General features: G+C 68.0%; 54 protein-coding genes (1 of these 54 running past the window's edge). 22 read left to right on the top strand and 32 right to left on the bottom strand.

The genetic code is table 11. The annotated features are described in order from the left end of the window. A protein-coding gene (locus AC6CHX_RS07895; RefSeq protein ID WP_498272347.1) for a hypothetical protein crosses the window boundary here: on the top strand, positions 1–305 show its end. The gene continues 400 nt to the left of window position 1, outside the view; 305 of the gene's 705 nt are visible here — the last part of the coding sequence; the start codon falls outside the window, past its left edge; the stop codon is at positions 303–305. A gap of 76 nt (positions 306–381) precedes the next feature. On the opposite strand, the gene AC6CHX_RS07890 is transcribed toward AC6CHX_RS07895, so the two are convergent. From AC6CHX_RS07890 to AC6CHX_RS07865, 6 genes are read right to left on the bottom strand one after another with little or no spacing between them, the layout of a single operon-like run. Then, positions 382–645 (bottom strand): hypothetical protein, encoded by a 264-nt coding sequence (locus AC6CHX_RS07890; protein WP_498272346.1) that lies wholly within the window; start codon positions 643–645, stop codon positions 382–384. 17 nt (positions 646–662) lie between these two features. Then, the gene (locus AC6CHX_RS07885; RefSeq protein ID WP_498272345.1) at positions 663–1,502 is read right to left on the bottom strand and encodes an ABC transporter ATP-binding protein; all 840 of its coding nucleotides are present in this window, start codon (positions 1,500–1,502) and stop codon (positions 663–665) included. Beyond that, entirely contained in the window at positions 1,495–2,316 is an 822-nt protein-coding gene (locus AC6CHX_RS07880; RefSeq protein ID WP_136042508.1) for an ABC transporter ATP-binding protein, read from the bottom strand. The genes AC6CHX_RS07885 and AC6CHX_RS07880 overlap by 8 nt, the downstream gene beginning before the upstream one ends. After that, a complete protein-coding gene (locus AC6CHX_RS07875) occupies positions 2,313–3,224 on the bottom strand; it encodes an ABC transporter permease (RefSeq protein ID WP_136042509.1) in 912 nt (303 codons plus the stop codon). The genes AC6CHX_RS07880 and AC6CHX_RS07875 overlap by 4 nt, the downstream gene beginning before the upstream one ends. Beyond that, positions 3,221–4,282 carry an ABC transporter permease gene (locus tag AC6CHX_RS07870; RefSeq protein WP_498272344.1) on the bottom strand — a complete coding sequence of 354 codons (1,062 nt, stop codon included), beginning with the start codon at positions 4,280–4,282 and terminating at the stop codon, positions 3,221–3,223. Before AC6CHX_RS07870 ends, AC6CHX_RS07875 begins: the two co-directional genes overlap by 4 nt. A gap of 11 nt (positions 4,283–4,293) precedes the next feature. Then, on the bottom strand, positions 4,294–5,880 hold the full coding sequence (locus AC6CHX_RS07865; protein ID WP_498272343.1) for an ABC transporter substrate-binding protein: 1,587 nt from the start codon (positions 5,878–5,880) through the stop codon (positions 4,294–4,296). A 150-nt stretch (positions 5,881–6,030) separates the two neighbouring features. Here AC6CHX_RS07865 and AC6CHX_RS07860 point away from each other — a divergent pair, with 150 nt between their 5' ends. Beyond that, positions 6,031–6,618 carry an Lrp/AsnC family transcriptional regulator gene (locus tag AC6CHX_RS07860; RefSeq protein WP_498272342.1) on the top strand — a complete coding sequence of 196 codons (588 nt, stop codon included), beginning with the start codon at positions 6,031–6,033 and terminating at the stop codon, positions 6,616–6,618. A 127-nt stretch (positions 6,619–6,745) separates the two neighbouring features. Here the strand turns inward: AC6CHX_RS07860 and AC6CHX_RS07855 are convergent, their stop codons facing one another. Beyond that, positions 6,746–7,105 (bottom strand): avidin-fold protein, encoded by a 360-nt coding sequence (locus AC6CHX_RS07855; RefSeq protein ID WP_498272341.1) that lies wholly within the window; start codon positions 7,103–7,105, stop codon positions 6,746–6,748. A 136-nt stretch (positions 7,106–7,241) separates the two neighbouring features. On the opposite strand from AC6CHX_RS07855, the gene AC6CHX_RS07850 reads away from it, so the two are divergent. Further along, positions 7,242–9,593 (top strand): arylsulfatase, encoded by a 2,352-nt coding sequence (locus AC6CHX_RS07850; RefSeq protein WP_498272340.1) that lies wholly within the window; start codon positions 7,242–7,244, stop codon positions 9,591–9,593. Here AC6CHX_RS07850 and AC6CHX_RS07845 read toward each other — a convergent pair. After that, a complete protein-coding gene (locus tag AC6CHX_RS07845; protein ID WP_498272339.1) occupies positions 9,583–10,182 on the bottom strand; it encodes a GNAT family N-acetyltransferase in 600 nt (199 codons plus the stop codon). The genes AC6CHX_RS07850 and AC6CHX_RS07845 overlap by 11 nt on opposite strands. Before the next feature lie 70 nt (positions 10,183–10,252). Between AC6CHX_RS07845 and AC6CHX_RS07840 the strand changes: the two genes are divergently transcribed. After that, positions 10,253–11,212 carry a hypothetical protein gene (locus AC6CHX_RS07840; RefSeq protein WP_498272338.1) on the top strand — a complete coding sequence of 320 codons (960 nt, stop codon included), beginning with the start codon at positions 10,253–10,255 and terminating at the stop codon, positions 11,210–11,212. Next, positions 11,209–12,312 (top strand): hypothetical protein, encoded by a 1,104-nt coding sequence (locus tag AC6CHX_RS07835; protein ID WP_498272337.1) that lies wholly within the window; start codon positions 11,209–11,211, stop codon positions 12,310–12,312. Before AC6CHX_RS07840 ends, AC6CHX_RS07835 begins: the two co-directional genes overlap by 4 nt. 238 nt (positions 12,313–12,550) lie before the next feature. Here the strand turns inward: AC6CHX_RS07835 and AC6CHX_RS07830 are convergent, their stop codons facing one another. Next, a complete protein-coding gene (locus AC6CHX_RS07830) occupies positions 12,551–13,864 on the bottom strand; it encodes a glycosyltransferase (protein WP_498272336.1) in 1,314 nt (437 codons plus the stop codon). Between the two features lie 64 nt (positions 13,865–13,928). Between AC6CHX_RS07830 and AC6CHX_RS07825 the strand changes: the two genes are divergently transcribed. Beyond that, the gene (locus AC6CHX_RS07825; RefSeq protein ID WP_498272335.1) at positions 13,929–14,570 is read left to right on the top strand and encodes a TetR/AcrR family transcriptional regulator; all 642 of its coding nucleotides are present in this window, start codon (positions 13,929–13,931) and stop codon (positions 14,568–14,570) included. Between the two features lie 58 nt (positions 14,571–14,628). Here the strand turns inward: AC6CHX_RS07825 and AC6CHX_RS07820 are convergent, their stop codons facing one another. The 4 genes from AC6CHX_RS07820 to AC6CHX_RS07805 form a co-directional block, all read right to left on the bottom strand. Next, positions 14,629–14,961 carry a hypothetical protein gene (locus tag AC6CHX_RS07820; protein WP_498272334.1) on the bottom strand — a complete coding sequence of 111 codons (333 nt, stop codon included), beginning with the start codon at positions 14,959–14,961 and terminating at the stop codon, positions 14,629–14,631. An 87-nt stretch (positions 14,962–15,048) separates the two neighbouring features. Continuing rightward, positions 15,049–15,552: a GNAT family N-acetyltransferase gene (locus tag AC6CHX_RS07815; RefSeq protein ID WP_498272333.1), complete on the bottom strand. Its 504-nt coding sequence runs from the start codon at positions 15,550–15,552 to the stop codon at positions 15,049–15,051. Next, a complete protein-coding gene (locus AC6CHX_RS07810) occupies positions 15,545–15,829 on the bottom strand; it encodes a type II toxin-antitoxin system TacA family antitoxin (protein WP_498272332.1) in 285 nt (94 codons plus the stop codon). The genes AC6CHX_RS07815 and AC6CHX_RS07810 overlap by 8 nt, the downstream gene beginning before the upstream one ends. A 134-nt stretch (positions 15,830–15,963) precedes the next feature. Continuing rightward, positions 15,964–16,155: a hypothetical protein gene (locus AC6CHX_RS07805; protein ID WP_498272331.1), complete on the bottom strand. Its 192-nt coding sequence runs from the start codon at positions 16,153–16,155 to the stop codon at positions 15,964–15,966. 254 nt (positions 16,156–16,409) lie between these two features. Between AC6CHX_RS07805 and AC6CHX_RS07800 the strand changes: the two genes are divergently transcribed. From AC6CHX_RS07800 to AC6CHX_RS07770, 7 genes are all read left to right on the top strand, one after another. Further along, positions 16,410–17,105, top strand: coding sequence for a DUF1684 domain-containing protein (locus AC6CHX_RS07800; protein ID WP_498272330.1), 696 nt, complete (start codon positions 16,410–16,412; stop codon positions 17,103–17,105). Positions 17,106–17,132: 27 nt separating this feature from the next. After that, the gene (locus tag AC6CHX_RS07795; RefSeq protein WP_498272329.1) at positions 17,133–18,626 is read left to right on the top strand and encodes an ABC transporter substrate-binding protein; all 1,494 of its coding nucleotides are present in this window, start codon (positions 17,133–17,135) and stop codon (positions 18,624–18,626) included. A gap of 52 nt (positions 18,627–18,678) precedes the next feature. Then, positions 18,679–19,641 (top strand): ABC transporter permease, encoded by a 963-nt coding sequence (locus AC6CHX_RS07790; RefSeq protein ID WP_498272328.1) that lies wholly within the window; start codon positions 18,679–18,681, stop codon positions 19,639–19,641. Continuing rightward, positions 19,638–20,498, top strand: a complete 861-nt coding sequence (locus AC6CHX_RS07785; RefSeq protein WP_498272327.1) for an ABC transporter permease — start codon at positions 19,638–19,640, stop codon at positions 20,496–20,498. Before AC6CHX_RS07790 ends, AC6CHX_RS07785 begins: the two co-directional genes overlap by 4 nt. Beyond that, positions 20,495–21,292, top strand: coding sequence for an ATP-binding cassette domain-containing protein (locus AC6CHX_RS07780; RefSeq protein ID WP_498272326.1), 798 nt, complete (start codon positions 20,495–20,497; stop codon positions 21,290–21,292). Before AC6CHX_RS07785 ends, AC6CHX_RS07780 begins: the two co-directional genes overlap by 4 nt. Beyond that, positions 21,289–22,044, top strand: a complete 756-nt coding sequence (locus AC6CHX_RS07775) for an ABC transporter ATP-binding protein (RefSeq protein ID WP_498272325.1) — start codon at positions 21,289–21,291, stop codon at positions 22,042–22,044. Before AC6CHX_RS07780 ends, AC6CHX_RS07775 begins: the two co-directional genes overlap by 4 nt. Positions 22,045–22,182: 138 nt before the next feature. Further along, positions 22,183–22,896, top strand: coding sequence for a DUF3800 domain-containing protein (locus AC6CHX_RS07770; protein ID WP_498272324.1), 714 nt, complete (start codon positions 22,183–22,185; stop codon positions 22,894–22,896). 135 nt (positions 22,897–23,031) lie between these two features. Here AC6CHX_RS07770 and AC6CHX_RS07765 read toward each other — a convergent pair whose 3' ends face one another. The 5 genes from AC6CHX_RS07765 to AC6CHX_RS07745 form a co-directional block, all read right to left on the bottom strand. Then, on the bottom strand, positions 23,032–23,433 hold the full coding sequence (locus AC6CHX_RS07765) for a DUF779 domain-containing protein (protein ID WP_498272323.1): 402 nt from the start codon (positions 23,431–23,433) through the stop codon (positions 23,032–23,034). A gap of 65 nt (positions 23,434–23,498) precedes the next feature. Next, complete coding sequence (gene exaC / locus AC6CHX_RS07760) at positions 23,499–25,049, bottom strand: acetaldehyde dehydrogenase ExaC (protein WP_498272322.1); 1,551 nt, start codon at positions 25,047–25,049, stop codon at positions 23,499–23,501. A gap of 101 nt (positions 25,050–25,150) precedes the next feature. After that, positions 25,151–26,266 carry an epoxide hydrolase family protein gene (locus AC6CHX_RS07755; protein ID WP_498272321.1) on the bottom strand — a complete coding sequence of 372 codons (1,116 nt, stop codon included), beginning with the start codon at positions 26,264–26,266 and terminating at the stop codon, positions 25,151–25,153. 55 nt (positions 26,267–26,321) lie between these two features. After that, entirely contained in the window at positions 26,322–27,653 is a 1,332-nt protein-coding gene (locus AC6CHX_RS07750) for a GAF domain-containing protein (protein WP_498272320.1), read from the bottom strand. Positions 27,654–27,728: 75 nt separating this feature from the next. Then, entirely contained in the window at positions 27,729–28,295 is a 567-nt protein-coding gene (locus AC6CHX_RS07745) for a TetR/AcrR family transcriptional regulator (protein ID WP_136042531.1), read from the bottom strand. Between the two features lie 69 nt (positions 28,296–28,364). Here AC6CHX_RS07745 and AC6CHX_RS07740 point away from each other — a divergent pair, with 69 nt between their 5' ends. From AC6CHX_RS07740 to AC6CHX_RS07730, 3 genes are read left to right on the top strand one after another with little or no spacing between them, the layout of a single operon-like run. Continuing rightward, a complete protein-coding gene (locus AC6CHX_RS07740) occupies positions 28,365–28,934 on the top strand; it encodes a dihydrofolate reductase family protein (RefSeq protein WP_498272319.1) in 570 nt (189 codons plus the stop codon). A gap of 45 nt (positions 28,935–28,979) precedes the next feature. After that, positions 28,980–29,327, top strand: coding sequence for a FitA-like ribbon-helix-helix domain-containing protein (locus AC6CHX_RS07735; protein WP_498272318.1), 348 nt, complete (start codon positions 28,980–28,982; stop codon positions 29,325–29,327). Continuing rightward, entirely contained in the window at positions 29,314–29,706 is a 393-nt protein-coding gene (locus AC6CHX_RS07730) for a PIN domain-containing protein (RefSeq protein WP_498272317.1), read from the top strand. Before AC6CHX_RS07735 ends, AC6CHX_RS07730 begins: the two co-directional genes overlap by 14 nt. Positions 29,707–29,710: 4 nt before the next feature. On the opposite strand, the gene AC6CHX_RS07725 is transcribed toward AC6CHX_RS07730, so the two are convergent. Continuing rightward, entirely contained in the window at positions 29,711–31,138 is a 1,428-nt protein-coding gene (locus AC6CHX_RS07725; protein WP_498272316.1) for a CCA tRNA nucleotidyltransferase, read from the bottom strand. Between the two features lie 274 nt (positions 31,139–31,412). Between AC6CHX_RS07725 and AC6CHX_RS07720 the strand changes: the two genes are divergently transcribed. Together AC6CHX_RS07720 and AC6CHX_RS07715 are read left to right on the top strand one after the other, a co-directional pair. Beyond that, positions 31,413–33,965, top strand: coding sequence for a purple acid phosphatase family protein (locus tag AC6CHX_RS07720; RefSeq protein WP_498272315.1), 2,553 nt, complete (start codon positions 31,413–31,415; stop codon positions 33,963–33,965). A gap of 250 nt (positions 33,966–34,215) precedes the next feature. Further along, on the top strand, positions 34,216–35,979 hold the full coding sequence (locus tag AC6CHX_RS07715) for an alkaline phosphatase family protein (protein ID WP_498272314.1): 1,764 nt from the start codon (positions 34,216–34,218) through the stop codon (positions 35,977–35,979). Between the two features lie 100 nt (positions 35,980–36,079). Here the strand turns inward: AC6CHX_RS07715 and AC6CHX_RS07710 are convergent, their stop codons facing one another. The 3 genes from AC6CHX_RS07710 to AC6CHX_RS07700 form a co-directional block, all read right to left on the bottom strand. Then, complete coding sequence (locus tag AC6CHX_RS07710) at positions 36,080–38,029, bottom strand: MSCRAMM family protein (RefSeq protein ID WP_498272313.1); 1,950 nt, start codon at positions 38,027–38,029, stop codon at positions 36,080–36,082. An 82-nt stretch (positions 38,030–38,111) separates the two neighbouring features. After that, positions 38,112–39,167, bottom strand: a complete 1,056-nt coding sequence (locus AC6CHX_RS07705; RefSeq protein ID WP_498272312.1) for an LLM class flavin-dependent oxidoreductase — start codon at positions 39,165–39,167, stop codon at positions 38,112–38,114. A gap of 28 nt (positions 39,168–39,195) precedes the next feature. Further along, positions 39,196–40,707, bottom strand: coding sequence for a class I SAM-dependent methyltransferase (locus AC6CHX_RS07700; RefSeq protein WP_498272311.1), 1,512 nt, complete (start codon positions 40,705–40,707; stop codon positions 39,196–39,198). A 97-nt stretch (positions 40,708–40,804) separates the two neighbouring features. Here AC6CHX_RS07700 and AC6CHX_RS07695 point away from each other — a divergent pair, with 97 nt between their 5' ends. The 4 genes from AC6CHX_RS07695 to trxA all read left to right on the top strand — a co-directional run bounded on the left by AC6CHX_RS07695 (position 40,805) and on the right by trxA (position 46,102). Next, a complete protein-coding gene (locus AC6CHX_RS07695; protein WP_498272310.1) occupies positions 40,805–42,991 on the top strand; it encodes a DUF6049 family protein in 2,187 nt (728 codons plus the stop codon). Next, positions 42,984–44,618, top strand: coding sequence for a murein biosynthesis integral membrane protein MurJ (murJ, locus tag AC6CHX_RS07690; protein WP_498272309.1), 1,635 nt, complete (start codon positions 42,984–42,986; stop codon positions 44,616–44,618). Before AC6CHX_RS07695 ends, murJ begins: the two co-directional genes overlap by 8 nt. Before the next feature lie 119 nt (positions 44,619–44,737). Then, positions 44,738–45,712 (top strand): thioredoxin-disulfide reductase, encoded by a 975-nt coding sequence (trxB, locus tag AC6CHX_RS07685; RefSeq protein WP_498272308.1) that lies wholly within the window; start codon positions 44,738–44,740, stop codon positions 45,710–45,712. A gap of 66 nt (positions 45,713–45,778) precedes the next feature. After that, positions 45,779–46,102, top strand: a complete 324-nt coding sequence (gene trxA / locus AC6CHX_RS07680) for a thioredoxin (RefSeq protein ID WP_136042550.1) — start codon at positions 45,779–45,781, stop codon at positions 46,100–46,102. A 63-nt stretch (positions 46,103–46,165) separates the two neighbouring features. Here the strand turns inward: trxA and AC6CHX_RS07675 are convergent, their stop codons facing one another. The 10 genes from AC6CHX_RS07675 to rpmH all read right to left on the bottom strand — a co-directional run bounded on the left by AC6CHX_RS07675 (position 46,166) and on the right by rpmH (position 54,921). Further along, on the bottom strand, positions 46,166–46,501 hold the full coding sequence (locus tag AC6CHX_RS07675; RefSeq protein WP_498272307.1) for a tryptophan synthase subunit alpha: 336 nt from the start codon (positions 46,499–46,501) through the stop codon (positions 46,166–46,168). Positions 46,502–46,510: 9 nt separating this feature from the next. Beyond that, positions 46,511–47,959 carry a sugar porter family MFS transporter gene (locus AC6CHX_RS07670; protein ID WP_136042552.1) on the bottom strand — a complete coding sequence of 483 codons (1,449 nt, stop codon included), beginning with the start codon at positions 47,957–47,959 and terminating at the stop codon, positions 46,511–46,513. Between the two features lie 63 nt (positions 47,960–48,022). Beyond that, on the bottom strand, positions 48,023–48,994 hold the full coding sequence (locus tag AC6CHX_RS07665) for a ParB/RepB/Spo0J family partition protein (protein WP_498272306.1): 972 nt from the start codon (positions 48,992–48,994) through the stop codon (positions 48,023–48,025). After that, complete coding sequence (locus AC6CHX_RS07660) at positions 48,994–49,920, bottom strand: ParA family protein (protein WP_498272305.1); 927 nt, start codon at positions 49,918–49,920, stop codon at positions 48,994–48,996. Before AC6CHX_RS07660 ends, AC6CHX_RS07665 begins: the two co-directional genes overlap by 1 nt. Positions 49,921–51,854: 1,934 nt before the next feature. After that, the gene (rsmG, locus tag AC6CHX_RS07655; RefSeq protein WP_498272304.1) at positions 51,855–52,475 is read right to left on the bottom strand and encodes a 16S rRNA (guanine(527)-N(7))-methyltransferase RsmG; all 621 of its coding nucleotides are present in this window, start codon (positions 52,473–52,475) and stop codon (positions 51,855–51,857) included. A gap of 36 nt (positions 52,476–52,511) precedes the next feature. Then, positions 52,512–53,003 carry a Jag family protein gene (locus AC6CHX_RS07650; RefSeq protein ID WP_091028043.1) on the bottom strand — a complete coding sequence of 164 codons (492 nt, stop codon included), beginning with the start codon at positions 53,001–53,003 and terminating at the stop codon, positions 52,512–52,514. After that, positions 53,000–54,070 (bottom strand): membrane protein insertase YidC, encoded by a 1,071-nt coding sequence (gene yidC, locus AC6CHX_RS07645; protein ID WP_498272303.1) that lies wholly within the window; start codon positions 54,068–54,070, stop codon positions 53,000–53,002. The genes AC6CHX_RS07650 and yidC overlap by 4 nt, the downstream gene beginning before the upstream one ends. Before the next feature lie 3 nt (positions 54,071–54,073). Further along, on the bottom strand, positions 54,074–54,424 hold the full coding sequence (gene yidD / locus AC6CHX_RS07640) for a membrane protein insertion efficiency factor YidD (RefSeq protein WP_136042557.1): 351 nt from the start codon (positions 54,422–54,424) through the stop codon (positions 54,074–54,076). Beyond that, entirely contained in the window at positions 54,421–54,777 is a 357-nt protein-coding gene (rnpA, locus tag AC6CHX_RS07635) for a ribonuclease P protein component (protein WP_136042558.1), read from the bottom strand. Before rnpA ends, yidD begins: the two co-directional genes overlap by 4 nt. A gap of 6 nt (positions 54,778–54,783) precedes the next feature. Next, a complete protein-coding gene (gene rpmH / locus AC6CHX_RS07630) occupies positions 54,784–54,921 on the bottom strand; it encodes a 50S ribosomal protein L34 (protein ID WP_013584598.1) in 138 nt (45 codons plus the stop codon). Positions 54,922–55,009 lie beyond the last annotated feature (88 nt).

Here is a 55,009-nt window from a genome sequence, read left to right as displayed (position 1 = left end):
CGGTCATCGCCGCGCTGAGCGCCGCCGCCTCCGACATCTCGTCGCTGGACCCGACGACGGCAGCCGAGGCCATGACCGGCGAATTCACGGTGACCGGTACCGGCGAGCGCCTGGGTGAAGAGGTCTACCTCGTCTCCGGCACGATCGAGCAGCAGGGCACCGCGGTCGACGTCGTCTTCGAGGTCACCGCGGACTACGTCAACCTCGCGATGACCAGCACCGCCTCGGTCGAGGGCCAGTCCGTCGAGATCTCGATGGAGATCACCGAGTGGGACGTGAAGCAGGACATCGTCGCACCGGTCTGATCCAGAGCGGATGCTGCGGGCCGGGGCTGCTGCCTCGGCCCGCAGTGCGTTCGGGGCCGGCGGTCGCGCGCAGCGGCTACCGGGTGACGCCGATCGGGTACGAGTACACGTCGGTCACTTCGACCCGGTGCGACGGGCCATGGTCCAGGAGCCGCTGCAGCACGATCTCGCGCCTGTCGCGCGCCCACTCCGGGACGATCTCGGCCCACCTCGCAGCGTCAGGGAAGTACGTGACGAGAGGCTGCACGCCCCATCCGCCGTCGAACAGCAGACCGCGAGATCCCTCCCAGTAGAAGACCTGCTCCTTCCAGCGGAACTCGATCTCGTACTCCGGCTCCACGGTCGCCCTCCTCCCGCTCAGTACATGACCGGCGGGATCTCGGCCCACACGGTGCGGTCGTCGACCGAGGGCGCGGCGGGGATGCGGCCGGCGCCGTCGGGCTCCGGGATCGCGGCCAGCAGGGCCTGCGTGTACGGATGCTGCGGCGCAGCCCAGAGCTGATCCGTCGGGCCCGACTCGAGCACTCGGCCGCCGAACATCACGAACGTGCGGTCGGCGATGCGGCGGACCACGGCGAGGTCGTGCGAGATGAAGAGCATCCCCGCTCCCGACTCCGCCACCAGGTCGCGCATGAGCCCCGCGACGCTGGTCTGAGTGGACGCGTCGAGTGCCGAGATCGGCTCATCGGCGACGAGGAGCGATGGCCGGGCGGCCAGGGCCCTCGCGATCGCGATGCGCTGCTTCTGCCCACCCGAGAACTGGTGCGGGAAGCGGGTGCTGACCGTCGTCGGCAGCCCCACGCGCTCGAGCCACTCGTCGACGGTCGAGCCCTCGGCGCCGCGCGCACGGGCGGTCGCGATGCCATCGGCGATCTGATCGCCCACCCGGCGGCGGGGGTTCAGGGAGGTCGCCGGATCCTGGAACACCATCTGGATGCCGGTCATCGTGGTGGGCCGACGACGGATGCCGAGCGGTGCCACGGGCTCATCACGGAAGAGCACCGTTCCGCCGGCCGTCTTCTCGATGCCGACGACGGCGCGGGCGAGGCTGGACTTGCCACTGCCCGACTCCCCGACGAGCGCGACCGTCTCACCGGCGGCGACGCTGATGGACACGCCGTTCACGGCGATCACGGGCGGGTTACCGGGGTAGCGCACGACCACGTCCTGCGCGTCGAGGACTCGGACCTCACTCATCTGCGGCCTGCCCTTCCGGTGCCTCATCGATGCGCGAACCCGGCAGGGCCGCGAGCAGCATCCGCGTGTAGTCGTGCTGCGGGTCGAGGAACAGCGTCTCGCGATCGGCGAGCTCGACCACGCGTCCGTCCTTCATGACGGCCACCCGGTCGGCGATCGCGCTCATCACACCCAGGTCGTGCGTGACGAGCAGCACGGCGAGGTTCCGCTCCACCGCGAGGTCGCGCAGCAGTTTCAGGATGCCGGCCTGCACCGTGACGTCGAGGGCCGTGGTCGGCTCATCGGCCAGCAGAACCTCGGGGTCGCACGCGAGGGCGCACGCGATCGCGATGCGCTGCCGCTGCCCACCCGAGAACTGGTGCGGGTAGCGCTTCAGCGCCTCGGCGGGGTTGGGCACCTGCACGGTCTCGAGTAGTTCGATCGCCCGCTCGCGAGCAGCCGCGCCCTTGAGCCCGAGGTGCACGCGCATGTGGTCGGTGAGCTGGCGGCCGACCGGCAGCTGCGGGTGCAGCGACGCCGAGGGATCCTGGAACACCATCGCGATGCGCTTGCCGCGCACCCGGTTGAGGGAGCGGCGCTTCAGGCCGACGAGCTCCTCGCCGCCGAGCAGGATCGATCCGCCGGTCTTCGCCTGGCGGGGCAGCAGTCCCAGCACGGCGAGCGAGGTCAGCGTCTTGCCCGATCCGGATTCGCCGGCGAGGCCGTGGATGCGACCGGCCTCGAGTTCGAGCGAGACGCCCTTCACGAGCGGGCGACCGATGTCGATGGTCAGATCGCGGATGCTGAGCACGGAGGATCCCTGCACGGAGGTCATGCCGCCACCCCCGTCGCCGAGGCCTTGTGTTCCGCGGCCTTCTCGTGCGTGATCTCGGCCGTCGGGTCGAGCACGTCGCGCATCGCGTCGCCGAGGAAGTTGAACGCCAGCACCACGGTCAGGATCGCGAGACCTGGGAAGACCCCGAGCCACCAGGCGTCGAAGTTCTGCATCGCCCCCGAGATCATCGAGCCCCACTCGGCGGTCGGCGGCTGTGCACCGAGACCGAGGAACGACAGGCCGGAGAGCAGCAGGATCGCCGCACCGATGTCGAGCGTCGCGAGCACCAGGACCGGGCCGGCGATGTTCGGGAGGATGTCGACGAACAGCGTGCGCGCCGGCGAATGACCGAGCAGTCGTCCGGCGATCACGTAGTTCTGACCGCGCAGACCCAGCACGATGCTGCGGGTGACGCGCGAGTATTGCGGCCACGACACCACGATCGCCGCGATCACCGCGTTGAACAGCGACGGGCCGAGCGAGGCCGCGACCACCATCGCGAGGATCACGGTCGGGAAGGCCATGAACAAGTCGGTGATGCGCATCAGGGTCTCGTCGACCCAGCCGCCGAAGTACCCGGCGACGGCGCCGATGACCGTGCCGATGATCATGGCGGCGACCACGAGCATGAGCGCGAGCGGGAGGCTCACGGTCGCACCGGTCATCAGGCGGGAGAAGATGTCACGGCCGTTGCCGTCGGTGCCGAGCAGCGTGTCGATGCCCGGCGCCTGCAGGCGGGGCAGCACCTGGGCGTTCGGCGGGTACGGCACCCACCACTGTGCGGTGAAGGCCACGATCACCCAGGCGCCCGCGATGACGGTGCCGATGATGCCGAGCGGGGTGCGCCAGGCGCGGGGCCAGCGGAAGCGGAAGCGGCCGGCCGGCGTGGCTGCGGCGATGCGGCTCATGCGATCCTCACTCTCGGGTCGAGCACGCCGTAGAGGATGTCGACGATGAAGTTGATGAGGAGGTAGATCATGCCGACCACGAGACCGACGCCCATGATGCCGGGCAGGTCGAGGTTGGCGGCGGAGTTGTAGGCGTAGGTTCCGAGCCCTGGCCAGGCGAACACCGACTCGACGAGCACCGTTCCGGAGAGCAGTGCCCCGAAAGCGACGCCCACCACGGTGAGGATCGGCAGCGACGCGCCGCGCAGCACGTAATCGAGGATGACGCGCATCGCGGGCAGGCCCTTGGCGCGGGCGGCCCGCACGTAGTCGCTGCCGAGCACCTCGAGCACGGATGTGCGGATGAACCGCGTCAGCAGGCCGATCGTGACGAGCGAGAGCACCATCACCGGCAGTGCCAGGTGGGCGAGGGCGTCGAAGAAGCCGACCGCGTCGCCATTGAGAAGGTAGTCGACCGTGTAGAGGCCGGTCACGCGCGGCGGCGGGGTGATCGACGGCGAGATGCGACCGGACCCCGGGGCGATGCGAAGCTCCAGGAAGAAGACGTAGAAGCTGACCAGCGCCAGCCAGAAGGTCGGCACGCTGAGGCCGACGAGCGTCACGACGCGGATGACCTGGTCGGTGACGAGTCCGCGGCGGTACGCGGCGAGCGTGCCGAGCACGATGCTGACCGCGAGACTGACGACGATCGCGCCGATGGCGATCTCGATCGTCGCCGGCACGGCGGTGGCGAGGTCGCTGGTGACCGGCTGACCGGTCACCAGCGACGTTCCGAGGTCCCCGCGCAGCAGGTTCCCCATGTAGATGAAGTACTGCACGAACAGTGGCTGGTCGAGACCGTTCGCCTTGATGAACGCCTCCCGCGTCGCCGGGTTCTGCGACGCGCCCTCACCGAGCGCGGCCGAGACCGGGTCTCCCGGCACCAGGTTGGTGAGCGCGAACGTGACGATCGTCACGCCCACCAACAGGAGCAGGGAGGTCCCGGCCCGCCGCAGCAGGTATCCGACGAGAGGCGAACGGCGCCGCTGCGCCTGCCTCTGCACGGCCACTGTCGTCATGGAAGGTCCGTTCAGCCAGCCGGGGTGATCTCGGCGATGTCCATCTCCCAGACGGAGTTGTACACGGCGCCGGTGACGCTGTCCGCGGACGAGATGTTGCGACCGGGGACGATGAGCGGCACGAACGGACCCTGCTCCTGCATCGCCTCGGCGAACTCGGTGAACGCAGCCGTGCGCTGCTCGGGGTCGGTCGCGCTGGCGGCACCCGCCGCGATGCCGGCGATCTCCGGGTTGGCCTCAGCAGCCCAGCCGGCCCGCAGCCCCACCTTCAGTCCGGGCGCGAAGGGGAGGAAGTTCGCCGAGTCGGCGTAGTCCGGACCCCAGAACCACAGGCCGAAGCCCTCGGTGCCGTTGACGTAGGCGTCCAGCTCGGTCGCGAACGGGGCCGGGGCGAGCTCGACCGTGATGCCGGCATCCTCGAGCTGCGCCTGGATGCGCTCGGCGAGAGGCGTGAACTCCACGCCACCGACCGGGTAGTCGTTCGGGAACTGCAGGGTCAGCGTCTGACCGTCGTACCCCGACTCGGCGAGCGCGGCCTTCGCCTTGTCGAGGTCCTGCGTCACGCCCTCCTCGAGTGCGCCCTCGAATCCGGGAGGAATGACACCGGTCGCCTGCACGGATCCGGCACCGGCGAGTTCGAGCAGCGCGTCGTAGTCGAGTGCGTAGCGGATCGCCTCGGAGAGCTTGACGTTCGCCAGCTCACCGGCGACGGCCTCGGACTGGTTCAGCAGCAGGAAGATCGTCTGACCCGACGGGACCGAGTCGACCGTGATGTCGTCGCCGAGACCCGCGACCTGGTCGCCGTTGAGGTCCATCGCGACCATCGAGTCGCCGCCCTTGAGGTTCGCGAGCTGCGTTGCACTCTCCGACACGTTGCGCACGACCACACGGGAGTACGCCGACTCCTCATCGCCGTTGTATTCGTCGTTGCTCGTGAGCACGACCTGCGAGCTGAGGTCGAGGGTGTCGAGCACGAACGGTCCGGAACCGGCGGACTCGCCGTCCAGGAACTTCTGCGCGCTGTCGGTGCCGTCCGTCGCGCCGCCGTTCTCGATGACGACGTCGGAGTTCACGATGCCCAGCGCCGGGTTCGCGAGGATCGCGGGCAGCTGCAGCAGCGGGGTCTCGGAGGTGAACTGGATGGTCTTGTCGTCGACCTCGGTGATGGTGAGCCCGCCGAGGAGGAAGTTCGGCTTGGCATCGGTCATCCCCTGGATGCGCTGCAGCGAGAACACGACGTCCTTCGCCTCGATGGGCGAACCGTCGGAGAAGACGCGGTCGCCCTCGAGCGTGAACGTGAACTCGGTGGCCTCGTCGTTCTGCTCCCACGAGGCGAGGCCGGGAACGGGGGTGGAGACGTCCGAGCCCTCGAAGTCGACGAGGGTCTCGTACAGCGCCTTCGCGATCATGTTGCCGGTCGGGTCGTAGGTGTGACCCGGGTCGGTCGTCTCGATCGAGAACGCGGTGTCGATGACGAGCGAGTCGGAGGCGGAGGAGTCGCCGCCGTTTCCGGCCGAGTTCCCTCCCGAGCATCCGGCGAGCGCGAAGATCGCGACCGCTCCGAGCGCGATGACCGGCGTGATACGGCGTGACGACATGAGGACCTCCAGGGGCGAGGAGTACATTCGGGTGAGTCGCCACCGATGTGGACGACCGGGGATCAGATTCGCATCATATGCGACGATGTGTCCAGCGAGTGTGGGTGGTCTCGACACGCTCTGTCCAGAACGTCGGTCGTGAGGAGCAATATGTCCAGCAAGGATGCGGATCAGTCGAAGCATTCTGGACGAAGTGCCGCCCCATTGGACGAGACGGCATACAGAATCCTCGACGTGCTGCGTGATAACGGTCGCGTCTCGATCGCCGCCCTCGCCGACAAGGTCGGCATCTCCCGCGCGAGCGCGTACACGCGGGTCGAGTCGCTGGTGCACGACGGGATCATCACGGGCTTCAGCGCCCGGGTCGATCAGGCCAAGGCCGGGCTCTCGATCGGCGCGCTCGTGTTCGTCACGGTGATGCCGCAGGCCTGGGCCTCGTTCCGCGAACGCGTGCTCGAGATGCCCGACGTCGAGTGGTGCGCCATCACCACCGGCGAGCACGACGCGATGCTGCTCATCCGCGCGGTCGACGTGAGCGGCGTGCACGAGTTCTCCACCGGCGTGATCGCGCAGCTGCCGGAGGTGCGCACCGTAGTCAGCGTCGTCGTGCTCGACGAGGTCATCCGGCGGCCGTACCTGCTGCCCGCCGATCTGCCCGAGCGCAGCACCGAGATCCCGCTCGGGATGACGCGCTGGACGCCGGCCACCGCTGGCCGGGACGCCCTGCCCCCGCGCTGAGCCCCGCTCCCGCTCCCCGCTCGCTCCCCGCTCAGGGGTCAGCAAACGCCGCCTCCCCACGCCGCGATACGGCGTGTCTTGACCCCTCAGCGCAGTGGACTGACGCTCAGCGCACGGGGTGCAGGGGTCAGGCGGCCGCGATCTCCTCGCACACGCTCAGCTGCGGGAGACCGTGCATCTCGTAGTGCTCGACCAGGCGGATGCCGCCGTCGTCGGTGAGTTCGAGCTCGCTCTCGCCGTCGCCGGTCACGACCGTGCCGTCGGCCTTGAGCACATGCACGAACGACACCCAGATCGAGTCACCGGTGCGGGTGCCGACGAACTTGCCGAAGGTGACCGTGTCGCCCTCGTATCCACCCCAGATCGCGCCGTCGCGCTCGAAGTACTCGAAGATGCTCGGAGATTCGGGGTCGACCGCGGAGGTCGTGGACGACACCATCCGGAATCGGCGGCCGTCGAGGGAGGGGAGGGTTGCTGTCGCAGTCACATCCTCGATTATGCGGGATGCCGTCGGACACCCTCACCCGCCTCGGGTGAACTGGCCGCTGGGCTCCGCCCCGTCGTCCTTAGGCTTTGCAGCAAGAGGCGACGCATGCCCCGTCGCCGAGAGTCGTAGGAGTGTCATGTCCGACGTGCAGCGTTCCAGCCTTCCGATCCCCGACCTCGCCTACACCGGCACGGTCACCTACGACGCGACCGATCCCGACACCGCGTTCCCGCCCATCACACCGGTGCGCCCGCCGGCGGGAGCGCCGAACGTCTTGGTCGTGCTCATCGACGACACCGGTTTCGGGGCATCCAGTCCGTTCGGCGGGCCCGTGCACACGCCGAACTTCGAGCGCGTCGCCGCCGCAGGGCTGAAGTACACCCGCTTCCACACCACGGCGCTATGCTCGCCGACCAGGGCGGCGCTGCTCAGTGGTCGCAACCATCACACCGTCGGGATGGGCGGCATCACCGAGATCGCGACCTCCGCGCCCGGTTACAGCTCGCTGCGACCGAACAGCTGCGCGCCGCTCGCCGAGACCCTCAAGCTCAACGGCTACAACACCTCGCAGTTCGGCAAGTGCCACGAGGTCCCGGTCTGGCAGGCCAGCGCCATCGGCCCGTTCGACGGATGGCCGACGCCCGGCAACGGGTTCGAGTACTTCTACGGCTTCATCGGCGGCGAGACGAACCAGTGGTACCCCGCGATCTACGAGAACACGTCTCCCGTGGAGCCGTGGGGGACGCCGGAGGACGGCTATCACTTCATGGGCGACATGACCGACAAGGCGATCGCGTGGGTGCGTGAGCAGAAGTCGCTCGCTCCCGATGTCCCGTTCTTCACTTACTTCGCTCCCGGGGCCACGCACGCACCGCATCACGTCCCCACCGAATGGGCGGACAAGTACAAAGGGAAGTTCGATCAGGGCTGGGACGAGGTGCGCAAGGAGACCTTCGCCCGCCAGCTCGAACTCGGCGTCATCCCCGCCGATGCCGTGCTCACCGAGCGCAGCCCAGGCATCCCCGCCTGGGACGAGATGAGCGACGTCATCAAGCCCGCCCTCGCCCGGCAGATGGAGGTGTACGCCGGGTTCCTCGCCTATGCCGACCACCACGTCGGCCGCCTGCTCGACGCCTACGAAGAGCTCGGCATCCTCGACGACACCCTCGTCTACGTGATCATCGGCGACAACGGCGCGAGCGCCGAGGGATCGATGCACGGCACCACGAACGAGGGCTTCACGATCAACCACATGAACGAGATCGAGACCGAGCAGTACGTCGCCGACCACATCGGTGACATCGGCACTCCGAGCTCGTACAACCATTACGCGGTCGGCTGGGCGCACGCCATGGACACCCCCTACCAGTGGACCAAGCAGGTCGCCAGCCATTGGGGCGGCACCCGCAACGGCACGATCGTCAGCTGGCCCAACGGCGGCGTCGAGAAGGGCGGCATCCGCAACCAGTTCAGTCACGTGATCGACGTCGCGCCGACCGTGCTCGAGGCTGCGGGGATCCCGGAGCCGACCACCGTCAACGGCGTCACCCAGCGGCCCTACGAGGGGACGCCGATGAACTACACCTTCTCGGATGCCGACGCCGCGGAGCAGCATGAGACGCAGTACTTCGAGATGCTCGGCAACCGCGCGATCTACCACAAGGGGTGGACCGCAGTCGCGAAGCACAAGGATCCCTGGACGGGGTCCTCACACGGTCTCGACGACGACGTGTGGGAGCTCTACAACGTCGACGAGGACTGGACCCAGTCGAACGACCTCGCCGCCGCTGAGCCCGAGCGCCTCGCGCACCTGCAACGCCTCTTCCTCATCCAGGCGGCCCGCTTCAACGTGCTCCCGCTCGACATCCGCTCCGCCGAACGGATGAACCCCGACATCGCCGGTCGCCCGCAGCTCATTACCAGCGATTCGCAAAAGTTCTACCCCGGCATGAAGCGTCTGAGCGAGAACTCGACGATCAACATCAAGAACAAATCGTGGACGGTCACGGCGCAGGTGTCGGTGCCGGATGACGGCGCCGAGGGCGTGCTCATCGCCCAGGGCGGCGCGTACGGCGGCTGGTCGCTCTACACGAAGGCCGGCTCGTTCGTGTTCGCCTACAACCTGCTCGGCATCGACGTGGACATCATCCGTTCCTCCAGCGCGGTTCCGGCCGGGGAGCAAGAGCTCCGCGCGCACTTCGCCTACGACGGCGGCGGGCTCGCAAAGGGCGGCACCGTCACCCTCTACGCCGGAGAGCAGAAGATCGGCGAGGGCCGCGTGAAGAAGACGATCCCGTTCCAGTTCACGTTCGACGAGACTGTCGACGTCGGCTGCGACCTGGCATCGCCGGTCTCACCCGACTACGGCGCGACCGGCAACGGGTTCACGGGCGCCATCGAGTGGGTACGCATCGATCTCGGCGACGACGACCATTCGCACCTGATCGACGACGAGCACAAGCTCGCGGTCGCGATGCTCAAGCAGTGACCCCGCGCCCGCGCCATTCGTCTTCGAGCAGCGCGTAGACCAGCAGAGTCGCCCACTCCCCCTTGAACCACTCGCTCTCGACGAACCGCGCCTCGCGCCGGAAGCCGAGTCGTTCGACGACGCGTGCCGATGCGGTGTTGCGCTCGTCGATCCGCGCGGCGATCCGGTGCAGCCCGAGCCCCTCGAAGCCGAGCGCGAGGAGAGCCTGCACTGCCTCGGTGGCATAGCCGCGCCCGCCGACGCGGGGGTCGAAGATGTAGCCCACCTCGCCCGCACGGTCCTTCTCGCTGCGCCAGAACAGCACGACGTCGCCCACGAGCGTGCCGGTTGCGCGCTCTTCGACGGCGAGACTCACGGCGTCGCCCTCGTTGTCGAAGCGGGTGTTCGACCAGGTCGTGGCGATACGGCGCTCGATGTCCGCCAGCTCCAGGGTGCCGTAGGGCACGTAGCGCACGGAATCCGGGTCGGACTTGTATGCGTGCATCGCGGCGGCGTCGCCGGGAGCGATCGGGCGCAGGATCAGGCGTTCGGTACGGATCGGGTATTCCGGGGCGAAAGCACCCGGGGACGGCTCGGCTGTCGGGGACACGGCTCTCACCCTACGGCCGCGCGACCGGCTCAGTTGGCGACCGCCCCGGTAGCGTGGTCGCATGGAGTGGATGTCTGATCCCTCGGCGGGGGCCTGGGTACGCGAACGACTCGACACGAGCCTCGACACGATGCACTCGGTGGTCCCCCGGGGCTTCCCCGCCTACGTGCGCATCCTGCACCCTGCGATCGTCCGGTCGCTGCCCGACCGCGCGGTGCCGACGTCGGAGGAGTGGGATCGGCTGCCCGAGGCGGAGCAGCGTGCGCTTCTCGGACAGTTCGTCGACGAGCCCGCCACCTGGGCGCAGACGGCCGCCGCCTTCGACACGATCCTGCACCCGCTGGCGCAGTGGCACCGGATCGTGCGGACACCGACCGATGAGGACTGGCGGACGCGGATCGCTCCGGACGGACGGGAATTCTCCGCCCCGCTGGAGGGCGAGCTCGCCCCAGAGCACCTGGCCGCGATCGCGACTCACCTCGTCGCTCACACCCAGACCCCGGATGCCGGCTTCGCCGCGCTCTGGGAGGGCCGCGGCGATCTGTTCGGCTTCTACGGCATCACCCCGTCCGGCGGTTCCCTGACCTTCACGGACGACCCGAACCACCAGGCGATGCTCGATCGCAGCACGCACGATCCGTTCAACAACGTCTTCCGCAAGCCCACCTGGCAGGAGGGCATCCTGTCGCGCGAGATCTCCGAGGGCCCGCGCCTCCGCCTCCCGATGCGCGATCACGTGCTGTTCTCGGCGCCGCCGCGCGCGTTCGCCGACCCGGACTGGGACCGGAAGGTGCCGTGGCGCGACCGCGCCGCCGAGGAGCGCGGGTTCCCGCGGCCGCCCCAGAGCCCGAGCCCCCTGTGGCCGGAGGATCATGCCTGGGTGCTGGTGAGCGAGGTCGACTTCGACTCGACGATCGTGGCCGGCTCCCCCGCGCTGGTCGACGCGATCTGCGCGGACGAGCGGCTCGAGGCCTTCGCGATCCCGGAGGGCGCCGACCTCACATGGGATGCAGACACGGTGAACCGGTGACTTCACCCCAGACGAGGTTCGACGCGCGGCCGCTCATCGATCCGGTCGACGCGGCCGCCGTGCGGGCCTTCGCCGCGGAGCTGCGTTCGCGGCCGTCGTCGCGCATGTCGGCATCCACCGTCATCGGCATCGTCGCCGTCGCGATCGCCGCCGTGGTGTTGATCCCGATCATGGTCACGGTGATCGTGAGCATCGCATCCCTCGGCGGTAGCCCCTCGGCCATGGCGATCCCGCTGGTGCTGATCGTCCTGCTGCTGGCGGCGGTCGGCGTGATGATCTGGATGGGCGTGCGCAACGCGCAGACCACGCGGTATCGGCTGCACCGCTTCGCCCAGGCGAACGGCATGTCGTACGAGCCGAAGGTGGCCGACCCTCCCCTGCCCGGCATGATCTTCAGTCTCGGCCGTTCGCGGCAGTCGACCGATCTGATCCGGGGCACGACGCCGCGCTTCGTGGAGTTCGGCAACTACCAGTACACCGTGCAGTCGGGGAAGAACTCGACCACCTACCGGTGGGGATACGTGGCCGTGAAGCTCGACGTGCCGCTGCCGAACATCGTGCTCGACGCCAAGGGCAACAACGGCTTCGGCTCGAACCTCCCCGCCTCGTTCCACAAGGAGCAGCGGCTGTCGCTCGAGGGCGACTTCGATCAGCACTTCACGCTCTACTGCCCTGCCGGCTACGAACGCGATGCGCTCTACCTGTTCACGCCCGACATCATGGCGCGGTTCATCGACAACGCGGCACAACTCGATGTCGAGATCGTCGACGACTGGCTGTTCCTGTACACGCAGCGCAAGCTCTCGACGCTCGATCCTGCGACCTGGGCGTGGCTGTTCGGCACGGTCGGCGCGCTGCTGACGAAGTTCGATCAGTGGGCGCGGTGGCGCGACGAGCGCCTGCTCGCCGAGAACCCGGAGGCACCGGCATCCGGCGCGGTGACGAGCCACGCGCTGCCGTTCGCTCCGCCGGCGGGCCTGCTCACGCCGCCGCCGGGAGTCGCACCGCAGGGGCGACGACTGAAGCGCGGGGGAACGTGGGTGCCGCTGATCGTCGTGATCGCGTTCGTCGCGTTCTGGTTCCTGAGCCGCATGAACTGAGCCGCAGGAACTGAGGCGGAGTCCGAGTGTGGGGGTGGGTGTCGGCTGGGGACCGAACTCCCACCCCATCCCCCCTCGGGATCGAAAGAAGATCGACTCTCCCTCCGCATGGCGGCTGAGCCGCCCCGCCCGCGTTCAGCTGGGGACTGACACTGCTGGGCGTATAAGGGAATGGTATACCGGATGGGGTTGCAACGCGTTGCATCCATGCATCGGAATGCGCTTTCTGCCGGCGGGGTCAGCCCCGGGATCCCCCGTGCACGCCGGCCCAGCGACCGGTGAGTTCGTCGAGGCATCCGTCCAGCGATCGCCACGCATCGGTGTCGCGCATGGCCGCGCCGATCCGCTCGGCGTTGGCCCGATACGAGGGGTCGGACCGGACGCGGTCCACGGCGCGCGCGACCTGCGCCGGCGTCGCGGTGCTGGTGCGCAGATTCACCCCGGCACCCGACCACCCCACTCGCGCGCAGACCTCGACCTTGTCCTCGGTCTGCCCGGCAACAACGAGCGGGACCCCGTGCGCGAGCGCCTGCTGCACGCCGCCGTAACCGCCGTTCGTGACCAGCACATCGACGAGGGGCAGCAGCCGGTCGTACGGGAGGTACTCGGCGACGCGAACGTTGTCGGGCAGCCTGCCGGCGAGCGCATCGACCGGGCGGCCGCCCGTCGACACCACGACCAGAGCATCGGATGCGGCGAGCGCGGCGACCGTCGGTTGCACGAGCTGACCGAAGTCGGAGTTGGCGATGGTCCCCTGCGTGACGTGCACGATCGGCCGTGAGCCGTCGAGGTCGGACCACCACTCCGGCAGGACGGAGTCGGACGGCGACGGAGGCAGCGGGCCTGCGAAGTGCACGGTGGCGGGAAGGTCGGCGCGCGGATACTCGAACTCGGGCACGGTGAACTGCACGTAGGCGTCGGCGCGGCCGGCCCAGTCGAGCACGAAGCCGCCGAGGTCGCGGCCGACCTCGCGCCGCGCCATCGCGTCGGCCTCTTTCTGCACGCCACCGAATATCGCACGCTCGGCGACCGTGCGCAGGGCGGCGTTGCGCAGTCGACCGAGTGGACCGGGCATCGGGGTGACCCCGAGCCCGAACGGCGCCGTGTCCGCGCTGCGCGCCCCGAGCGGGAAGATGCCGAGCACGACGACGGGCGGCCTCTCGTCTGCGGGCAGCAGCTGCAGGAGCGCGCCACCGACGAAGAGCGGCTCGGTGAGGACGGCGTCCACGGAACGGGCGTCGATCTCGGCCCGGACCGCGGCGAGCTGCGCCGCACCGGGGCGGACGAAGAGGTTGGTCATGTCGAAGCGCAGGGCGGCCGGGCCGGTGAGCCCACGGCGCTCGGGGAAGGCGCCGTCGGCATCGTCGAGGTCGACATCGGCGTCGACGGGCAGCGGGAGGAAACGCGCACCGGCGGCCTGCACGCGTTCGGCATAGCGGCTGCTCGTGAGGAAGCTCACGTCGTGGCCGCGGGAGAGGAGGTGGCGGGCGATCTGCAGCAGCGGCACGACGTGGCCGTGCGCGGGTGTGCAGGTGATGAGGTAACTGGACATGACGGGTTCTTTCCCTAAGATCGAATGTACCGTCGTAGTATTCATCACCCCGTTAGGAAAGTCAATGGTTGAGGCCGCTCCCCGTGCCTATCGATCAGAACTGCGCGCCCGCCAGGCGCAGGAGACCCGCGCACGCATCGTCGCCGCATCCGCACGCCTGTTCGCGACGCAGGGATACCAGGCCACCACGATCGCCGCGATCGGACGCGAGGCGGGAGTGTCCGCCGAGACCGTGAAGACGACGGCCGCGAAGGCGGAGTTACTCATCGCCGCGTTCGAGGTCACGTTCTCGGGCTCGGAGGGCGCGGACTCGCTCACTGACACCGAGGTCGCCGCAGGACTCCTCGAACTGCCCGACGAGGTCTTCCTCGACGGGGTGCTGACCCAGATCACCACCGCGAACGCGCGAGGTCACGGGCTGTGGACGGTGCTGCTGGGCGCCGCGCTGTCCGACCCCGTCGTCGACGCCGCCCTGCACCGCATTCTCGAGCGTCGCGGCGCCGACTACCGCGCGCTCGTCTCGGAACTGCGGCGGCGCGGCATCGCCGCCCCCGGCATCGACGAGGCGACGACAGCCGACGCCCTGTCGTTCCTGCTCTCGCCCGAGAGCTACCAGCAGCTCGTCGCGCAATCCGGGTGGACGGCCGACCGTTACGCCGCGTGGCTGCGCGCGGCGGTCGATGCCGAGATCACGGCGGCAGGCTGAGAGCCGACGACGAGAGGAGCCCGACCACCCGGGACGCCTGCCCTCGCTGCCTCTCGCCCTACAACTGGCCCAATGCGGCGCTCAGCGCGATGTTGGCGACGACGAACGCGATCAGCGTGAGGGCGACGCCACTCGTCGGGATGATCCAGGACCTTCGGATTCGAGACCTGAAGTAACCGTAGGAGCCTGCGGCGACGATGAAGAGCGAGAGATCCGTCCACCAGAACGCGTGAGTGGACGAGCCTATTGCGGGATAGTCGCAGCGAGCCGTGCACCCAGCGATCTCGAGAATCCTCATGAAGATGAACAGCGCAGCCACCACCGACACGAAGACGTGGATCCACATGACGTGGTCGCCCGGCAGGCTCCGGTTGCGGCGCTGGTCGTCCATTTCTCTCCTCACGGTTCGTGTCAGAGTACGAGACTCCCGTTCGCGTAAGCATCCGAGTGCGTCACTCCGGGGGACTCGACAGCCCCGTCACAGCGCGAGGGTCGCGCGGGCGTCGTTCACCAGGAGGAAGAGGGTGCGACGCGCATCAGGGAAGGTCGTGAAGCCGAACCGCTCGTAGAACGGGACGATCTCGTCGTTGATCGCGTGCACGAGGATCGCGCGCACGCCGATGGCGTCTGCGGCTTCGAGCGCCCGCATCGTCGCGTGCTGCAGAAGCGAGAATCCCAAGCCGCGACCCGAGTACTCCCGGTCCACGGCCAAGCGGCCGAGCAGCACGACGGGAACAGACCCGGGCATGCCGACCGCCAGTGGTGGCGGCCCATCGCCGCGATCGATGGCACTGGAGGCCAGGCAGTAATACCCTGCGACTCTCCCCTCCCGCGTGACCGAGACCATGGTGCGCGAGGCACCGTTCTTCTCATTCGAGCGGGCCCGACCTCGCAGCCAGATGTCGAGACTCTCCTCACCGCAACGGAAGTCGGACAGCTTGTCGCCGGCCGCAAGGGGCCGCGGCGTCAGGAACTCAGTCAACGAAGACGGATTCGCGTCTCAGCAGCTCCCGCAGGCCCTCGACAGTGCGGGGTGGACGGTCCATGACCTCGATGAAGGCGTCGAACCGCACGGCATCGACGAGCAATCGGCGTTCACGCTCGATGACCTCCTGCGCCCGCTCCACGAGGACTGACGACGAGAAGTCGGTCACGGTGCGGCCTTCGATCGCAGCTGCCTGCTCGATCGCCTCCTTCTGATCCGCCGTGACTCGGAACTCCAGACGGGCGCTCTTCAGCGGAGAAGTCGAGGTGCTCATGTGATCGAGTGTACGGCAGATCGCCGTACATCGCTTTCCCCTGTGCGACTGAGCGGCGGCGCTCGTTACCCCGAGTGACGAGACCGGCCCAGAGCGCGTCACGCCTGCGCTACCGCGCGACGTCGGCGAAGCATCTACATCGACATGAGAACGACAAGTCCCAAAACCAGTACGACGCCATCGATGAACAAGAAGATCCGCCACCCCTCATCGACTGCGGTAGCGGCTGCACCAAACGCCATGCACGCGGCGAGGAAAACGAAGATCCAGCCGGCCAACGCACGACCAAGCGACTGCGCGCGAACGCGCTTACGTTCTGCTGTCACGGCTTCACTCCTCTCCATCGTCAGCATGTGAAGTACCCATCAGACATTCCGGATATGCATGGTGCTCTTCCGTTGCCCAGCAGACTCCAGGACACAGAGTCACGAGCTATAACGCTACGTGATAATCCGACCGCAATGACGAACCGTGGCTGCGCGCGGCGGTGGATGCCGAGATCACGACGGCAGGCTGACCGCGTTACCTCGAGTGACGCACCCGGCCCCGCCGCGTTCTCCATGCAGGAGAATCGAAAGTGATGTCTGAACGCGAAGAGCACACCCAGTGGCAGGCCGAGCGCCGCGCCTCCGTCACGTCTGCCACCGGCAACCTCGCCCTGGTCGAGACGCGCTGGACCGGCGATGCCCCCGACCTGGATGCCGCGCAGCGCGCCGCCTCCCCCACCGAGACCGTGACGCCGATCCAGCGCACGGACATCGAGACCGGCCAGGCGGAGCACGGCCTGCGGGTCTGGGATGCCGATGCCCCCGCCATCCGTGCCTTCGATCGCATCGACACGTACGAGTACGACCCGGTGTGGGTGCTCGAGGGCCACTTCACCCCCGTGTCCGGTGAGCGCCGGGTCTCGTTCGAGCACATCCGCGACAACGGCGGCACCCGCGACCTCGTCGTTCCCGGCGACATCCGCCTCGAGCTCGACGGCCGCGAGTACGACCTCGCCGCGTTCGACGACGGCGGCACGCTGCTGCTCGTCTTCGGCGACGAGACGAACGGCTCGGAGAGCTACGGGTCCGGTCGCTTCCTGTTCGTCCAGCTGCGCGACGACGAGGGCTCCGTCACCCTCGACTTCAACCGCGCGTTCGTGCCGCCCTGCGGATTCAGCGCCCAGTACAACTGCCCGCTGCCGCCGGCATCCAACCGCTTCCCCCTGCCTATCCGAGCAGGCGAGAAGAACGTCGTCTTCCGCGACGGCTTCGACATCTACGCGGCCTGAGCCGCGCACTCTCACCCTGGAGTACCCATGAGAAGAACTCGCATCCTCGGCGCGCTCGGCGCCGTCGCCACGCTCGCCCTCGTGGCCGGCTGCGCGTCGGGCACGACCGACGACGCCCCGAGCGAAGACGCCACCATCTTCATCGGTTCGCTGTACGAGCCCACCAACCTGAGCAACACCCAGGGCGGCGGCCAGGGCGTGACCGAAGCCCTCACCGGCAACGTCTACGAGGGCCTGTACCGGCTCACGGATGACGGCGAGGTCGAGCCCCTCCTCGCCGAAGACGCCGAGGTGTCCGACGACGGCCTGACCTACACGATCACGCTGCGCGACGACGTGACCTTCCACTCGGGCGACCCGCTCACCTCCGCCGACGTGAAGTCGAGCGTCGAGGCCGTCACCGCCGAGGACTCGGTCTCGGCGCGCAAGTCGAGCTTCGGAGTGATCTCCGACATCGCCACGCCGGACGACACCACGGTCGTGTTCACGCTGTCGCAGCGCTCGATCTCGTTCCTCTACAACCTCAGCTACGTGTGGATCGTGAACGACGAGGCCGGCGACATCACCAGCGCCGAAGACGGCACCGGCCCGTACACGCTCGACGAGTGGAAGAAGGGCTCGACCCTCACCCTCGAGCGCTGGGACGACTACTGGGGCGAGCCCGCCCAGAACGGCGAGGTCGTCTACACGTACTTCACCGACGCGACGGCGGAGAACAACGCCCTCCTCACGGGTGAGATCGACGTGATCACGAGCGTGCAGAGCCCTGACTCCCTCTCGCAGTTCGACTCCGACGACTACGTCGTGAGCGAGGGCACCTCGACCACGAAGGAGCTGCTCGCGTTCAACGACCGCGTCGCCCCCTTCGACGACGCGCTCGTGCGCAAGGCGATCTACTCGGCGATCGACACCCAGAAGCTCCTCGAGTCCATCTGGGGCGATTACGGCACGCTGATCGGCTCGATGGTGCCTCCGACCGACCCCTGGTACGAGGACCTCACGAAGGTGAACCCGTACGACGTCGAGCTGTCGAAGGACCTGCTCGCGCAGGCCGGCTACGCCGACGGATTCACGTTCACGCTCGACACCCCGAGCTACGACCCGCACCCCGCCGTCGCGGAGTTCCTGCAGTCGCAGCTCGCCGAGGTCGGCATCACGGTCGAGATCAACACGATCAGCGCCGACGAGTGGTACACGAAGGTCTTCAAGGAGCAGGACTTCGAGGCCACCCTCCAGGAGCACGTGAACGACCGTGACGTGGTCTGGTACGGCAACCCCGACTTCTACTGGGGCTACTCCGACGCCGACGTGCAGAAGTGGGTCGCCGACGCCGAACAGGCCACCACGACCGACGAGCAGACGGCCCTGCTGAAGCAGGTCAACGAGAAGATCGCCGAGGACGCGGCGAGCGTATGGTTGTACCTCTACCCGCAGATCGTGGTCGCCTCGAGTGACCTCAGCGGATACCCGGTCAACGGCCTGAACTCCCAGTTCTTCGCCTACGACATCGTCAAGTCCTGACGCGCGAGGGGGATGCCGCGCGTCGGCATCCCCCTCGTCATCCTGAACAGTCATGCTCGCTTACCTGATCCGCCGTCTCGCCTTCCTCGTGGTGTCGCTCGTCGTCGCGATGATCGCGATCTTCGTGCTGCTGCGGCTGCTGCCCGGCGACCCGGCGAACGCCCTGCTCTCGGTGAATGCGACCCCCGAGCAGATCGCCGCCGCCCGCGCGCAGGTCGGCTCCGACCAGCCGCTGCTGCAGCAGTTCACGACCTGGGCGGGGCAGCTGCTCCGCTTCCACCTCGGCGAGTCGTTCCTGAGCTCACGCCCGGTCGGACCCGACATCGTCGACCGCCTCGCCGTGACGCTTCCGCTCACGCTCATCGCGTTCACGATCGCCCTCCTGGTCTCCCTCGTGATCGGCATCACCGCCGCCGTGAAGTCCGACCGCTGGTACGGCATCGCCCTCTCCGGCTTCGCGCAGCTCGGCGTCGCCGTCCCGGTGTTCTGGGTCGGCGTCGTGCTCGTCTGGGTGTTCGCGCTCGGGCTCGGCGCACTGCCCTCCGGGGGCTTCCCCCGTGACGACTGGGAGGACCCCGCCGACGCGCTGCGATCACTCGCCCTGCCGATCACCACGATCGTGATCGTCATGAGCGCCTCCCTCAGCCGCTACGTGCGCTCCGCCACGCTCGACGTGCTCGGCAGCGACTATCTGCGCACCGCTCGCGCCGGAGGCTCCGGCATGGGTGAGGCGCTGCTGCGTCATGGTGTGCGCAACGGCGCGGTGCCGGTCGTCGCGGTCCTCGGCATCGAGTTGTCGACGACCCTGCTCGGCGCGGTCGTCGTCGAGAGCGTGTTCACGCTCCCCGGTCTCGGCAGCCTGCTGCTGTCGGCGATCGAGCAGCACGACTTCCAGGTCATCCAGGGCGTTCTCGTCGTCAGCACCCTCTTCGTGCTGCTCGTCGGATTCGCCGCCGACATCGTGCAGCGACTGATCGATCCGCGCCTGCGCACGAGCGTCTCGGGGAACCGATGAGCCGCGTCGCTGAACAGCTGATCACCGGATCCGTGCCCGCGCGGAGGCGCCCGAAGGCGACGCTGCTCATCGGGATCGTGCTCACCGGCGTCATCGTGCTGATCGCCCTGGTCTCCCTGTTCTGGCTCCCGTATCCGCTCGCCGACACGAGCGGCAGCCGCCTGGAGGGCCCGAGCGCGCTGCACCTGCTCGGCACCGATCGACTCGGCCGCGACCTGCTCTCGCAGCTGATGTGGGGCGCGCGGATCGCTCTCATCGTCGGAAGCTGCTCAGTCGCGATCGCCGCCGTCCTCGGCACGATCGTCGGTCTCCTCGCCGCGTTCGCCCGGCCGTGGGTCGACGACACGCTCTCAGCCGGACTCGACGTCGTGATCGCGTTCCCGGTGCTGTTGCTCGCGATGCTGGTCGTCGCGGTCCAGGGGGCCTCGCTGTGGTCGGCGGTGCTCGCGATCGGGCTGGCGATGTCGGCGGTGGTCGCGCGGCTCACCCGCATCCTCGCGCGTCGCGTGCTGCAGGAGCAGTTCGTCACGGCCGCCCGCACCAGCGGCACCGGCGTGCTCGGCATCGTGTTCCAGCATGTGCTGCCGAACATCGCGCCGACGCTCGCCGTGAGCCTCGCGCTGCAGTTCGGCGCTGCCGTGCTCGCCGAGGCGAGCCTCTCGTACCTGGGCCTCGGCGCACCGCCGCCCAACGCGTCGTGGGGACGGATGCTGCAGGAGGCGCAGGGCACCGTGCTCACGGCTCCCGTCGGCGCGATCGCACCCGGTGTCGCGATCATCGCGCTCGTGCTCGGCGTGAACTTCCTCGCCGACGGTCTGCGCGACCTCGCCGACCCGACCCGCAGGAGGAGCCGATGAGTCTTCTCGATGTCGCCGGCCTCACGGTGCGCTCGGCCTCCGGTGTGCTCGTGCGAGACGTGTCGTTCTCGCTCGCGCCCGGCGAGCGCCTGGGGCTGATCGGCGAGTCCGGCTCCGGCAAGTCGCTCACCTCGCTCGCGGTCACCGGGCTGCTGCCGGACGCCCTCGTCGCGTCGGGCTCGGTGCTGCTCAGCGGGCATCAGGTCGTCGGCGCTCGGGATGCCGACCTTCGGCCGTTGCGCGGACCCGTCGCGCAGAGCGTGTTCCAGGAGCCGCTGACCGCGCTCGACCCGCTGATGCGGGTGGGCCGGCAGGTCGCCGCGCCGCTGCGCCGGCATCGCGGCCTGCGGGGTGCCGAACTGCGCGCGGCTGTCGCGGCGGCGCTCGAGGAGGTCGCCCTCACCGATCCCCGCATCGCCCGCGCCTACCCGCACGAGCTGTCGGGTGGTCAGCGTCAGCGGGTGGCGATCGCGATCGCCCTCGCCGCCGAACCGCAGCTGCTCATCGCCGACGAGCCGACGACGGCGCTCGACGTGACGGTGCAGGACGGTGTGCTCGCGCTGCTGGAGCGACTGATCGCCGAACGGGGCATGGCGCTGCTGTTCATCAGCCACGACCTGGCCGTGGTCTCGCGCATGGTCGATCGCATCGTGGTGCTGCGCGACGGAGGTGTCGTCGAGACAGGGCCGGTGGCGCAGGTGCTGAGGGAGCCGGCCGAGCCGTACACACGGATGCTGGTCGACAGCGCCCGCGCTCTCGATGCCTACCTCGACGCCGGGGAGGGCACGCGATGACGATCCTCGAGCTGCGGGGCGCCGGCTTCGCCTACGGCTCTCACCGGGTGCTGGACGACGTGTCGCTGAGCCTCTCCGACGGCGACTCGCTCGGCCTCGTGGGCGAGTCGGGTGCGGGCAAGTCGACGATCCTGCGGCTGATGCTCGGGCTCGCCGCACCGCGTGATGGCCAGGTGCTGTTCGACGGCGCGCCCCTGTCGCTGCGCGACCGCGCCCAGATGCGGCGGTTCCGCGCGAGCGTGCAGCCGGTCTTCCAGGATCCGTATTCGTCGCTCGACCCCCGGCAGCGCATCGACCGGATCATCGGCGAGCCGCTCCGCTCGCTGGGACTGGCATCCGGTGCCGACGCCCAGCGCCGCATCGCGGAAGCCCTCGATTCGGTCGGCCTCCCCGCCGACACCGCGCGCCGGTACCCGCATGAGTTCTCCGGCGGACAGCGTCAGCGCATCGCGATCGCGCGGGCCGTGGTGTCGCGCCCCCGAGTGCTCCTGGCCGATGAGCCGGTCAGCGCTCTCGATGTCACGACCCGGGTGCAGGTGCTCGAGCTGCTCGACCGACTGCGCCGCGAGAACGGTCTGTCGCTCGTGATGGTGTCGCACGACCTGACCGCGATCGCCGCAGCATGCGACCGCACGGTCGTGCTGCAGGACGGCCGCGTCGTCGAGCAGGGCGCGACGACGGATGTGCTCCACGACCCCCAGGACTCTTACACCCGGGCGCTGGTCGACGCGGTTCCACGACTGCCGCGCTGATCGTCCCCCGGCTCAGACGAAGGCAGGGTGGAGCCGCGGGTCCGCGGCTACCTGCATCAGGAATCGTATTCCGATGTTTCGTCCACTGCCTCTCGCTCGACGATTCATCGCCGGGCGTGCCGGGAATACGGTGTCGGAGTGGCCGGGCCGATCTCTCACATGTTCTACGCAGACGACTCCGGAAACCTCGAGGAGGGATGGATCGTCTACGGCTGGATCGAGCTCGCGGTCGCGGACTGGGATGCGGTGCTCACTCACTGGCTCACGTTTCGGAAGCGACTTGTCGCAGACTACGGAATTCCGACCGCACAGGAATTGCACATGACTGCGCTCGTCAACGGACGCGGCCACGTCTCGACGGCGCCGCCCTCTCGTTTCGTCAGGGGAGGGGAAACTCTCTGGAAGCCTCTCGGACGCGAAGTGGCGGTGCGCTGTCTCGAAGCAGTACGGGAGTGCCCGCACATCGAGATCGGAGTGTGCTTCAGAAAGTCCTCTCTCCGGAACAAGCAGATCAACCGCGACCGTGAAGCGGTCTACTCGTCGCTCGTCGCTCTCTGGGATTCCCAACTACACAGGTCCCGCGAATACGGGATAGTCGGAATGGATGGGGATGGCTCCGATCCCATCTACTACAGCGCGCACCGGGCGCTGAGCCTTTCCACACGTCGGATCATCGAGGATCCGATGTTCCACAGCTCGCGGCGATCTCAATGGACTCAGATCGCGGACATCGTGGCCTGGTCGGGATTCACCCATCTGAACCCTCATGCGGGCAACGAGTTTGCGTGGACCTGGTACGACCACTACCTCAGGGACTTGAATCCGCTCGGGGATCCGATCGAACTGGCCTGACAAGCAGCAAGACCCGCTTATCCACGAGAGTGGGGCGGGCCTGCATCTACATTCTACGCAGCCTGAGCGTCGCTCGTCGGCTCAGCCAGCTTGCATTCCGGAACACGTGGCCTCAAGCTTCAGGCCATACGTCGCTCAGCTCTCCGAGGACGCCAACCCGAAGTACGCCAGCTCCGCATCGTTCAGCATCCGGGAGCGGATCAGGAACCGCATCCCGGTCGGTCCCTCGACCGAGAAGCCGGCGCCCCGCCCCGGCACCACGTCGATCGTGAGGTGCGTGTACTTCCAGTACTCGAACTGCGACTCGGACATGTAGACCTCGACGGGTGTTTCCAGCCCGACGTCGAGTCGCCCGAGCAGCACGTCGCCCGGACCGGTGAGGTACATGCCGACCGGGAAGCACATGGGTGCGGACCCGTCGCAGCATCCACCCGACTGGTGGAACATGAGCGGACCGTGCTGCACGGTGAGATCACGGACGAGGGATGCCGCGGCATCCGTCACGTCGACGCGCTGGTAGGTGCCGATGCTGACCATGATCCCGACCTTTCGTGCGGATGATCCGGGCGGACGCCGTGGCGCCCGCCCGGAGAGGCCCGAGCTCAGAAGAAGCCCATCGGGCCTTCGGCGTACGAGACGAGGAGGTTCTTCGTCTGCTGGTAGTGGTCGAGCATCATCTTGTGGTTCTCGCGGCCCACGCCCGACTGCTTGTACCCTCCGAACGCGGCGTGTGCCGGGTACTGGTGGTACGTGTTCGTCCAGACGCGTCCGGCCTCGATCGCCCGTCCTGCACGGTAGGCGGTGTCGCCGCTGCGGCTCCAGACTCCGGCCCCGAGCCCGTAGAGGGTGTCGTTGGCGATGGAGATCGCATCGTCGAAGCCGTCGAACGAGGTGACCGACAGCACGGGCCCGAAGATCTCCTCCTGGAAGATGCGCATGTCGTTCGTGCCCTCGAACACGGTCGGGGTGACGTAGAAACCTTCGCTGAGGTCGCCGCCGAGGTCCACGCGCTCACCGCCGGTCAACAGCCGCGCCCCGCCCTGCTTGCCGATGTCGATGTAGCTGAGGATCTTCTCCAGCTGATCGTTCGAGGCCTGCGCCCCGATCATGGTCGCCGGGTCGAGCGGGTTGCCCTGAACGACCTTGCCGACCCGCTCCAGCCCGTCGGCGAGGAAGCCGTCGTAGATCGACCGCTGGATCAGTGCGCGCGACGGGCAGGTGCAGACCTCGCCCTGGTTCAGCGCGAACATCGTGAAGCCCTCGAGCGCCTTGTCGTAGAACGGGTCGCTCGTCGAGCGCGCGACGTCTTCGAAGAACACGTTCGGGCTCTTGCCTCCGAGCTCGAGAGTCACGGGGATGAGGTTCTGCGAGGCGTACTGCATGATGAGCCGCCCGGTCGTGGTCTCTCCCGTGAAGGCGACCTTGCGGATGCGCTTGTGCTGCGCGAGCGGAGCGCCCGCCTCGATGCCGAACCCGTTGACGATGTTCACGACACCGGCGGGCAGCAGGTCGCCGATGATGTCGAACAGGAAGAGGAGTGATGCCGGGGTCTGCTCGGCCGGCTTGATCACCACGCAGTTGCCCGCGGCGAGCGCCGGCGCCAGCTTCCACACCGCCATCAGGATCGGGAAGTTCCACGGGATGATCTGTCCGACCACGCCGAGCGGTTCGTGGAAGTGGTACGCGACGGTGTTCTCATCCAGCTGGCTGATGCCGCCCTCCTGCGCGCGGAGCACCCCGGCGAAGTAGCGGAAGTGGTCGACGGCGAGCGGGATGTCGGCGGCGAGCGTCTCGCGCACGGGCTTGCCGTTCTCCCAGGTCTCGGCGACCGCGATCTCCTCGAGGTGCTGCTCGATGCGGTCGGCGATGCGGTTGAGGATCACCGATCGCTCCGCCGGGCTGGTCTTGCCCCAGCTCGCAAAGGCTTTCCAGGCGACGTCGACCGCGCGGTCGATGTCTTCCGCGGTGCCACGGCCGACCTCGGTGAAGGGTTTGCCGTTCACCGGGCTGACGTTCTCGAAGTACTGGCCCTTGACGGGCGCGACGAACTCGCCGCCGATGTAGTGGCCGTACTGCGGGCGGTAGTTCGCGACGGCGCCCGGCTGACCGGGAGCGGCGTAGGCGAGGGACACGTCTTCTTCGACGATGCTCATGGGGGTCTCCTTCGACGGAGCCGCGCTTCGGTTCGCGGCTGTGCTCCGAAGGTAGGTCGTGCGAGGTTGCACCCGGATGCGCAACGTTGCAATATATTGCGTCACTCACGGAGGGCGGCGGCGAAGGCCCGAAAGCGCTCGGCCATGGGCTCCGGTGCTTCTGCCACGGTGAAGTGCCCGCCGTGATCGAGCCGCTCGAAGACGCGCAGGTCCCTGTAGAAGCTCCGGGCGAGCGGCTCGGGGTAGTCGTGCTCGTGACGCTGCACGTACACGGCGGCAGGAACGTCGACCGGCGGGATCGCATCCGGGGTGTCGGCCCCCTCGTAGTAGGGGCGGAAAGAGGTCGCGATGCTCTGCGTGACCCAGTAGATCATCGCCTCGGTGAGGATGCGATCGCGCGAGATGACCGCCTCGACGGATGCAGGATCGTCGCTCGGGGTGTCCGACCACTCGGCCAGCTTCTCGGCGATCCAGGCGAGGAGCCCGGCCGGAGAGTCGTTGAGAGCGGTGGCGAGCGTGTCGGGGCGTGCCCACTGCACATGCCCGTACGATCCGTTCGGGCCGTGTTCGGCCTCGAGCCGCGCGAAGAACGCCCGGACCTCCGGGTCATCCGACGCCTCCCGCTCGGCGGGCGTGCCGAAGTGGGCGTGCGTCGCGACGATACCGGCGACGTGTCCCGGATACGCGCCGGCGATGAGGTCGCTGACGTTGGCCGTGACGTCTTCGCCGTAGGTGATGTAGCCCTCGTAGCCGAGCACATCGGTCATGAGCCGATGCATGGTCTCGGCGATCCGCCGCTCGCTCATCGGTCCGTCGGCGTACGGCTCGGAGAAGGCGAATCCCGGCAGACTCGCCACGACGACGTCGAAGTCGGGCAGCATCGTCGTGATGTCCAGCTGCAGCGCGAACGTGTGCGGCCAGCCGTGCATGATCAGCAGCACCGGCGCATCGGCGCGCTCCGATCTCACGTGAGCGAAATGGATGTCGGTGCCGTCGATGTCGACCAGGAACTGCGGGAACCCGGCCAGCCACTCCTCGCGTGCTCTCCAGTCCCAGTCGGCCCAGGTCTCGACCAGCTCGCGCAGCCACCGGGCGTTCATCCCCGATGGCATCCGCCTCGGAGAGTCCTCGAGGATCCTGGTCTTTCGGAGTCGCGCTCGCAAGTCGTCGAGCACTTCGTCGGGGACATGGAGTCGGAACGGCCGGATCTCGGACATGCGAGCACGGTACTCCTCGCCACCGACACGAGTGGCTTCCGTCCGAGGCGAGCGCTCAGTCGGCGGCGAGGCGCTCGATGCGGGCGACCACTCCCGCGCGCTTCGGCGATCGCGCCGGGAGCATCTCCAGGGCGAGGCGCAGAGCTTCGGCGTCAGCCTGGCCCTCGGGGATCTCCGCGTAGGAGAGCAGCACGTCGAGGCTGGCCTCGGACAGCATCGCCTCGTGCAGCGCCGCCCGCACCGATTCGCGGAAGTCCTCGACTCCGGGCGACGTCGACTCGGGCAGCACCGGTCCCCGATAGGCGGTGAGCGCCACACGGTGAGCTCCGCGGTCGAGCAGGGAGAGCACATCGTGCGCATCCGTGTCGAGCGCGACGGGCAGTCGATACGGGCGCGACTCCGGCACCAGGTCCGGGGCCGTGCGCTCGAGCACCTTGCGCAGACGCACCATCTCCGGCCGCAGCGTATCGGGTGAGACGGAGGGGCCGTAGACGAGCTCGGACAGCCGCTCTGCGGAGAGGCCCTGACGATGCACGGCGAGCATCAGCAGAATGGCGGCGTGCCTCGCACTGAGCTCGATCACCGATTCGCCGTGCTCCGACTCCGTCTCCAGCCGAGCACGGTCGCGGCCGAGCACATGCAGCGTCGCGCGAGCGGTCACCGGCGTGCGCGGCTTCGAGGTCGTGGGCTTGCTCCGGGGCGCCTCGCCCCGTTCCCGTAGGCGCGCCACCATCAGCTCCGACTCCACGGCACGGGCGGTCGCGTCGACCAGCAGCCGAGCCTGCGGCGAGACGACATCCGAACCGCCGGTGATGTCGATCACCCCCAGCACGCGCTTCGTCTCCGGGTCGCGCACCGGCGCGGCCGTGCATGACCACGGATGCACGAGCCTGTTGTAATGCTCGGCGCCGCGGATCTGCACCGACTGTCCGAGTTCGAGAGCGGTTCCCGGTGCACTCGTGCCGACGGCATCCTCCGACCAGTTCGCTCCGGCGACGAAACCCATGTCGTCGGTGAGCGTGCGGAGTCGATGATCGCCCTCGATCCAGAGCAGACGCCCGGCCTGGTCCCCCACCGCGATGATCACCCCCGTGTCCTCCGTGTCGCCGGGCAGCAGCAGTGCACGGATCATGTCCATGGCCGACGCGAGCGGGTGGGCGAGGCGGTACTCGTCGAGCTCGTCGCTGACCAGTTCGAGCGGAGGAGGCGCCTCGGGCCCGACCCTGCGCCGCCACGACCGCTCCCACGACTCGCGGACCAGGGGCCGCACCTCCTGCAGACGCCGGTCGTCGAGGTTGCCGGCGAGGAGCTCCTCATGCGCACGCTCGATGAGCAGTCGCGATGTCGCCGGAAGCGACTCGCCGGGTACCTGCCACGGCGCAGACACAGCGGTCTCCGATCGTCGAGAGCATGCGTTGCCTCAGTGTACGAGCCGCGCGTGCCCGAGGGAACACCTGCCCCGTCAGCGGATGAGCCCGGCGACGAGGTCGTCGATCACCTCGTCGGTGGAGGTGTCCGGATCGATCGGCGTGGTGAGCCGGTCGAGCAGCAAGCCATCAATGGCGTAGTGGAACAGGGCGATCTCGCGGCGTCCGCCGGGGAGGCCGGCCGCGGTGTTGAAGGCGACGTCGCCGTCGAAGCCGGCCCGTTGCCAGGCGCCGAGGACCGCGGCGACCTCGGGCCGCCGCCCTCCTTCGAGTCGCAGTTCGAACAGGGCCAGCGTCACGTCCCGGTCCTCGGTCAGCCTCCGCACGATGTCGCGGATGTAGTCGGCGAACAGAGCAGGGCCGGGCGTGGCCGTCGCACGCCGCTCCATATCGTCGGGGGTGGGTGCGAGGCGCTCCCCGATCCGCTCGACGAGGCCCTCGATCAGCGCATCCCGACTGCGGAAGTAATTCGAGGTCGTGCCCGTCGGAACCTGCGCGGCGATATCGACCGCGCGGTGGGTGAGCCCCCGGGAACCCTCTCGCGCGAGGACCGTGAGCCCGGCGTCCGCGATCGTCCTCCGGCGTGAATCGTTCTTGACCATGAGAAGAGACTAGCGCAATCACTACACCTGTTGTACTGTAACTGCTACATCTGTAGTTATTGGAGAATCATGCGAGAACTCGTGTATTACGCCGCCGTCACCCTCGACGGCTACATCGCCGGCCCGAACGGCGAGTTCGACGCCTTCCTCATCGAGGGCGACCACATGGACGGCATCAATCGCCGCTTCGCCGACACACTCCCCACCGTCGCGGCCGAAGCGCTCGGCATCCCCCAGAAGCGCGACGTGTTCGACACGGTGCTGATGGGCTGGAACACCTACCAGGTGGGCGGGCTGCCCAGCCCGTACTCGCACCTGCGCCAGATCGTGTTCAGTCGCACGAAGACCGCCGAGGCCGAGAACCTCGAGGTCACCCCAGAGAACCCGGTCGACGTCGTGCGCCGACTGAAGCAGGAGGACGGCGCCGACATCTGGCTCTGCGGAGGCGGGGCTCTCGCCGCATCGCTCGCCGACGAGATCGATCGGCTCGTGCTGAAGCGTCAGCCCCTGCTGTTCGGATCGGGAATCCCGCTGTTCGGTGACCGCCAGTACCGTCCCGAACGCTTCGACCCGGTCGAGACCATCGCGTACGAAAGCGGGGTCGTGTTCACCGAATTGGAGCGTCGACACGAGGGGTGACGCAACGCGGGACGAGTGCTAGCATTGTGCTGTCAGGAGGCAGACATGGCAACCGTGACCATCCGCAATCTCAGCGATGACGTCGTCGTCGCGCTCAAGGAACGCGCCCGGCGAAACTCCCGCTCGATGGAGGCCGAGGTGCGCGATGTGCTGACCCGGTTGGCGAAGGGCGACGCGAGCGGGCTCGAGGCGCAACTCGAGCAGCGGGGGCCGCGTCCACGGCGGTGGTCCGTTCCGTCGAGCGAGATCATGGCATGGATCGACGCGAATCCCTCGACTCCGGAACAGGACAAGATGCGGGAGGAATGGGCGGCGGAACTCGAGGCCGATCGGAAGAACCCGCTGTTCGACGAGTCCATCCGTGACCCGTGGGAGAACCGTGATTCTTCTTGACACGAATGTGCTCATCCGCATCCGGTACGTACGCCTTCCGGCGGACGAAGTCGCCTTGAGCGCGCTCTCTTTCGCAGAACTTCGATTCGGTATCGAGCGTGCGACCGAACCCGACGTCCGCCGCGAGCGCCAGATGGACCTCGCTCGGGTCACGACCATGTTCCACAGCGACTGGCTGCCCTTCGACACCGCCGCCGCCGATTCGTATGCCAGACTCGCGGCGAACGTAGCCACAAGACGTCCCGCCCACGCCCGAAGCACGGACATCATGCTGGCCGGTCACGCCTACGCGCTCGGCGCGGCATTCCTCACTTTCAACCCGAAGGATTTCGAGCTCGTGTCCGACGAAGTCGAGATCATCGTCCCCGAACTGCGTTGAGGCGTCAGCCGCGCGCGGTCCACCACTCCCGAAGCCGCTGCTCGGCGACGTCGGGGCCGACAACACCCTCGTCCAGGCGCAGATCGAGCAGGAACTTGTACGCCTCGCCCACCTCACGGCCGGGCGCGATGCCGAGCACCTCCTGGATGCGGTTGCCGTCGATCTCCGGACGGATGGAGTCGAGCTCCTCCTGCTCGCGCAGCGCCGCGATGCGCGACTCGATGTCGTCGTACGCGCTCGCGAGGCGACCGGCCTTGCGCTTGTTGCGCGTTGTCACATCGGCGCGGGTGAGGATGTGCAGGCGCTCCAGCAGGTCACCGGCGTCGCGCACGTAGCGCCGCACGGCGGCATCCGTCCACGCTCCCTCGGCATAGCCGAAGAAGCGCAGGTGCAGTTCGATCAGGGTGGCAACGGCATCCGTCGTGGCGGTGTCGAACCGCAGGGACTGCAGGCGCTTGCGAGCCATGCGCGATCCGACGACGTCGTGGTGGTGGAAGGTCACCACTCCCCCGGGCTCGAGCTTGCGCGTGCGCGGCTTGCCGATGTCGTGCAGCAGCGCGGCGAGGCGCAGCGGCACATCGGGGGCGGCACCCGGGTGCCGGGAGTGCTCGAGCTCGATCGCCTGGCTGAGCACGGTGAGCGAGTGCTCGTAGACGTCTTTGTGGTGGTGGTGCTCGTCGACTTCGAGACGCAGTTCGGTGACCTCGGGAAGGAACTCGTCGATCAGGCCCGTGTCGACCAGCACGCGGATGCCGCGCACCGGGTCGTCGGTCTGCATGAGACGCACGAGTTCGGACTGGATGCGCTCCGGGCTCACGATCTTGAGGGTCTCGCGCAGTTCGGCGATCGCCTCGGCCGTAGCCTCCTCGACGCGGAATCCGAGTTGAGCGCTGAAGCGGGCTGCCCGCAGCATCCGCAGCGGGTCGTCGCCGAACGAGATCCGGGGGTCGGCGGGAGTGCGCAGGGTGCCGGCGACGAGGTCTTCCACCCCACCGGTCGGGTCGACGAGCTTGACGGACGGCACCTGCAGCGCCATGGAGTTGACGGTGAAGTCGCGGCGCACGAGGTCGCCGTCGATCGTGTCGCCGAACTCGACCGTGGGCTTGCGGGTCACGCCGTCGTAGCTGTCGGCGCGGTAGGTCGTGATCTCGACCTGCTCGCCCTGCACCCGCGCCCCGATCGTGCCGAACGCGCGGCCGATGTCCCACTGCGCGGTCGAGATCGGCGTGACGATGGCGAGGATCTCGTCAGGAGAGGCGTTCGTCGTGAAGTCGAGGTCGTGCGTCGCCCGTCCCAGCAGCGCATCCCGCACCGGACCACCGACCACGGCCAGAGCGAAGCCGGCATCCGCGAACGCCGTCGCGAGGGTGCGGACGACCGGGTTCTCGGCGAGCGCGCCAAGACGGGCAAGGCCGTCGGCCATGTTGAGCATGGGTTCCAGCGTACCCGGGTGGGCCGATGGGGATTCGGGGCCTGCTGCTGCGCACAACTTCGGAGATCGGCCGCGACACGCCGGCTGCTGCCGCTCCTCCGTCGGCATGTCGGCTGCGATCTCCGAAGTTGTGCGCCCATCCCGGACGGCGTCCCCACCGACGCGCTGTTCACTTCCCCGTCGCCCCGAAGTCAGACCCTGGCCATCCGACACCGATGGGGTGGAGGAGCCCCGTGCGGCTGAGCACGGAACCCCACCCCCACGAAGGACTGACATGACCTCCCCCACCCCTGCGGTGCGGTGGCGGCGTCACGGACTGACGTCCGTCGCGCTCCTCGCCCTGCTCGGCGGCGCCGCCGTCGCCCCCGCGGCCCTCGCCGCCCCGGAGCCCGAGGTGCCGACCGGCTCGCTGGTCACCGGCGACACCGCCTGGCACTATCTCGACGACGGATCGGACCCGTCGCCCGCACCGGCCGCGATCCGCGACTGGACGCAACCGACGTTCGACGACGGCTCCTGGAAGACCGCCCCCGGCTCGTTCGGCGCGAAGAACGGCAAGCTCGGCGCCGTCGGCCCGCAGACGCCGAAGACGCTCCTGAACCACTACCTCGACGGTGCGAAGGTGCCGACCGTGCCGACGTACTTCTTCCGCACGACGTTCGAGCTGGAAGCGGGCGTGGCCGAGAAGGTCGCAGCGCTGCAGAGCACGATCACCTACGACGACGCCGTGATCGTGTGGATCAACGGCGAAGAGGTCGCCCGCTACGTCGACGGCCGCATCACCGACACGAAGAACGTCGAGTACGCCGGCGACTCCAACGGCGACCCGCTCACGAGCACGTTCAGCGCCGAGGGCGAGCTGCTGCACGACGGCACGAACACGATCGCCGTGTCGCTGTTCCAGGACCGCGAGACCAGCTCGGACATCTACTTCGACATGTCGTCGCTGACCCTGGTCGAGGCATCCGACCCCGGCACGCCCGTGATCGCCCCGCCGACCCGGGTCATCCTGACCCCCACCGAGCAGCCCGCCGTCTCGCAGGCGTTCTCGTGGCTCGCCGGCGACGCCTCGCACACGGTCGGACAGGTCGAGATCGCCCCGACCGCGGGCGGCGACGTCCGCACCGTCGACGCCTACGACGCCGGCGTGGTCAACGGCAACCCGAACAAGCACTTCTCGGCCACCGTCACCGGTCTCACCGCCGCGACCGAGTACCGCTACCGCGTGGGCCTTCCCGGCAGCTGGAGCGACTGGTACGAGTTCCGCACGGCCGACCCGAAAGCCACCGACTTCCAGTTCATCTACTACGGCGACGCGCAGATCGGCCTCGACACCACGTGGCCGAGCGTCGTGAAGCAGGCCGAGGCGAACGCTCCCCGCTCGATCGGCTCGGTCCACGCGGGTGACCTGATCAACACGTCCAGCAACGAGAACGAGTGGGTCAACTGGTTCAAGGGCATGAAGGACTCGGCCGTGCGTACCAACGTGATGGCCGCCCCTGGCAACCACGAGTACTCCGGCGACAAGCTGCTCACCGCCTGGAAGGCCGCATTCGAGTACCCGCACAACAACCCTTCGATGAGCTCGATCGGCGAACTGGCCGATCTCGCCAAGGGCGACACCGAGGTCGCGGCCCAGTACCGCTCGCTGTTCGAGCACTGGAGCGCATTCGCCGCCGAGACCGCGTACTACACCGACTACCAGGGCGTGCGCTTCATCACGCTCAACGCGACGCGCGACGCGACCTTCCTCACGCCGCCGGCGCTGCCGTCGTGCACGGGTGCCGACTGCCCGATCGCGAAGGGCGAGGAGCTGTGGATCCGCTTCCAGGGCGCCTGGCTCGACCTGCTGCTGCAGAACAGCCCGTCGAAGTGGAACGTCGTCACCTTCCACCAGCCGGTCTTCTCGGCATCCGAGGGTCGCGACGAGCCTAAGCTCCGCGCCGACTGGGTCCCCGTGTTCCAGCGCAACGACATCGACCTGGTGCTCATGGGCCACGATCACACCTACGCCCGCGGCTACGTGAACACCGACGCGACCGAGACGCCCGGCATCACCACGGGCCCGGTGTACGTCGTGTCGAACTCGGGCGCGAAGCACTACGAGCTCGAGACGCCGGAGAAGAACGTCTGGACCAACAACGGCGCCACCCAGGTGCTGCGCGGCCAGGGCGTCACCACCTACCAGGTGATCGACGTGTCGAAGAACCAGCTCGTCTACCGCTCGTACCTGGCGGAGAAGCAGCCGGATGCCACCACCGATCTCCCCGTCGGAGCCGTGTACGACACGTTCACGGTGACGAAGTCGGATGCCGGCGAGAAGTGGGTCACCGAGAAGGGCGTCACGCCTCCCGTCACGCCGGAGCCCGAGGTTCCGGCTGAAATCGAGCTGGGCGCGGCATCGGTCAAGGCCGGCGGCACCGTGAACGTGTCGGGCAGCGGCTTCGCGGAGGGCGCTGAGCTGCGGCTCGAACTGCGCTCCGACCCGGTGCAGCTGGGCACGGCCACCGCCGACGCCGACGGGTCTTTCCAGCGCACGGTGACGATCCCGGCGAATACCCCGGCCGGGGCGCACACGCTGGCCGCGATCCTGCCGGACGGCACCGAGGTCACGGCCTCGCTCACCGTCACCGCGGTGTCCGGCGGCGGGGCGGTCACCCCGGGCGACGGCTCGGGCGGCGCGACGGACGGTGACCTCGCCACGACCGGCGCCGACAGCATGCCGTACATCGTCGCGGCCGTCGTGCTCCTCGCGGCGGGCCTCGGCCTGTTCGCGCTGCGCCGCCGTCGGCAGCACGCCACGGTGGAGGTCATCGACGCGGAGTAGTCCGCAGCCTCCGCTCCCACGGGCGCCGTCGGATTCGTCCGGCGGCGCCCGTCCCGTCCCGTCCCGTCCCGTCCCGTCCCGTCCCGTCCCGTCCCGTCCCGTCCCGTGCCGTCCCGACACAACTTCGGAGTTCCACCGCGACACTCCGCAGGCGGCCGGCGTCGGTGCGGCGTGTCGGCCGCGATCTCCGAAGCTGTGTCGGGAGCTCGGGAGCCTGGGCGCGAGGGGCGGCACGGCCTAGGATCGCGGCATGGCTGCCGATGACGTGCACTCCTCCCCCGCACCCGACACCTCCCGCCGAGGCTTCTTCAAGCTCGGCGGTGCGGCCCTCGCGGGCGCGGTCGTCGGAGGTGCGGGGGGTGCGGCGATCGGAGCGTCGGTCGCGGCCGGTGCGCGCGACGGGTTCGCCGACGAGCCCGACCCCTTCGCCGCACTGACCCCGCGCAGCGAACCCGGGTTCGATCACATCGTGGTCGTGATGGGCGAGAACCGCTCGTTCGACAACCTCCTCGGGTATCTGTACTCGAAGGAGAACCTGCCTGCGGGCGAGACGTTCGAGGGGCTGGCATTCGGGACCCACAGCAACACGGCATCCGACGGCACCGTGGTCGAGGCGCACGTCTACGAGGGCGAGACTGACCGCATCATGAGCCACCCCGATCCCGATCCGGGTGAGGAGTATCCGCACGTCAACACCCAGATCTTCGGAACGGTGGAGCCGAAGTCGAACGCCGAGCTCTTCGTCGACCAGATGGAGGCGCCGTACAACGCACCGACCAAGGGCGAGAAGGCGTCGATGTCGGGGTTCCTCCAGGACTACATCATCAACTTCCGCCGCCTGCGCAAGGGCAAGGAGCCGACCGTCGACGAGGCGAAGCACATCATGGGCTCCTTCTCCCCCGCGATGCTGCCGGTGCTGTCGACGCTCGCTGCCGAGTTCGCGGTGTTCGACCACTGGTACGCCGCCGTCCCGTCGCAGACGTTCTGCAATCGCTCGTTCTTCCACGCCTCGACCTCGCACGGCTTCGTGACGAACCAGGCCGGCGGCGGTTACGACAAGTGGATCGATGCGCCCGCGGCCCCGACCGTGTTCAACCGGCTCGAGGAGAAGAAGCTCGACTGGAAGATCTACATCGACAAGCTCCAGCTGGTCTCCTTCACCGGGATGCTGCATGCACCGGTGCTGGAGAAGTACTGGCGTACGGACCACTTCGGCACGATGGAGGACTTCTACGCCGATGTGAAGGACGGGAAGCTCCCCGCCTATGCGTTCATCGAGCCGCGGATGGTCTACGACCACAACGACTTCCACCCGCCGTTCGGTTCACCCCGCGAGAGCTTCGTCGAGGGCGAGGAGGTCTTCGACAGTGCGATCTCCGACGTGCGCGCCGGCGATCTGCTGATCCACGAGATCTACGAGGCGGTGCGCACGAGCGCGTCTCCGACCGGGTCGAACGCCGTCAACACCCTGCTGCTGATCACCTTCGACGAACACGGCGGATGCTACGACCACGTGCCGCCGCCCGCGGCGACGAAGCCGACGAAAGACACCGGAGCGGGCGAGATGGGGTTCACCTTCGATCGACTCGGATGCCGCGTCCCAGCCATCGCGGTGTCGGCGTACACGAAGCGCGGCACCATCATCCACGACGAGATGCACCACGGCTCGGTCACGGCGACGCTCTCGCGTCTGCACGGCCTGAAGCCGCTGAACGACCGGGACGCCTCGGCCAACACGCTGTTCAACGTGGTGAATCTGGATCAACCCCGGCATCCGGCCGACTGGCCGACGACGAAGCCCTCCTATACGCCGCCGAACCCGGAGGAGGCGGTGCCGCAACCCGATCTCAAGGAGCACCTCAAGCCGCTGACGCCGCCGGCTCGCGGGCTGCTCGGGCTGCTTCTGGCGCGCTACGGCAAGCCCGGGGAGAAGGAGGCGGAGACGTTCGCCGACGCGTACAAGCTCCTCCACGAGCACGGCGAAGAGCTCTTCGGCCCGGCGAAGGGCAGCTGACCGCGGTCGCATTCTTCGCCTGCGGTCGCACGATTCCCAGGAAACGTGCGACGCAGGGGCGGATCTCCGTCGGGGCTGCTTCCGCGCGGAGCGCCGGCGTCTACTTCCGCGCGGAGCGGCGACGTCCGATGATCAGGAGTGTCGCGCCGAGCACGAGGACGGCAGCACCACCTGCGGCCCATGCCAGCGTCTCGGGCCCCAACCCGGTGGCGGGCAACGCATCGCTCCCTCCACCGGCCGGCGGAGTGCTCGGGTCCGGCGGGTCCGTGGGGTCCGGCGGCACCACGACGACATCCGCGGCGAGCGTGAAGTCCTGCTCGGCGATGACGTCACCGGCGGCGGTGATCACGACCGTGCGCGTGGCCGGGCCGACGACGCTCGTGCCCGTCGGGGGAACCACCGTGAGGGTGTAGGTCCCGGGCGGCAGGGCACCCAGCCCGAACGCGCCGTCCGCGTCGGACGTGAGCTGCTGCGGGGCGCCGGGTCCGGTGAGCGTCACCACCACTCCCGCGACGGGGGCACCGTCGTCGTCGCGCACGGTTCCGTCGATCGCGCCGAGGCGCGCCAACTCGAAGTCCACGTTCTCCACGTCGACCGCGGCCACCTGTTCGTTCCGCGTGACGGGAGTCGTCGCGACGAACCCTGCGGGCGTCGTCATCGTGATCGCGTAGTCACCGGCAGCGAGGCGGGGGAACGAGTACGCCCCCGCCGCATCGGTCACGCGCGTGAGGGTCGCCCCTCCCGGAGCGACCGCGGTCACGGTCACGCCGGCCACACCGGCCCCGTTGGATCGCACCGTGCCGCGCAGGTCGGCGTTCTCGGCGACCACGAAGTCGACGTCCGTGATCGGGACCTCGCTGCCGCCCGGAACCGTCACGGGAGACGGCTGAGTGGCGATGGTGTAGCCGGGCGGGGTCGTGAGCGAGACCGGATGCGTCCCGACGGCCACCTGGTCGAACAGGTAGCTCCCGTCGGCATCCGTCGTGGTGGTCTGCCCGTCGATCGTCACGGTCGCCCCGGGGATCGGGGCGCCGGTGGTGTCGGTCACAGTTCCAGAGACCGCGACGGGCACGATGTCGCGCAGTCCGAAGTCGGCGACGGCGTCCCCGCCGCTCAGGTTCGCGGCGACCGTGGTCGGCCCGGTCGAGATCTTGCCCGCCGGCGGAGTCACGCGCACGGTGTAGCCGTCAGCGGCGACGAACCCGGGGAAGGAGTACGTGCCGTCCGCAGCGGTAGTCGTGGTTCCTACAACCGTGCCGTTCGCATCGGTCAGTGTGAGAGTGACGCCGGGTGTCGGCGCCCCCGTGTCCGTGACGGTGCCGGTGATGTCCTGGGCGATCGAGGCGAACCAGGTCTGATAGACCGGCAGTCCCGAGCGGCGGGTGAAGATCAGGCTGAGGGAGCTGATCGGGGTGCTCGGCTCGAACCATGCCGCCGACCCGTTGGTGTCGACGGCCGCCGCGTTGCCGGTGAGGGTGAGGGTGGTGGCATCCCAGCTCGGCACGTCATCGGCAGCACCCGTGCACGAGGGCTTCCCCACGATCCCGGGGGCGCAGTAGTTGAACCGGTCCCGCAGTCCGATCTCCGTCGCATCGAGCACGTGTCCATCGGGGGCGACGGCGTGGATGCGCACCGAGTCCGCGTCGATGTCTCCCACCGCGAAGGCCCATCCCGACGTCGGGGTCGGCGTCGCGAAGGAGTAGGTCGTCGTCGAGGGGCTCGTGGCGTTGTCGGCCCGGGGGCGCAGGTTCAGGTACGGCTGGTCCCTGCTCGAGCCGTACTTCGCCCCGATCGCGGTGCCCTCCGACAGCCAGGTCGAGGCACCGCTGATCACTCCCACCTGTCCGCCGCGCGAATCGCTGGTGACCGTCGCAGTGATCGCGGGCTTCGCCGCCACCTGGACCGACGTCGTGAAGGCTCCGCCCACACCGACGAGCGGCTGCCAGGTCGCCCAGGATGCGACGGTCGCGGCCGAGGCGGGAAGGGCGCCGACGAGCACGGCGATGAGGACGATGGTTCCGGCGATGGTCGCTCTGCGAGAGGCACGCATGCGGTCAGAGTACTGGTATACCGCCGCGGTCCGAAAGTGAATTCCTCGATACGGATCGCCGATCGAGCGGCGCGAGCTTCACTCAGACAGCGTCGCCCTCGACCGGTCCCTCCGTGTTGGGCTTCCAGCCGAGCGCCGGGGCGACGTGCGTCGCGAACGCCTCCAGCACGTGCAGGTTGTACTCCGGGCCGAGCTGGTTCGGGATCGTCAGAAGAAGGGTGTCGGCGGCCATCACGGCCTCGTCCTGCTTCAGCTGCGCGATGAGCACGTCCGGTTCGGCGGCGTACGTCTTGCCGAAGGTGGAGCGGAAACCGTCGATCACACCGATCTGGTCGGCGTTCTCCTCGCTGCGCAGGCCGAAGTACGCCCGATCCATGTCCGAGACCAGCGGGAAGACGCTGCGGCTGACCGAAACCCGCGGACGGCCCGTGTGCCCTGCCTCTTTGTAGGCGGAGCGGAACAGTTCGATCTGCTCGCGCTGCAACTCGTGGAACGGCTGTCCGGTCGCCTCGGTCACGAGGGTCGAGCTCATCATGTTGAGCCCCTTGCGCCCCGTCTCCTCGGCCGTGGCGCGCGAACCCGAGCCCCACCAGATGTGGTCGCGGAGGGTCGGCGACTGGGGCTCGATCGCGAGGTACCGACCGGCACCCACCATGCGCGGGTCGCCGGGAGCGATGCCCTCGCCGTCGATCGCCCGCAGGAACAGGTCGAACTTCTCCCGCGCGAGCACGCTGCCGCGCTCCGGGTCCTCCTCGTCGACGTAGCCGAACGTCTCGTAACCGCGCAGCGCCGTCTCGGGTGAACCACGGCTCACGCCGAGTGCGATCCTGCCGTCGGCGATCAGGTCGAGGGCGGCTGCCTCTTCGGCGAACTGGAACGGGTTCTCGTAGCGCATGTCGATCACGCCCGTGCCGACTTCGATGCGCTTCGTGCGCGCGGCCATGGCCGACAGCAACGGCATCGGCGACGCCGCCTGACGTGCCCAGTGATGCACGCGCACCGAGGCGCCGTTCACACCGATCTCGTCGGCGCCTTCGGCGATCTCGATCGTCTGCTTCAACATTTCACCCGCAGTGCGGGTCGCCGATCCGGGAACGTCGGCGTAGTGACCGAAAGAGAGGAATCCGAAAGCCTTCATGATCTATTCCAACGCATGAATCAGCGGACTATTCCCCCGGCAGCAGGATGCCGTCGAGGATGAGGGAGCGGATGCGGGGCTCGAGGTCCGCCCACAGGTCGGCGAGCGGTACCTCGAACAGGTCCGCCAGCGCGGCCGCGATCTGCACCACGGTGAGTTCGCCGTCGCACGCGCCCACGAAGCCGGCGAGCGCAGGATCGACCGAGAGCGTGCGCCCGAAGCCGCCGCCCTGACGCAGCTCGATCACGCTCGGATCGTCGTCGCCCGGCATCAGGTGCCGCGCCTCGGTCACGTCGGCAGCCACCGCCAGCGTCGTCGGCAGCCCGTCGGCGAGCACGTCCTGCGCCGCGAGACCGGTGGCCAGGGCGGCCCCGACGTTCGAGATGTGCTGGGCGATGCGCTCGGTGCGCCGCAGCGGTTCGCCGGACGTTCCCCGACGCATCAGCACGTAGCCGAAGCCGATCGAGCTCACTCCGCGGGCGGCGAAGTCGTCGAGCCACGCGGTCAGCAGCGGCGTGAAGGCGGGGTCGCGAGGCGTGGTGCCGCCATCGCGGATCCACAGCTCCGCATAGCCCAGGGGCGTGAGTTCCTCCCGCTCGATCACCCACAGGTCGAGGTCGGCGGGCACCCAGGCCTCGAGGCGAGCGAGCCCGGTGACCGCGGCCTTCGACTCCCAGTTGCCGAGCAGCTGCGCGATGCCGTTGCGCGTCAGATGGGCGGGGGCGCTGCGCACGAATTGCTCGACCAGCGCATCCCCCACGAGTCCGCCGTCGCGGTATTCGTATGCCGGAACCCCCTCGACGCGCGGGGTGATCACGAACGGAGGATTCGAGACGATCAGGTCGAACGCCTCCCCCGCCACCGGCTCGAACATGCTGCCGTGACGGAACTCGATGTTCGTCACCCCGTTGATGCGCGCATTGAGCTCGGCGAACGCGAGCGCCCTCGTCGAGATGTCTGTGGCGACCACGGTGCCCGCCCGTCGCGCGACGAGGAGCGCCTGGATGCCGCATCCGGTGCCGAGGTCGAGCGCGCGGTCCACTTCGATCGGGACGACGGTCTCGGCGAGCGTGCGCGACGCTCCGCCGACACCGAGCACGTGGTCTGGGGGCAAAGGTCCGTCGAGCGCGACCTCGTCGAGGTCGCTCGCGATCCACCATTCGCCGATCCCGTCGGCATCCACGAACGACTGCGGTCGCAGCAGGGCCGTCGGTGTCACGGTTTCGGCGTCGGCCTCGGCGAGACCCAGCGCCGTGAGCCCGTCCACGCCCAGCCGCGGCAGGGCCTCGGCCACGTGCGTGCGCGGTTGCGGCATCCCCAGCACTAGCAGGCGACCGAGCGTCGCGAGCGTGCCGGAGTCCCCGTCGATGGCTCGCAGGATCGGCTCCCGCATCCCGCGGGCGAGTGCGTCGTCCGCCTCCTCGCCCCACAGGCGCCGCAGTGGCTCGGAGCGGAGGTCCGCGGCGTCGAGATCCGCGGCGAGCGCGGCCGTGCGGAGCGGGTCGGGGACGGGTGCGGGGGTGTCGGACACGGCCGTCACTCTACGCGTCTTCAGGGTTCTCTTTCGTGGAGCCTCCTAGAATCACTAGGTCAGTACTCACGAGCAGCCCCGTCCCGGGCGTTCGAGGAAGACCTTCATGACCGCGATCACCCCCGACATCGGCCTCCGTGCGCGCCTGCGACGGCTCGCAGGCAGGACGGCTGTTCTCGCGATCGCACTCAGCGGCTGCGCGTTGGTCGCGCCGAGCGTGGCCGTCGCCGCCGATCAGGCGCAGACCGGCGACGAGCCGAGCGTCGAGCTGCATGTGTCGGCCGGTCTTCGCGGCCTCGTCGCACCGGGATCCTCCACGTCGGCGATCGTCACGGTGCAGAACGGTGCCGACTCGGCGCTCAGCGCAGGTCAGGTCGAGGTAGAACTCAATCCCACGCCGCTCACCGATGCGGCGGCCGTGTCCGCGTGGCTCGACGACGGCAACGCCGCAGGTGACTTCGTCTCCATCGGCGCGGATGACACCGACCCGATCGATGGCGATGCGTCGGCGACGACAACCGTCTTCGTGTCCGAGGCCACCATGGGCGACCTCGCGCCCGGTGTCTACCCGCTGCGCGCGGAGCTCAGCGCATCGACCGGTGACCCCGCAGCCGAAGACACCGAGACGGTCGACGCGACCGCGACGAGCGTGCTGGTCGTCGCGGCTGCCCAGACCTCGCAGGTCGGAGTGCTCGTTCCCCTCACGGCGACACCGGAAGGCGGCGCCCTGCTGTCGAGTGCTGAGCTCTCGGAGCTCACCGGTCCCGACGGAGCACTGACCGCCCAGCTCGACGGCGTCGCCGGGACGACCGCCGTGCTGGCGATCGACCCGTCCATCCCCGCGGCGATCCGGGCGCTCGGCACCGCCGCCCCGGAGACCGCCCGCGACTGGCTCACACGACTCGACAACCTCCCCAATGCGCGTTTCGCGCTGCAGTTCGGTGATGCGGATGCGACGGCGCAGGCGCAAGCGGGTCTGCCCGAGCTGCTCCAGCCCCGGGCTCTCACCCCGTTGCTCGATCCCGCGAACTTCCCGCGCGTGCCGGTCACGGCCACACCGACCGATGCGACCGATGCGACGCCCGGTCCGACCCCGAGTGTCACGGAGTCCCCGGCACTCCCCAGCGACGAGGAGCTCACCGCGATCGAAGGCGCGCTGCCGCGCATCCTGTGGCCGCAGAGCCCACTCACCTCGGCCGACCTGACCGCCTTCGCCGGCTACATGGGCGACGAAACCACGACGATCGTCTCGTCGGCGACGGTCGGCGGTCAGAGCACGGCCCATGCGACGGCCGGCGGCAACGACCTCCTGGTCACGGATGCTGCGACATCCGACGTGTTCTCGCGGGTGGCGGCGGAGCGGAATCCCGCCGAGCGTCAGCGCCTTCTCGCCGAAGCCGCGGCACTCCTCCAACTGGCACAGGGCAGCGCTTCCGCCGCTCCTCTGCTCATCGGGCTCGACCGGGACGAGAACCGCGCCTCCGACGCTCTGCGCGACGCGATCACCGCCGCCGATTCGGCCGGGTTCGAGCTCGCGACGCTGCGGGCGACCGCTCCCGTCTCGGCGACCGTCGCCGGGGAGCCGGATGCCGCGCGAACCGCCGCCGTCACGACGCTTCTCGCGGATGAGTCCCGGCTCACCGCCTTCTCGTCGATCCTCGCCGACCCGCAGGTGCTGCTCAGCCCCGAACGCATCCGGATCCTGCGCACGCTCTCCGTCGGAACGTCGGCCGCCACTTTCGCCGAGCGTCTTGCCGATCATCAGGCTCAGACGAGCGCCACTCTCAACGCGGTCGACATCCCGCAGTCCAGCACCATCCAGCTGCTCACGGCGAACGCCGATCTGCCGATCGCCGTTCGCAACGACCTGCCGTGGCCGGTGACGGTGCAGCTCTTCGTCTCGCCGACCGATCCGCGTCTCGAGGTCAGGTCCCCCGACGAGACGGTCGTGCAGGCTCAGTCCACGACCCGCATCAAGGTGCCGGTGTCGGCGCGGGTGGGCAGTGGTGAAGTCAACCTCCGACTCAGTCTCTACAGCCCCACGGGCGTGCAGATCCAAGGGGATCAGACCGTCAGGGTCGCGGTGCGTGCGGAGTGGGAGACGATCGGCCTGGTCGTCCTCGGCGGCATCATCGTGCTGCTGATCGCGCTGGGCGTGATCCGCACGGTGCGTCGCAAGCGCCGCGAGGCAGCCGAGGAGTCGGCCGTCGAAGCGCAGATCGAAGCCCTGGAGGAAGAGGAAGCCGTGGAAGCCCGCCCGGATGCCACCACGACAGAAGACCCGCGTGAGTAGCCTCGGCCGCGCGAGCGCCGTCATCGGCGCCGGCACACTCGTCTCGCGCCTCACCGGCCTCCTGCGCAGCATCGTCCTCGTCGGAGTGATCGGCTCGTACAAGTCCGGTCCCGCCGATGCGTTCACGTACGCCAATCAGCTGCCCAACAGCGTCTTCTCCTTGATCTCCGTCGGCATCCTGACGGCGGTCATCGTGCCGCAGATCGTGAAGGCGACGGCGGATGCCGACGGCGGCAACGCCTTCATCTCGAAGCTCTTCACACTGGGAACCGTGGTCCTGGTCGTCGTCACCGGTATCGCGACGGTGGCCGCACCCTGGTTGGTCCACCTGGTGGCCGGCAACGCGAAGCCCGACATCATCGCTCTCGCCACGGCCCTCGCGTATTGGTGCCTCCCCCAGATCCTGCTCTACGGCCTCTATGCACTTCTCGGAGAAGCACTGAACGCCCGCCGCATCTTCGGTCCGTTCACCTGGGCCCCTGTCGTGAACAACGTCGTCTCGATCATCGGCTTCCTGATCCTGGGGGCGGTGTTCGCGCCCGTCTCGACCGATGCGGCGTACTGGACACCGGCGATGATCAACACTCTCGGCGGAACCGCGACGCTCGGCATCGCCCTCCAGGCCGTGGTGCTGCTCGTGTTCTGGCGTCGGACCGGGCTCGCCCTCAAGCCGGACTTCCGGTGGCGGGGCGTAGGGCTCGGGGCTGTGGGGCGCCTGGCGGGGTGGACGTTCCTCATGGCGTTCGCTAGTCTCGCCGCAGGTTTCCTGCAGGGATTCATCGTCAGTGAGGCGGCGGGAGCGGGAGCGTCGGCGACCGTCACGGCGAATGCCTGGTTGATCTTCATGCTCCCTTACTCGGTGATCGTGCTGTCGATCGGTACGCCTTACTTCACCCAGATCAGCGAGCATGCCGCGGCCGGTCGCGACGGGGAGGTCCGTGAGGACATCGCCCGGAGCATCCGCACGCTCCTCTTCTTCATCGTCGCCGCCACGGCCGCCGTCGCTGCTGCGGCGGTCCCCGCCTCACGGGTGTTCACGAAGGATGCCGAGGGCGTCACCGCGGAGAGCGCCGCCCAGTCGGCAGCTGTCGTCCTGCTCTGCTATCTCGTCAGCCTGATCCCGCTGACGATCCTCTTCATCGTCCAGCGCACGTTCTACGCCTACGACGACACTCGTACTCCGTTCTGGTTCACGATCTTCCAGTGCGTGCTGATCGTGCTCACGGCACTGGCGGCATGGGCGCTCTATGAGGGCGGCGCGATCCCCCTCACGTCCCTTGCCGCCGCCGTCGCGCTCGGTCAGTCGATCGCGAGCATCCTGCAGACCCTGGTGGCCACCTGGCTGTTGCACCGCAAGATCGGCGGACTGCAGATCGGTTCATGGATGGCCGCCATCGCCCGCTTCACGGTCGCCGCAGTGCCTGCTGGCCTCGCGGGATGGGGGGTACTCGTGCTCGCGGGCGGCGCCGATGGGTGGATGGTCGCGAGTCCCGTTCTCGGAGCCATCGGCACCGCGATCATCGGCCTCACGGTCGTGGTCGTCTACGTCGTGATCCTCGCCCTCATGCGGGCCCCCGAACTGAAGTCGGCAGGCTCCCTCGTCCGTCGTTTCCTTCCCGGTCGCTGATCCGCGCGCGGAGGCGTCTCCCAGCCCGGTGGCGCACACTGGCGAGGGAATGCCGCGCGGTTACCATGGGTTGAAGCAGTCGAAGGTCATTCGACCGCAGTTTCTAAGACGGAGAGCACATGCGTCAGGTCATCATCATCGGCTCCGGCCCCGCCGGATTCACGGCTGCCATCTACGCGGCCAGGGCGAACCTCAAGCCGCTGCTCATCGCGAGTTCGGTCGAGGTCGGCGGCGAGCTCATGAACACCACCGAAGTCGAGAACTACCCGGGCTTCCCCGAGGGCATCCAGGGCCCCGAGTTGATGGCGAAGTTCCAGGAGCAGGCCGAGAAGTTCGGCACCGAGGTCCTGTACGACGACGTCACCGAGCTCGACCTGGCCGGCCCCGTCAAGAAGGTCACGCTCGGTTCCGGTGCGGTCCACGAGGCCCAGTCGCTGATCTACGCGACCGGCTCGGCCTACCGCAAGCTGCAGATCGCCGGCGAGGAGCGCCTTTCCGGCTACGGCGTCTCCTGGTGCGCGACCTGCGACGGGTTCTTCTTCCGCGAGAAGACGATCGCGGTCGTCGGCGGCGGTGACTCCGCTATGGAAGAGGCCACGTTCCTCACCCGTTTCGCCGAGAAGGTCTACGTGATCCACCGCAAGGACACGCTGCGGGCCTCCAAGATCATGCAGGAGCGCGCGTTCGCGAACGAGAAGATCGAGTTCGTGTGGAACAGCGAGGTCGCTGAGGTCCTCGGTGGCGACTCCGTCTCCGGTGTGCAGCTGCGCAACACGGTCGACGGCACGCTGAGCGACCTGCCCATCGACGGACTCTTCATCGCGATCGGCAACGACCCTCGCACGCACCTGGTGCACGACAAGCTCGAGCTGACTCCCGAGGGCACCATCTGGGTCGACGGCCGCTCGTCGAAGACCTCGGTTCCCGGTGTGTTCGCCGCCGGCGACGTGATCGACCCGACCTACCGCCAGGCCATCACGGCTGCCGGCACCGGAACGATCGCGGCGCTGGATGCAGAGCACTTCCTCGCGGATTTTGAGGATGCCTCCGTGGAGGTTCCGGCTGCGGAGGCCGCCGAGATCATCGTCGCCTGAGGCGGCGGGAACACTTTTCCCTCGTCCGCTGTTGTAGCAGGCGAACCCCAATCAAGGAGAACTCTGATGAGTGCAAAGGCTACGAGCCAGGCGACCTGGGAGCAGGACGTTCTGCAGGCCGACGGTCCGGTGCTGGTGGACTTCTGGGCTGAGTGGTGTGGTCCGTGTCGCATGGTCGCGCCGGTTCTGGACGAGATCCAGGCCGACAACCCCGACAAGATCACCATCGTCAAGCTCAACGTCGACGAGAACCCCGAGCTGGCGATGAAGTATCAGATCACGTCGATCCCGGCGATGAAGGTCTTCCAGGGCGGTGAGGTCAAGACGACCATCATCGGTGCGAAGCCGAAGTTCGCGCTCGAGAAGGACCTCGCCGCATTCATCGGCTGATCCTCTGACGTCGAAAGGCCGCCATCCCCCCGGGGGTGGCGGCCTTTTCGTGTTCTCAGGCGGTCAGGACGCGTCTGCGACGCTGGGGTCCCAGCGTCGGTGGCGCTGCTTCTCGTCGAGGAGCCCCCAGACGGCCGAGGTCAGTTCGGGATACTCCAGCGCGATCTGGCGCAACACACGGTAGTGCCGAGCGGCGTTCGGGCGCACTCCGTCGTTCGCGTTGATGTTGTCAGCGCGCAGAAGGTAGACGACCAACTCGTCGACGCTCGGAAGCTCCTCCATGAACTCCCAGGGGTCTTCCCCACCGAGGAGTCGCTCCTGGATGAGCACCGCGAGTTCGTCCGCCGCCTCCGCGCGCAGCACTTCCAGGCTGGCTCGGCGCTGTACGGACTCGCTCATGCATCCAGCCTACGTCCGCTGCGCACCCCCGCGGCGCACGACCTTCATGTTCTCGGTCATGTCCTCGAGCTCCTTGCCCTTGGTCTCGGGGACCTTGAAGAACACGAAGAAGAACGACAGGAGGGCGAAGAACGCGTAGAAGCCGTACGCGAACGTGAGTCCGATCTCGGCGAAGGCCGGGAACGTGGTCGAGATGAAGAAGTTCGCGACCCACTGCGCTGCCGCAGCGACCGCGAGAGCCCCGGCGCGAATGGAGTTCGGGAAGATCTCGCCCAGGAGCACCCACACCAGGGGGCCCCAGCTCGCACCGAAGAACACCACGAAACCGTTCGCGCAGATCAGGGCGATGGTCGCCCACGGGTCGGGAAGCGTCGCCGTCCCCTGGGCATCGAGGGTTCCGAACGAGAACGCGACCGCCATGAGCCCCAGCGTCACCGTCATGCCGACAGATCCCACGAGGAGCATGATCCGTCGTCCGATCCTGTCGACCAGGAGTATCGCCACGATCGTGACGACGATGTTCGTGACCGAGGTGATGACGGACGTGAGCAGTGCGCTCGACTCGTCGAATCCGACCGACTGCCACAGGGTCGTCGAGTAGTAGAAGATCACGTTGATGCCGACGAACTGCTGGAACACCGAGAGCAGGATGCCGATCCAGACGATCGGCTTCAGACCCAGACGGTTTCCACGGAGGTCCCGCAGGGACTCGGACCGCTCCGTGTTGATCGTCCCGGTGATCTCCTTGATCTTCGCGTCGGTGTCGACCGTCCCCGTGACGGTCTCCAGAACCTCGGCTGCCCGTTCCAGCTCACCTTTTCGCACCAGATAGCGCGGCGATTCCGGTAGCCGCAGCGACACGAGCCCGTAGATGAGGGCGGGGATCGCCGCGACCATGAACATCCATCGCCAGGCTGTGAGCCCCCAGAGCGGCTGATCGGCGGCGCCCGCGATGTTCGCGAGCAGCGCGTCGGAGAGCAGCGCCGCGAAGATACCGGTCACGATCGCCAGCTGCTGCAGGGATCCAAGGCGCCCGCGCACGGCGGCAGGAGAGACTTCAGCGATGTAGGCGGGGGCGATGACCGATGCCGCGCCGACTCCCAGGCCGCCGATCACGCGCCAGACGATCAGATCGATGACGCCGAACGCGAGGCCGGAACCGATCGCAGAGATGAAGAACATCGCCGCGGCGACCACCATCACCGGGATGCGCCCGTACTTGTTGGACACCGGTCCCGCGAACCAGGCGCCCACGGCACAGCCGATGAGGGCTGAGGAGACGGCGAAGCCCTTCAGTGCGGTGCCGAGGTCGAACCCGGAGACGTCACCGGCGAGAGCGTCGACGGCTCCGTTGATCACGGCGGTGTCGAATCCGAAGAGGAAACCACCCAACGCGGCCGCGATGCTCACCGCGATCACGCGGCGTTTGATGGCAGCCGGATTTGCAGGTCTGGACATGACTGACTCCCCCTCGACGTCAAGATGACGCGAGTCTAGATGAAGGGTGGACGACGGTGGGTGTTACCTGGCGGAGCCGTAACCGCTCTCGCCGAGCTCCTCGAGAATGCGATTGAGATCCTGGATCGATGCGAAATCAATCGTGACCTGGCCTTTTCGAGCGCCGAGTGCGATCTTGACGCGGGTGTTCAAACGATCGCCGAGCTTTCCGGCGACCTCGTCGAGGTACGCCCGACGTGCGCCGGGAGTCGCCTTCGTCGTCTTTCCGGCCGAGGGCTGCGACTTGGCGGCCTCTTCCGTGGCGCGCACGGACAGGTCTTCGTTCACGACCTTGTCGGCCAGACGCTGCATCGATTCGGGATTCTCGAGGCTGAGGATCGCGCGGGCGTGGCCGGCCGTGAGCACGCCGGCGGCGACTCGCTGCTGCACGGGGACAGGCAGCTTCAGCAAGCGGATCGTGTTGCTGATCTGGGGACGCGAGCGGCCGATACGCGTGGCCAGTTCTTCCTGCGTGATGCCGAAGTCCTCGAGAAGCTGCTGGTAGGCGGAAGCCTCTTCCAACGGGTTGAGCTCGGACCGGTGCAGGTTCTCGAGCAGGGCGTCGCGGAGGAGATCCTCATCGGCCGTCTCGCGGACGATGGCGGGAATCGTCTCGAGACCTGCCTCACGAGCGGCCCGGGTGCGCCGCTCCCCCATAATCAGCTCGTATTCGCCCTCGGTGTTCTTGCGAACGACCACGGGCTGCAGCACGCCGAACTCGCGCACGCTGTGCACCAGCTCCGCGAGGTCTTCCGGGTTGAAGTGTGTCCGCGGCTGGCGAGGGTTCGGAACGATCGCGTTGGGGTCGACCTGGATCAGATGGATCCCGGGAACCTCTTCCAGTGCCGGCACCTCGGCGTCGGGTCCGACGGTCGCCTCGGCGGCGCTCGGCCGCAGGCTCGCACCGGGGAAGAAGACGTCGACGGGACGCTCCGCCTGATCAGCCGTGGGGATCAGGGCTCCGATACCCCGACCCAGTCCAGTGCGCTTGGCCATCATTTCTCCTTGCTCTGCGTCGCAGTCCGCGACGCGATCTCGACAGCGGCCTCGCGGTAGGCGATGGCGCCGGCGGACTGTCCGTCATAGGCGATCACGGTCTGCCCGAAGCTCGGCGCCTCCGACACTCGGACCGAGCGCGGAATCACCGTCTCCAGCACTTGATCGGGGAAGTGCGTGCGCACCTCTTCCGCCACCTGCTGGGCGAGGCGGGTGCGGCCGTCGAACATCGTCAGCAGGATCGTGGAGAGATGCAGGTCGGGATTCAGATGCTTCTGGATCATCTGAATGCTGCCGAGCAGCTGGCTCAGCCCTTCCAGTGCGTAGTACTCGCACTGAATCGGGATGAACACCTCGGATGCCGCCGTGAACGCGTTGATCGTGAGCAGCCCCAGCGACGGCGGGCAGTCGATGATCACGAAGTCCATCGGGTTGTCGGCGAGGTAGTCCACGAGCGCGCGGCGCAGGCGGTGTTCACGGGCCACCTGTGCGACGAGCTCGATCTCCGCGCCTGCGAGGTGGATCGTGCTGGGCGCGCAGAAGAGATTGGGGTCTTCCGGACTCGGCTGCACGATGTCCGCGAGGGGGAATTCCTCGATGAGGACGTCGTAGACGCTGGGAATGTCGGCGCTGTGGGGAACACCCAACGCCGTCGAGGCATTGCCCTGCGGGTCGAGATCGATGACGAGGACCTTCGCGCCCAAGCCGGCAAGGGCGGAGGCGATGTTCACGGCCGTCGTGGTCTTTCCCACGCCGCCCTTCTGGTTCGACACCGTCAGGACGCGCGTCTGGCCGCTGAACTCCACCGACGTGGCTTCCAGCGCACGCCTCCGAGCGGAAAGGTCGGCGATCTCCCGCGCGAGCGGCGTATCCATCCCGAACGATTCGTTCGACGATGTCTTCTCGGATTGTTTCACGTGAAACATCCACTCCTTTCGGGGCCGCGTTCCACTCTAATCGCTGCGGGCGACACCGGCTTACGTGGGCACCGTGCGGATCTCGCAACGCCCCAGTAATACGCTGCGCACCCGTCGAGTAAAGGGACCGCGGCATATCGGTGCGGCCGTCGGCCCACCGGCACACCGACGGCCGGGGCGCCATGTTTCACGTGAAACGTGGTGTGCGTTTGCTGGTCGTCGGACCGGGACGACATGCCGAGAGGTGACCGGTGTCAGAGCAGCCCCAGCCGTGTGCCGGCTCTCCGGGCTCCTCTCCACACCGAGCGCACCGAAGCGATAGGAGGATGTCGTTGCTCCTGCGACGCCGGCGTCACCTTCTGACGTCCGCAGCGTGGCCGCTCACCGTCGCCCCGACAGAGTCCCCCACGAAACATGCCCCACCCTCCCCCACGAAGCACTGCCGCACGGCACACTTGCCGCGGCGCACACTCCCCACGACACACCTCCACGACGCACCGTCCGTGTGGCGGACTCCCACGACACAACCCCCTGACACACAGCCGGTGACACACCGCCCATGGCGCACTCCCCGCGGCATCCCCGTGGCGCACCCCACGACACAACCCCCTGGCAAACAGGCCGTCGCACGTCGGTAGCGCACTCCCCGCGGCATCCCCGTGGCGCGTCGCCGTGGCACACTCCCTTCGGCACGCCCACGCCCCCACGGCACACTCCCACGGCGCACTCCCACGGCGCACTCCGCACGGAGTGCTCCCGCACGCCGCACTCCCTCCGAGCTACTCTGTGTGCCGCTCCCGCGCGCGGCCGCCGAGGAAGGCCCCTGTTTCACGTGAAACAAAGCGCCGGCCGCGGTGTGAGCCCGTCTTCATGATGTCGGTCGCCGCGGCCGACGGTCCCAGGTAGGCAGACGTGTCGGTTGCCCCGGTCGTCGATCGGCATCGAATCCCCGATCGTCACGCGATCCTACGTCGCGCCACGAACCCCGGAGCACATCTCGTCCCGTGACCACACACCCCACACACACTCGGAGCAACTCAAGGCTTTCAACGTCAGTACCTCCTCCGCGGCATCGCATCCACGATCGTGACAGACAGATCGTGCTCAGCCCCACCCCTACCCACAGATGTCGGTCGGTGAGAGCGGGTTTCGCCACCTCAACCCGATGCCTCGATCCCCAGATGAGAACGACGCATCAGCAAACGCCCACAGGAGTTGACCGTGTACCCCCTCACCCGACTCGCTTCGGCCTGCACGCAGTCGAGCTGATCCCCAAGCCAACGCGTCCGCGAACCCCGCGCTGAAGCGTTGTTCGGCCCGCTCGCCCTGCCGTCCAGCGGCAGTCGCGTGCTCGAAGATGTCCCCGGGACAACTCAGTACCGAGCCCCCAAGCGGAACGCCCCCACCGAGAATTACTCGCATACGCTGGGTGCTTGTCGCCGGTGCCACCGTCTACGCAGGCCCACGGGGCGTCTGGCATCCTCAGCGATAATCCGCATCCGCATCCGCGACACGGGGCGCCTTCAGTACCCCACCGGCCAGCATCCCTCCGTTTCACGTGAAACATCGCGATTACGCACCACACGAAGCTGGCGGCGAGAATGACTCACAGCGCTTCGGGAGCGCTCGGAGGGGACGGCGGGTAGTCCACTTCCACATCCGTCCCGATCCGAACGGTTCGACGGCATTGCTTCGATACATCAAGTGTTCGACGTGCAGTCACCACGGGAGCCACCTGGTCTTCTATCCGGCGAATGTCTGTGACCCCATCTGCATCGCCTTCGGTGTCATAGCCCGATCACCAGGTCATGAACAGGTACCGGAATCCGGCCGCCAGACTCCGCATCACCGATGTTTCACGTGAAACGTCGACGCCGGAAACCTCCGCATACGACAAACGGGGTGTTTCACCTGAAACACCCCGTTTGCAATTCCTGCGAAGTTCAGCGAACGCGAGCCCGCACCACGCGCGTCGTCTCAGGGAGCACTCCATCCCCCAGCACCTCGACCCGCACGTCAGAGAGACGGAACTTCTTGATCTGCTTCTGGGCGGCCTCGATCTCGTTCGCTGCGTTCATGCCCTTGAGCAGCGTGAGCTCTCCCCCGTCGCGCACCAGCGGCGCCGTGATCGGGATCAGAGTCCGCAGCGCACTCACCGCGCGGGCGGTGACGACATCGAATCCCCCGGCAGGAGCGTCTTCAGCCCGCGCACGCAACACAGTGATGTTGGTGAGACCCAGCGCCGACACCTGTTCGTTCAGCCAGGTGACCCGACGTTCCATCGGTTCGACGAGTGTCCACTGCACATCGGGGCGGGCGATAGCCAACACGATCCCGGGCAGACCGGCGCCAGACCCGATGTCGGCGACAGCTCCGTGGAAGAGCGGCGCGGCGATCACACTGTTCAGGATGTGCCGAGTCCACAGACGAGGAAGCTCCAGAGGACCGATGAGTCCCCGCTCCTCACCTTCGCGCGCGAGCGCCTCCGTGAAGGCGCGTGCGACGTCGATGCGGTCTCCGAACAGTTCCGCAGAGATCGCCGGCTCCTGCTCGAGCTCACTCATGATCGTCCGGGAGGCACCGATGTTTCACGTGAAACATCAACGACGGCGGAGAACCGTGTGACGGTCGGCGCCCTCGCCGTACGACTCGGAGACGAGACCGCGCTCCGCGGCGATGTCGTGCACGAGCTTGCGCTCATAGCTGGACATCGAGGGCAGAGATGCCTGCGAGGAACCCTCGTCGAGCTTGGCGGCAGCCGCGTCGACGAGAGTCTCGAGCTGACGGCGGCGAGTGTCCCGCGAGCCGGCGATGTCGAGAATGAGTCGCGAGAACGAACCGGTCTTGCTCTGAACCGCCAAACGCGTCAACTCCTGCAGCGCCTGCACGGTGTCGGGTGCGGAGAGCAGGGAAAGGCCATCGCCCTCCGCTTCGATCGAGACGTAGGCACGCCCCTGACGAACGTCGAGATTCAGATCTCCGTCGATGTCGGCGATGTCGAGGAGTTCCTCGAGGTAGTCCGCCGCGACGTCGCCTTCGTTCTCGAGCTGAGCAACGGTCGGCTCGGTGTTCTCGGTCATGGTCTCGCTCATGAACCGCTCCCCTTCTTCTTCGCACGCTTCTTGCCCACCGGCTGCTGACGCTTCGGTGCTTCGGCCTTCGCCTTCTCGGCCTCTTCGAGGAGGCGCTGTTGCTCCGCCTCATAAGCGGCCATCGGAACGACCTTGCCAGAGGAATCGATCGCCTTGCCCTTTCGAGCCAGCCGCTCTTCCCGAGCCTTCGCGGCTTCCGAACCAGGAGTGGGCATCTCACGGATGACGAGGAACTGCTGTCCCATGGTCCAGAGGTTCGAGATGAACCAGTACACGACGACGCCGAGGGGGAAGAAGATACCCGAGAAGATGAAGCCCAGCGGCAGCACGTAGAGCATGATCTTCTGCATCTGGTACGCCTGGCCGGTCTTGGCCTCGGGCGACAGGTTCTTCGAGATGATCTGCAGCTGCGTGAAGAACTGCGAGCCGATCATGAGCACCACGAGGGTGACCAGGATGATGATCGCCGTGGTGTTCTGAGCGTCGACCGCGTCACCCAGAGTCTCGTGCAGTGATGCGACACCGAAGAGCTTCGCGTCGTAGAACTCCTTCGTGAGTTCCGGGCTGAGCAGCCCGACGCCGCCGATACCGTCCTTCGCATGCTTGCTCACATCGCTCAGCACGCTGTAGAGCGAGAAGAAGATCGGCATCTGCACGAGCAGCGGGAGGCAGCTCGACATCGGCGTGGTGCCGTGCTTCTTGTACAGGGCCATCGTCTCGCGGCTCATGGCCTCGCGAGAGAGCTGATCCTTCTTACCTCGGTACTTCTCCTGAACTTTTCTCAGTTCAGGAGCGATTTCCATCATCTTTCGCTGGCTCTTGATCTGCTTCACGAAGAGCGGGATCAGCGCAGCGCGCACGACGATGACGAGTCCCACGATCGACAACACCCAGGTGAGACCGGATGCAGCAGGAAGGCCGACGGCCGTCAGAAGCCAGTGCCAGGCGACGAGGATGAGTTCGACGACCCACTTCAGCGGCCAGAGGATGGTGCCGATCAGATCGAAGCCACCCGCAGCAGGGGCATCGCTGGGAGTGGAGCTGGCTAGCAGAAGGTCAAGACCCACCGATCAGTCCTTTCGGGAAGGGACGACGAAACCGTGTGCAGTCAGGTCGTAGCGGAAGTGTTCATGCGGACGGACGTCGTCGACGCCACCGCTGGTCCAGGGATTGCAGCGGAGGATGCGCCATGCCGAGAGCACCGCCCCCTTCACCGCGCCGTGCTGCTGCACCGCACCTACAGCGTAGGCGGAACAGCTGGGGTAGTACGCACAGACATCTCCGTACATCGGGGAGATGACCTTGCGGTACGCCGTGAGGAACCCCAGCACCAGATTGCGGGGGATCACGGGGATGCTGCGAACGAGGTCTCGTGTGTGCAGGTGTGCGTTCCCGACGGAAGAGGCGGGCAGCGCGGTCATGCCGACACCGCGGGCTGCACGGGTGCGAGTCTGCTCAGACACCGATCGACATCGGCGCGGAGTTCCGCGAACGACGCGGTCGCCGACGCAGGAAGGGCACGGATGACGACATCCGTGCCCTCGGGAACGCGCTGCAGCGCCTCCGCGCACACGGCTTTGAGTCGCCGACGCACGGTGTTGCGGACCACAGCGGTGCCCACCTGCTTGCTGATGATGAATCCGAACCTTGCGGCTCTGCTCTCGCCCGTCGTCAGCATCGAGGTGATGACGCGCGCCCCGCCACAACGGGATCCGCGTCGAACGACCAGACGGTAGTCGCTCCCGCGGGTCAGCCGATACGGGCGGGCGAGCACAGTGGACTACGCAGAGAGCTCGGTGCGGCCCTTCGCACGGCGGGCAGCGAGGATGCCGCGGCCGGCACGCGTGCGCATGCGGGCACGGAAGCCGTGCTTCTTGGCGCGACGACGGTTGTTGGGCTGGAAAGTGCGCTTGCTCATGGAATCACTCCGGGAATGCTGCCACCGGATTCACTTCGACCGGAGACATGGGGAACTGCCGAAAAAGGCATAAGTCAACCGACTTAGG

This window comes from Microbacterium sp. GQ128, assembly GCF_059758615.1.
The sequence above is the reverse complement of the archived record's forward strand: the minus strand, read 5'-3'. Positions and strand labels throughout refer to the sequence as shown.

What these genes read in the sequence shown, in the direction of transcription:
- AC6CHX_RS07885 (WP_498272345.1), bottom strand. Translation starts at nt 1,502, where the DNA reads ATGAGTGAGGTCCGAGTCCTCGACGCGCAGGACGTGGTCGTGCGCTAC.
- AC6CHX_RS07880 (WP_136042508.1), bottom strand. Translation starts at nt 2,316, where the DNA reads ATGACCTCCGTGCAGGGATCCTCCGTGCTCAGCATCCGCGATCTGACC.
- AC6CHX_RS07875 (WP_136042509.1), bottom strand. Translation starts at nt 3,224, where the DNA reads ATGAGCCGCATCGCCGCAGCCACGCCGGCCGGCCGCTTCCGCTTCCGC.
- AC6CHX_RS07870 (WP_498272344.1), bottom strand. Translation starts at nt 4,282, where the DNA reads ATGACGACAGTGGCCGTGCAGAGGCAGGCGCAGCGGCGCCGTTCGCCT.
- AC6CHX_RS07865 (WP_498272343.1), bottom strand. Translation starts at nt 5,880, where the DNA reads ATGTCGTCACGCCGTATCACGCCGGTCATCGCGCTCGGAGCGGTCGCG.
- AC6CHX_RS07860 (WP_498272342.1), top strand. Translation starts at nt 6,031, where the DNA reads ATGTCCAGCAAGGATGCGGATCAGTCGAAGCATTCTGGACGAAGTGCC.
- AC6CHX_RS07850 (WP_498272340.1), top strand. Translation starts at nt 7,242, where the DNA reads ATGTCCGACGTGCAGCGTTCCAGCCTTCCGATCCCCGACCTCGCCTAC.
- AC6CHX_RS07840 (WP_498272338.1), top strand. Translation starts at nt 10,253, where the DNA reads ATGTCTGATCCCTCGGCGGGGGCCTGGGTACGCGAACGACTCGACACG.
- AC6CHX_RS07830 (WP_498272336.1), bottom strand. Translation starts at nt 13,864, where the DNA reads ATGTCCAGTTACCTCATCACCTGCACACCCGCGCACGGCCACGTCGTG.
- AC6CHX_RS07825 (WP_498272335.1), top strand. Translation starts at nt 13,929, where the DNA reads ATGGTTGAGGCCGCTCCCCGTGCCTATCGATCAGAACTGCGCGCCCGC.
- AC6CHX_RS07820 (WP_498272334.1), bottom strand. Translation starts at nt 14,961, where the DNA reads ATGGACGACCAGCGCCGCAACCGGAGCCTGCCGGGCGACCACGTCATG.
- AC6CHX_RS07810 (WP_498272332.1), bottom strand. Translation starts at nt 15,829, where the DNA reads ATGAGCACCTCGACTTCTCCGCTGAAGAGCGCCCGTCTGGAGTTCCGA.
- AC6CHX_RS07800 (WP_498272330.1), top strand. Translation starts at nt 16,410, where the DNA reads ATGTCTGAACGCGAAGAGCACACCCAGTGGCAGGCCGAGCGCCGCGCC.
- AC6CHX_RS07795 (WP_498272329.1), top strand. Translation starts at nt 17,133, where the DNA reads ATGAGAAGAACTCGCATCCTCGGCGCGCTCGGCGCCGTCGCCACGCTC.
- AC6CHX_RS07790 (WP_498272328.1), top strand. Translation starts at nt 18,679, where the DNA reads ATGCTCGCTTACCTGATCCGCCGTCTCGCCTTCCTCGTGGTGTCGCTC.
- AC6CHX_RS07785 (WP_498272327.1), top strand. Translation starts at nt 19,638, where the DNA reads ATGAGCCGCGTCGCTGAACAGCTGATCACCGGATCCGTGCCCGCGCGG.
- AC6CHX_RS07780 (WP_498272326.1), top strand. Translation starts at nt 20,495, where the DNA reads ATGAGTCTTCTCGATGTCGCCGGCCTCACGGTGCGCTCGGCCTCCGGT.
- AC6CHX_RS07775 (WP_498272325.1), top strand. Translation starts at nt 21,289, where the DNA reads ATGACGATCCTCGAGCTGCGGGGCGCCGGCTTCGCCTACGGCTCTCAC.
- AC6CHX_RS07765 (WP_498272323.1), bottom strand. Translation starts at nt 23,433, where the DNA reads ATGGTCAGCATCGGCACCTACCAGCGCGTCGACGTGACGGATGCCGCG.
- exaC (WP_498272322.1), bottom strand. Translation starts at nt 25,049, where the DNA reads ATGAGCATCGTCGAAGAAGACGTGTCCCTCGCCTACGCCGCTCCCGGT.
- AC6CHX_RS07755 (WP_498272321.1), bottom strand. Translation starts at nt 26,266, where the DNA reads ATGTCCGAGATCCGGCCGTTCCGACTCCATGTCCCCGACGAAGTGCTC.
- AC6CHX_RS07745 (WP_136042531.1), bottom strand. Translation starts at nt 28,295, where the DNA reads ATGGTCAAGAACGATTCACGCCGGAGGACGATCGCGGACGCCGGGCTC.
- AC6CHX_RS07740 (WP_498272319.1), top strand. Translation starts at nt 28,365, where the DNA reads ATGCGAGAACTCGTGTATTACGCCGCCGTCACCCTCGACGGCTACATC.
- AC6CHX_RS07735 (WP_498272318.1), top strand. Translation starts at nt 28,980, where the DNA reads ATGGCAACCGTGACCATCCGCAATCTCAGCGATGACGTCGTCGTCGCG.
- AC6CHX_RS07725 (WP_498272316.1), bottom strand. Translation starts at nt 31,138, where the DNA reads ATGCTCAACATGGCCGACGGCCTTGCCCGTCTTGGCGCGCTCGCCGAG.
- AC6CHX_RS07720 (WP_498272315.1), top strand. Translation starts at nt 31,413, where the DNA reads ATGACCTCCCCCACCCCTGCGGTGCGGTGGCGGCGTCACGGACTGACG.
- AC6CHX_RS07715 (WP_498272314.1), top strand. Translation starts at nt 34,216, where the DNA reads ATGGCTGCCGATGACGTGCACTCCTCCCCCGCACCCGACACCTCCCGC.
- AC6CHX_RS07710 (WP_498272313.1), bottom strand. Translation starts at nt 38,029, where the DNA reads ATGCGTGCCTCTCGCAGAGCGACCATCGCCGGAACCATCGTCCTCATC.
- AC6CHX_RS07705 (WP_498272312.1), bottom strand. Translation starts at nt 39,167, where the DNA reads ATGAAGGCTTTCGGATTCCTCTCTTTCGGTCACTACGCCGACGTTCCC.
- AC6CHX_RS07695 (WP_498272310.1), top strand. Translation starts at nt 40,805, where the DNA reads ATGACCGCGATCACCCCCGACATCGGCCTCCGTGCGCGCCTGCGACGG.
- trxB (WP_498272308.1), top strand. Translation starts at nt 44,738, where the DNA reads ATGCGTCAGGTCATCATCATCGGCTCCGGCCCCGCCGGATTCACGGCT.
- trxA (WP_136042550.1), top strand. Translation starts at nt 45,779, where the DNA reads ATGAGTGCAAAGGCTACGAGCCAGGCGACCTGGGAGCAGGACGTTCTG.
- AC6CHX_RS07675 (WP_498272307.1), bottom strand. Translation starts at nt 46,501, where the DNA reads ATGAGCGAGTCCGTACAGCGCCGAGCCAGCCTGGAAGTGCTGCGCGCG.
- AC6CHX_RS07670 (WP_136042552.1), bottom strand. Translation starts at nt 47,959, where the DNA reads ATGTCCAGACCTGCAAATCCGGCTGCCATCAAACGCCGCGTGATCGCG.
- AC6CHX_RS07665 (WP_498272306.1), bottom strand. Translation starts at nt 48,994, where the DNA reads ATGGCCAAGCGCACTGGACTGGGTCGGGGTATCGGAGCCCTGATCCCC.
- AC6CHX_RS07660 (WP_498272305.1), bottom strand. Translation starts at nt 49,920, where the DNA reads ATGTTTCACGTGAAACAATCCGAGAAGACATCGTCGAACGAATCGTTC.
- rsmG (WP_498272304.1), bottom strand. Translation starts at nt 52,475, where the DNA reads ATGAGTGAGCTCGAGCAGGAGCCGGCGATCTCTGCGGAACTGTTCGGA.
- AC6CHX_RS07650 (WP_091028043.1), bottom strand. Translation starts at nt 53,003, where the DNA reads ATGAGCGAGACCATGACCGAGAACACCGAGCCGACCGTTGCTCAGCTC.
- yidD (WP_136042557.1), bottom strand. Translation starts at nt 54,424, where the DNA reads ATGACCGCGCTGCCCGCCTCTTCCGTCGGGAACGCACACCTGCACACA.
- rpmH (WP_013584598.1), bottom strand. Translation starts at nt 54,921, where the DNA reads ATGAGCAAGCGCACTTTCCAGCCCAACAACCGTCGTCGCGCCAAGAAG.